56 protein-coding genes are annotated in these 56966 nt (G+C 63.5%); 38 read left to right on the top strand and 18 right to left on the bottom strand.

The genetic code is table 11. The features are described 5' to 3' along the window. Nucleotides 1–31 precede the first annotated feature (31 nt). Entirely contained in the window at nucleotides 32–1063 is a 1032-nt protein-coding gene (locus RE4_RS21120) for an alpha/beta fold hydrolase (protein ID WP_021333908.1), read from the top strand. A gap of 12 nt (nucleotides 1064–1075) precedes the next feature. On the opposite strand, the gene purU is transcribed toward RE4_RS21120, so the two are convergent. Then, the gene (gene purU / locus RE4_RS21115; RefSeq protein ID WP_003941509.1) at nucleotides 1076–1963 is read right to left on the bottom strand and encodes a formyltetrahydrofolate deformylase; all 888 of its coding nucleotides are present in this window, start codon (nucleotides 1961–1963) and stop codon (nucleotides 1076–1078) included. 64 nt (nucleotides 1964–2027) lie between these two features. On the opposite strand from purU, the gene deoC reads away from it, so the two are divergent. Continuing rightward, nucleotides 2028–2693 (top strand): deoxyribose-phosphate aldolase, encoded by a 666-nt coding sequence (deoC, locus tag RE4_RS21110; protein ID WP_024488037.1) that lies wholly within the window; start codon nucleotides 2028–2030, stop codon nucleotides 2691–2693. On the opposite strand, the gene RE4_RS21105 is transcribed toward deoC, so the two are convergent. Further along, nucleotides 2690–3460 (bottom strand): LmeA family phospholipid-binding protein, encoded by a 771-nt coding sequence (locus RE4_RS21105; RefSeq protein ID WP_029254824.1) that lies wholly within the window; start codon nucleotides 3458–3460, stop codon nucleotides 2690–2692. The genes deoC and RE4_RS21105 overlap by 4 nt on opposite strands. Nucleotides 3461–3587: 127 nt before the next feature. Between RE4_RS21105 and RE4_RS21100 the strand changes: the two genes are divergently transcribed. The 3 genes from RE4_RS21100 to RE4_RS21090 all read left to right on the top strand — a co-directional run bounded on the left by RE4_RS21100 (nucleotide 3588) and on the right by RE4_RS21090 (nucleotide 8032). Next, nucleotides 3588–4166 (top strand): type IV toxin-antitoxin system AbiEi family antitoxin domain-containing protein, encoded by a 579-nt coding sequence (locus RE4_RS21100; protein ID WP_019744413.1) that lies wholly within the window; start codon nucleotides 3588–3590, stop codon nucleotides 4164–4166. Nucleotides 4167–4477: 311 nt separating this feature from the next. Next, nucleotides 4478–5908, top strand: a complete 1431-nt coding sequence (locus RE4_RS21095; RefSeq protein WP_060939317.1) for an Ig-like domain-containing protein — start codon at nucleotides 4478–4480, stop codon at nucleotides 5906–5908. Nucleotides 5909–5989: 81 nt separating this feature from the next. Further along, the gene (locus RE4_RS21090) at nucleotides 5990–8032 is read left to right on the top strand and encodes an Ig-like domain-containing protein (protein WP_060939286.1); all 2043 of its coding nucleotides are present in this window, start codon (nucleotides 5990–5992) and stop codon (nucleotides 8030–8032) included. 70 nt (nucleotides 8033–8102) lie between these two features. On the opposite strand, the gene RE4_RS21085 is transcribed toward RE4_RS21090, so the two are convergent. The 3 genes from RE4_RS21085 to RE4_RS21075 all read right to left on the bottom strand — a co-directional run bounded on the left by RE4_RS21085 (nucleotide 8103) and on the right by RE4_RS21075 (nucleotide 9973). Then, nucleotides 8103–8891, bottom strand: coding sequence for a hypothetical protein (locus RE4_RS21085; RefSeq protein WP_019744410.1), 789 nt, complete (start codon nucleotides 8889–8891; stop codon nucleotides 8103–8105). Nucleotides 8892–8898: 7 nt separating this feature from the next. Continuing rightward, entirely contained in the window at nucleotides 8899–9399 is a 501-nt protein-coding gene (locus tag RE4_RS21080; protein ID WP_019744409.1) for a DUF2505 domain-containing protein, read from the bottom strand. Nucleotides 9400–9475: 76 nt separating this feature from the next. Further along, nucleotides 9476–9973 carry a DUF2505 domain-containing protein gene (locus tag RE4_RS21075; RefSeq protein ID WP_019744408.1) on the bottom strand — a complete coding sequence of 166 codons (498 nt, stop codon included), beginning with the start codon at nucleotides 9971–9973 and terminating at the stop codon, nucleotides 9476–9478. Nucleotides 9974–10047: 74 nt separating this feature from the next. Here RE4_RS21075 and RE4_RS21070 point away from each other — a divergent pair, with 74 nt between their 5' ends. The 4 genes from RE4_RS21070 to RE4_RS21055 all read left to right on the top strand — a co-directional run bounded on the left by RE4_RS21070 (nucleotide 10048) and on the right by RE4_RS21055 (nucleotide 14741). Beyond that, entirely contained in the window at nucleotides 10048–11091 is a 1044-nt protein-coding gene (locus tag RE4_RS21070; RefSeq protein WP_020906754.1) for a UDP-N-acetylmuramate dehydrogenase, read from the top strand. A 32-nt stretch (nucleotides 11092–11123) separates the two neighbouring features. Further along, entirely contained in the window at nucleotides 11124–12320 is a 1197-nt protein-coding gene (locus RE4_RS21065) for a L,D-transpeptidase (protein WP_029254827.1), read from the top strand. 127 nt (nucleotides 12321–12447) lie between these two features. Beyond that, on the top strand, nucleotides 12448–13983 hold the full coding sequence (locus RE4_RS31775; RefSeq protein ID WP_060939285.1) for a hypothetical protein: 1536 nt from the start codon (nucleotides 12448–12450) through the stop codon (nucleotides 13981–13983). Further along, a complete protein-coding gene (locus tag RE4_RS21055; RefSeq protein ID WP_029254829.1) occupies nucleotides 13980–14741 on the top strand; it encodes an ESX secretion-associated protein EspG in 762 nt (253 codons plus the stop codon). Before RE4_RS31775 ends, RE4_RS21055 begins: the two co-directional genes overlap by 4 nt. Before the next feature lie 19 nt (nucleotides 14742–14760). Here the strand turns inward: RE4_RS21055 and RE4_RS21050 are convergent, their stop codons facing one another. Genes RE4_RS21050 through RE4_RS21040 form a run of 3 tightly spaced genes read right to left on the bottom strand, consistent with a single transcriptional unit; the run spans nucleotide 14761 to nucleotide 18839 of the window. After that, complete coding sequence (locus RE4_RS21050; RefSeq protein WP_003942076.1) at nucleotides 14761–15510, bottom strand: SDR family NAD(P)-dependent oxidoreductase; 750 nt, start codon at nucleotides 15508–15510, stop codon at nucleotides 14761–14763. Between the two features lie 15 nt (nucleotides 15511–15525). After that, nucleotides 15526–17847, bottom strand: a complete 2322-nt coding sequence (locus RE4_RS21045; RefSeq protein ID WP_060939284.1) for an arylsulfatase — start codon at nucleotides 17845–17847, stop codon at nucleotides 15526–15528. After that, on the bottom strand, nucleotides 17844–18839 hold the full coding sequence (locus tag RE4_RS21040; RefSeq protein ID WP_060939283.1) for a TauD/TfdA dioxygenase family protein: 996 nt from the start codon (nucleotides 18837–18839) through the stop codon (nucleotides 17844–17846). The genes RE4_RS21045 and RE4_RS21040 overlap by 4 nt, the downstream gene beginning before the upstream one ends. Before the next feature lie 342 nt (nucleotides 18840–19181). Between RE4_RS21040 and RE4_RS21035 the strand changes: the two genes are divergently transcribed. After that, the gene (locus RE4_RS21035) at nucleotides 19182–20453 is read left to right on the top strand and encodes an ROK family transcriptional regulator (RefSeq protein ID WP_020906761.1); all 1272 of its coding nucleotides are present in this window, start codon (nucleotides 19182–19184) and stop codon (nucleotides 20451–20453) included. Between the two features lie 15 nt (nucleotides 20454–20468). Here RE4_RS21035 and RE4_RS21030 read toward each other — a convergent pair whose 3' ends face one another. Then, complete coding sequence (locus tag RE4_RS21030) at nucleotides 20469–20828, bottom strand: YybH family protein (RefSeq protein WP_019744400.1); 360 nt, start codon at nucleotides 20826–20828, stop codon at nucleotides 20469–20471. A 70-nt stretch (nucleotides 20829–20898) separates the two neighbouring features. Between RE4_RS21030 and RE4_RS21025 the strand changes: the two genes are divergently transcribed. Continuing rightward, nucleotides 20899–21768, top strand: coding sequence for a LysR family transcriptional regulator (locus RE4_RS21025; protein WP_020968922.1), 870 nt, complete (start codon nucleotides 20899–20901; stop codon nucleotides 21766–21768). Here the strand turns inward: RE4_RS21025 and RE4_RS21020 are convergent. The 3 genes from RE4_RS21020 to RE4_RS21010 all read right to left on the bottom strand — a co-directional run bounded on the left by RE4_RS21020 (nucleotide 21734) and on the right by RE4_RS21010 (nucleotide 23966). Next, a complete protein-coding gene (locus tag RE4_RS21020) occupies nucleotides 21734–22738 on the bottom strand; it encodes a tocopherol cyclase family protein (protein WP_060939282.1) in 1005 nt (334 codons plus the stop codon). The two genes, RE4_RS21025 and RE4_RS21020, sit on opposite strands and share 35 nt — an antisense overlap. Continuing rightward, nucleotides 22735–23127 (bottom strand): PaaI family thioesterase, encoded by a 393-nt coding sequence (locus RE4_RS21015; RefSeq protein WP_003942017.1) that lies wholly within the window; start codon nucleotides 23125–23127, stop codon nucleotides 22735–22737. The genes RE4_RS21020 and RE4_RS21015 overlap by 4 nt, the downstream gene beginning before the upstream one ends. A gap of 65 nt (nucleotides 23128–23192) precedes the next feature. Continuing rightward, nucleotides 23193–23966, bottom strand: a complete 774-nt coding sequence (locus RE4_RS21010) for a PIG-L family deacetylase (RefSeq protein WP_019744397.1) — start codon at nucleotides 23964–23966, stop codon at nucleotides 23193–23195. Nucleotides 23967–24077: 111 nt separating this feature from the next. Between RE4_RS21010 and RE4_RS21005 the strand changes: the two genes are divergently transcribed. The 8 genes from RE4_RS21005 (at nucleotide 24078) to RE4_RS20970 (ending at nucleotide 32569) form a co-directional block, all read left to right on the top strand. Then, the gene (locus RE4_RS21005; RefSeq protein ID WP_020968925.1) at nucleotides 24078–25304 is read left to right on the top strand and encodes an MFS transporter; all 1227 of its coding nucleotides are present in this window, start codon (nucleotides 24078–24080) and stop codon (nucleotides 25302–25304) included. After that, a complete protein-coding gene (locus tag RE4_RS21000) occupies nucleotides 25250–26077 on the top strand; it encodes an alpha/beta fold hydrolase (RefSeq protein ID WP_029536763.1) in 828 nt (275 codons plus the stop codon). Before RE4_RS21005 ends, RE4_RS21000 begins: the two co-directional genes overlap by 55 nt. 42 nt (nucleotides 26078–26119) lie before the next feature. After that, nucleotides 26120–27448: a D-inositol-3-phosphate glycosyltransferase gene (gene mshA, locus RE4_RS20995; RefSeq protein WP_020968926.1), complete on the top strand. Its 1329-nt coding sequence runs from the start codon at nucleotides 26120–26122 to the stop codon at nucleotides 27446–27448. After that, complete coding sequence (locus RE4_RS20990; RefSeq protein ID WP_060939281.1) at nucleotides 27445–27942, top strand: type III secretion system chaperone family protein; 498 nt, start codon at nucleotides 27445–27447, stop codon at nucleotides 27940–27942. The genes mshA and RE4_RS20990 overlap by 4 nt, the downstream gene beginning before the upstream one ends. Before the next feature lie 139 nt (nucleotides 27943–28081). Then, a complete protein-coding gene (locus RE4_RS20985) occupies nucleotides 28082–29683 on the top strand; it encodes an AMP-binding protein (RefSeq protein WP_029254834.1) in 1602 nt (533 codons plus the stop codon). 46 nt (nucleotides 29684–29729) lie between these two features. Then, nucleotides 29730–30485 carry a phosphoglyceromutase gene (locus RE4_RS20980; protein ID WP_003941992.1) on the top strand — a complete coding sequence of 252 codons (756 nt, stop codon included), beginning with the start codon at nucleotides 29730–29732 and terminating at the stop codon, nucleotides 30483–30485. 162 nt (nucleotides 30486–30647) lie between these two features. Next, on the top strand, nucleotides 30648–31883 hold the full coding sequence (locus tag RE4_RS20975; RefSeq protein WP_019744391.1) for a sensor histidine kinase: 1236 nt from the start codon (nucleotides 30648–30650) through the stop codon (nucleotides 31881–31883). Beyond that, nucleotides 31880–32569: a winged helix-turn-helix domain-containing protein gene (locus tag RE4_RS20970; protein ID WP_003942020.1), complete on the top strand. Its 690-nt coding sequence runs from the start codon at nucleotides 31880–31882 to the stop codon at nucleotides 32567–32569. The genes RE4_RS20975 and RE4_RS20970 overlap by 4 nt, the downstream gene beginning before the upstream one ends. A 71-nt stretch (nucleotides 32570–32640) precedes the next feature. On the opposite strand, the gene RE4_RS20965 is transcribed toward RE4_RS20970, so the two are convergent. After that, entirely contained in the window at nucleotides 32641–33426 is a 786-nt protein-coding gene (locus tag RE4_RS20965; protein WP_003941928.1) for a DUF3109 family protein, read from the bottom strand. Nucleotides 33427–33492: 66 nt separating this feature from the next. Here RE4_RS20965 and RE4_RS20960 point away from each other — a divergent pair, with 66 nt between their 5' ends. Genes RE4_RS20960 through RE4_RS20950 form a run of 3 tightly spaced genes read left to right on the top strand, consistent with a single transcriptional unit; the run spans nucleotide 33493 to nucleotide 36453 of the window. Continuing rightward, nucleotides 33493–34443 (top strand): Ppx/GppA family phosphatase, encoded by a 951-nt coding sequence (locus RE4_RS20960; RefSeq protein WP_003941975.1) that lies wholly within the window; start codon nucleotides 33493–33495, stop codon nucleotides 34441–34443. Next, on the top strand, nucleotides 34443–35561 hold the full coding sequence (locus tag RE4_RS20955) for an Rv0497 family membrane protein (RefSeq protein WP_042951192.1): 1119 nt from the start codon (nucleotides 34443–34445) through the stop codon (nucleotides 35559–35561). The genes RE4_RS20960 and RE4_RS20955 overlap by 1 nt, the downstream gene beginning before the upstream one ends. 7 nt (nucleotides 35562–35568) lie before the next feature. Then, nucleotides 35569–36453 (top strand): sugar phosphate isomerase/epimerase family protein, encoded by an 885-nt coding sequence (locus tag RE4_RS20950; protein WP_019744388.1) that lies wholly within the window; start codon nucleotides 35569–35571, stop codon nucleotides 36451–36453. Here the strand turns inward: RE4_RS20950 and RE4_RS20945 are convergent. The 4 genes from RE4_RS20945 to RE4_RS20930 form a co-directional block, all read right to left on the bottom strand. Further along, complete coding sequence (locus RE4_RS20945) at nucleotides 36433–37866, bottom strand: HAD-IB family hydrolase (RefSeq protein ID WP_019744387.1); 1434 nt, start codon at nucleotides 37864–37866, stop codon at nucleotides 36433–36435. The two genes, RE4_RS20950 and RE4_RS20945, sit on opposite strands and share 21 nt — an antisense overlap. Next, nucleotides 37863–40199, bottom strand: a complete 2337-nt coding sequence (locus RE4_RS20940; protein ID WP_020906768.1) for a glycerol-3-phosphate 1-O-acyltransferase — start codon at nucleotides 40197–40199, stop codon at nucleotides 37863–37865. The genes RE4_RS20945 and RE4_RS20940 overlap by 4 nt, the downstream gene beginning before the upstream one ends. Before the next feature lie 3 nt (nucleotides 40200–40202). Continuing rightward, complete coding sequence (locus RE4_RS20935; RefSeq protein WP_030535507.1) at nucleotides 40203–41669, bottom strand: wax ester/triacylglycerol synthase domain-containing protein; 1467 nt, start codon at nucleotides 41667–41669, stop codon at nucleotides 40203–40205. Nucleotides 41670–41828: 159 nt separating this feature from the next. Continuing rightward, nucleotides 41829–42452 (bottom strand): TetR/AcrR family transcriptional regulator, encoded by a 624-nt coding sequence (locus RE4_RS20930; RefSeq protein ID WP_060939280.1) that lies wholly within the window; start codon nucleotides 42450–42452, stop codon nucleotides 41829–41831. 150 nt (nucleotides 42453–42602) lie between these two features. Between RE4_RS20930 and RE4_RS20925 the strand changes: the two genes are divergently transcribed. The 7 genes from RE4_RS20925 to RE4_RS20900 all read left to right on the top strand — a co-directional run bounded on the left by RE4_RS20925 (nucleotide 42603) and on the right by RE4_RS20900 (nucleotide 48047). Then, entirely contained in the window at nucleotides 42603–43241 is a 639-nt protein-coding gene (locus tag RE4_RS20925; RefSeq protein ID WP_060939279.1) for a MerR family transcriptional regulator, read from the top strand. Beyond that, a complete protein-coding gene (locus tag RE4_RS20920) occupies nucleotides 43238–44083 on the top strand; it encodes a thioesterase family protein (protein ID WP_020906772.1) in 846 nt (281 codons plus the stop codon). The genes RE4_RS20925 and RE4_RS20920 overlap by 4 nt, the downstream gene beginning before the upstream one ends. Before the next feature lie 34 nt (nucleotides 44084–44117). Then, on the top strand, nucleotides 44118–44933 hold the full coding sequence (proC, locus tag RE4_RS20915) for a pyrroline-5-carboxylate reductase (RefSeq protein ID WP_019744381.1): 816 nt from the start codon (nucleotides 44118–44120) through the stop codon (nucleotides 44931–44933). A gap of 126 nt (nucleotides 44934–45059) precedes the next feature. Beyond that, nucleotides 45060–45296 (top strand): helix-turn-helix domain-containing protein, encoded by a 237-nt coding sequence (locus RE4_RS20910; protein ID WP_003941845.1) that lies wholly within the window; start codon nucleotides 45060–45062, stop codon nucleotides 45294–45296. A 244-nt stretch (nucleotides 45297–45540) separates the two neighbouring features. Next, on the top strand, nucleotides 45541–45642 hold the full coding sequence (locus RE4_RS30790; RefSeq protein WP_003402602.1) for a 30S ribosomal protein bS22: 102 nt from the start codon (nucleotides 45541–45543) through the stop codon (nucleotides 45640–45642). A gap of 237 nt (nucleotides 45643–45879) precedes the next feature. Then, on the top strand, nucleotides 45880–47013 hold the full coding sequence (locus tag RE4_RS20905) for an NAD-dependent epimerase/dehydratase family protein (RefSeq protein ID WP_021333922.1): 1134 nt from the start codon (nucleotides 45880–45882) through the stop codon (nucleotides 47011–47013). After that, nucleotides 47010–48047: a lysophospholipid acyltransferase family protein gene (locus RE4_RS20900; protein ID WP_021333923.1), complete on the top strand. Its 1038-nt coding sequence runs from the start codon at nucleotides 47010–47012 to the stop codon at nucleotides 48045–48047. Before RE4_RS20905 ends, RE4_RS20900 begins: the two co-directional genes overlap by 4 nt. A 39-nt stretch (nucleotides 48048–48086) precedes the next feature. On the opposite strand, the gene RE4_RS20895 is transcribed toward RE4_RS20900, so the two are convergent. Further along, a complete protein-coding gene (locus tag RE4_RS20895) occupies nucleotides 48087–49082 on the bottom strand; it encodes an HAD family hydrolase (RefSeq protein ID WP_020968932.1) in 996 nt (331 codons plus the stop codon). A 200-nt stretch (nucleotides 49083–49282) separates the two neighbouring features. Between RE4_RS20895 and RE4_RS20890 the strand changes: the two genes are divergently transcribed. From RE4_RS20890 to RE4_RS20855, 9 genes are all read left to right on the top strand, one after another. Then, the gene (locus RE4_RS20890; protein ID WP_003941953.1) at nucleotides 49283–49543 is read left to right on the top strand and encodes a glutaredoxin family protein; all 261 of its coding nucleotides are present in this window, start codon (nucleotides 49283–49285) and stop codon (nucleotides 49541–49543) included. Between the two features lie 140 nt (nucleotides 49544–49683). Next, nucleotides 49684–50547, top strand: coding sequence for a redox-sensing transcriptional repressor Rex (locus RE4_RS20885; RefSeq protein WP_019744376.1), 864 nt, complete (start codon nucleotides 49684–49686; stop codon nucleotides 50545–50547). Next, complete coding sequence (locus RE4_RS20880; RefSeq protein ID WP_020968933.1) at nucleotides 50544–51905, top strand: glutamyl-tRNA reductase; 1362 nt, start codon at nucleotides 50544–50546, stop codon at nucleotides 51903–51905. Before RE4_RS20885 ends, RE4_RS20880 begins: the two co-directional genes overlap by 4 nt. Continuing rightward, on the top strand, nucleotides 51902–52876 hold the full coding sequence (hemC, locus tag RE4_RS20875; protein WP_029254842.1) for a hydroxymethylbilane synthase: 975 nt from the start codon (nucleotides 51902–51904) through the stop codon (nucleotides 52874–52876). The genes RE4_RS20880 and hemC overlap by 4 nt, the downstream gene beginning before the upstream one ends. A gap of 60 nt (nucleotides 52877–52936) precedes the next feature. Further along, a complete protein-coding gene (locus tag RE4_RS20870) occupies nucleotides 52937–54499 on the top strand; it encodes a bifunctional uroporphyrinogen-III C-methyltransferase/uroporphyrinogen-III synthase (protein ID WP_003941969.1) in 1563 nt (520 codons plus the stop codon). Between the two features lie 75 nt (nucleotides 54500–54574). Next, nucleotides 54575–55549 carry a porphobilinogen synthase gene (hemB, locus tag RE4_RS20865; RefSeq protein WP_060939278.1) on the top strand — a complete coding sequence of 325 codons (975 nt, stop codon included), beginning with the start codon at nucleotides 54575–54577 and terminating at the stop codon, nucleotides 55547–55549. Nucleotides 55550–55598: 49 nt separating this feature from the next. Further along, on the top strand, nucleotides 55599–56261 hold the full coding sequence (locus RE4_RS20860; RefSeq protein WP_019744372.1) for a hypothetical protein: 663 nt from the start codon (nucleotides 55599–55601) through the stop codon (nucleotides 56259–56261). Between the two features lie 57 nt (nucleotides 56262–56318). Next, entirely contained in the window at nucleotides 56319–56474 is a 156-nt protein-coding gene (locus RE4_RS31320) for a hypothetical protein (RefSeq protein WP_019744371.1), read from the top strand. A gap of 15 nt (nucleotides 56475–56489) precedes the next feature. Further along, a complete protein-coding gene (locus RE4_RS20855) occupies nucleotides 56490–56927 on the top strand; it encodes a hypothetical protein (protein ID WP_019744370.1) in 438 nt (145 codons plus the stop codon). Nucleotides 56928–56966: the final 39 nt, after the last annotated feature.

Here is a 56966-nt window from a genome sequence, read left to right as displayed (position 1 = left end):
TCTGTCGTCAGCAGCAGTCAGGGGTAAATGCATGTCCAGTCGTTCGCGCACCACAGAGCTTCGAGTACTGGCAGGCGCCGTCGGGGTGGGAGCACTCGTTGCGGCAGTCGCTGGGATCCGTCATCGGCGATCCACGCGCGGGTTGACTCTTTCGAGCGACGTCGAGCCCAACGCACTCCTGAAGACTCCGACGCTCAAAGCTGATATCAGTGAACTGACCACCGACGACGGTGCGATCATCAATGTCCGGGCTTACGGTCCCGTCGACGGCGATCCGATCGTTCTCAGTCACGGCTGGACGTGCTCAACCGAATTCTGGTACCCGCAGGTCAATGCGCTTGCCGGTGAATATCGCGTCATCACCTACGACCAGCGCGGTCACGGACGCAGCACCGTCGGTAATCTTCCGCTCGGCCCGGACGTCCTCGCCGACGACCTTTCTGCCGTGCTGGCAGCCACGGTTCGCGAGGACAAGAAGGCGGTCATCGTCGGTCACAGCATGGGCGGGATGAGCATCATCGCCTGGGCTGGTCGTCACCCCGACGAGGTCAAGAAGTACGCGTCGGCGGTCATGCTCGCGAGCACCGCGAGTGAAAGGTTGATCGCCGAGACCACGGTCATCCCACTGCCCAATCGCTTTCCTCGGGTGCCGGTCCCCGTGGGCCGCGCCATCCTCAGTTCGCCCGTTCCGTTTGTCTCCTCGGGCGCCATGACGAAGGCGATCCAGTACGTCTCGATGTCACCGAACGCGACCAAGGCCGAGATTCAGTTCTGCGAGAACATCGTTCGTGAGTGCAAGCCGCGTATTCGTGGCGGTTGGGGAGCAGCGCTGAGCACCCTCGACATTCACGAGGGACTCGACAATCTCGAAGTGCCGACCACCGTGCTCGTCGGTTCGCTCGATCGGCTCACTCCACCGGTCCATGCGCGCAAGCTTGCGCAGGTCCTCGACGACGCCGGCAACCTCGAACGGTTGATCGTGTTGCCGGGCGTCGGTCACATGTCGTCGATCGAGAACATCGACGAGTTCGACAAGGAAATCGTGCGACTGCGCAATCTCTAGCGCAACGCAGCTCTAGCTGAAGACGACCGTCTTGCGCCCGTGGACCAGAACACGATCCTCGAGGTGCCAGCGCAGTCCGCGTGAGAGCACGAGCTTTTCGATGTCTCGACCCTGGCGGACCATGTCGGCGACATCGTCGGCGTGGTCAACGCGGATCACGTCCTGCTCGATGATCGGACCGGCATCGAGTTCGGCGGTCACGTAGTGGCAGGTGGCGCCGATCAACTTCACGCCGCGGGCGAACGCCTGGTGATAGGGGCGGGCACCGATGAACGACGGCAAGAAGCTGTGGTGGATGTTGATCGCGCGGCCGGCCCAGTGCTCGCACAGTGATTCGGGAAGCACCTGCATGAAGCGTGCAAGAACCACGGCGTCGGGGTTGTGGGCGTCGACCAGGGCGCGGACCTTCTCGAAGGACGGTCCCCGTTCGGCCGGGTCCTTGGCGAACGGAACGTGGTGGAAGTCGATCCCGTGGCGCTCGGTGACACTGCGCAGGTCCTCGTGATTTCCGATGACGGCGCTGATCTCTGCCGGAAGTTCTCCGCCCGCGGCGCGGCCCAGGAGGTCATGCAAGCAGTGGCCTTCCTTGCTCACGAGCAGCACGATCTTCTTGGGTGCGCCGGAGTCGTGAAGAGTCCACTCGGTTTCCGGACCGATCTCGGCCGCAACAGCTTTGAACCGTTCACGAAGCTCGTCGATGCTCATGCTCACAGACGACGCACGGACCGCCTGACGCGTGAAGAACCATCCGGTGTCGGCATCGGCGTGGTATGCGGCCTCCACGATCCATCCACCGACGTCGGTGAGAAAGGTCGAGATGCGTGCGACGATGCCCGTGGTGTCGGGGCAGCCGAGGGAAAGAACATAGCGACGATCGTCGATCGAAGGTGCAGCGGTCATGCGGCCTAGTCTCTCAGGTGCGGCTGCGGCGACGGTCGCGTGGTGGTGTGCCAAGCTTTCCATCATGTCTGAAGCTGCACTCACTCGTTCCCAGGTTGCCGCGATGGTGGACCACACTCTCCTCAAACCCGAAGCCACCGCGGCCGATGTGACCGCCCTGATCGACGAGGCACGCAGCCTCGGTGTGCTGGCCGTCTGCGTCTCGCCGTCGATGTTGCCGATTCGCGCCGACGGACTGGTGACGGCGGCCGTCGTCGGATTCCCGTCGGGGAAGCATCATTCACTGGTCAAGGGTGCCGAGGCGCGACTGGCCGTCGATCAGGGCGCAGCCGAGATCGACATGGTCATCGACGTGGGGGCGGCGGTCGCGGGCGACTACAGCGCTGTGCTCGCAGACATCCTCACCGTCCGTGAGGCGATGGGGGAGAGTGCGATCCTCAAAGTGATCCTCGAAACCGCTGCTCTGTCCGACGAGGCCATCGTCGAATGCTGCCGCGCGGCCGTGCGCGCCGGGGCGAATTTCGTCAAGACCTCCACCGGATTCCATCCCGCGGGTGGGGCGACGGTCGAGGCCGTCGAACTGATGGCACGGACGGTCGGCCCAGGCGTGGGAGTCAAGGCCAGTGGCGGAATACGTACGACGCAGGCAGCACTCGACATGATTGCGGCCGGCGCCACCCGTCTCGGATTGTCCGGAACCCGAGCAGTATTGGACGGTCTGACCGACTAGGTCAGCAGGCCGCAGCTGTCCGGCACCGCCGAGGCGTTCTGGTTGTTCGCGTCGGCGACGGGCATGGCGTAAGCGCCGCCCTCCAGTGAGATCTGGATTGCGTCGTCGGTGACGGTCAGCTTGGTGGGCTTCATGTCCAGCGGGTACGTCTGCAGGCTGTCGGTGAGTGTCTGGACGATGCCGTCGACCAGGTCTGTCGGCAGACCTAATCCGAGAATCTCGGCGCCGACGGTCTGAACGTCGACCACACCGTTGGTGACGGTGGGCTTGACCGTGAGCTTCGCGAGCCCGACCGGTCCGACGTCGAACGCGAGTGTTCCGGCGCTCGAGTCGGCGGTGACGCCGGAGACGAGGCCACCGAAGGTCTGCTCCTGCAAGGTGGCGAGAATGCCTGCGGTAGACCAGGTGACGTCGGCGCTGGAGCTGCCGATGGTGCCGCTGTTACCCGCCGAGGGCTGCAAGTTGATGTCGTTCACCTTCGCGTGAACCTGCATGCCCGTTGCGGGGCCGAACGAAGAGTCGTCACTGTCGATGCTGATGTACGGCACCTTCTTGTCGACTGCCTGCAGGAGTACGGGCTTCCAGCTCAACCCGACGTCGACCTGGGATCCCAGTTCGCTCTGGAACTGATCGGCCATGCAGGTCTTCACCTGGTTGCGTACGTACAGTTCTCCACCGACGAGTGCCGCCACGAGCACGGCGATCACCACGAGAAGGATGACGAGCACTCGGTTGCGCGGACGAGGGTTGTTCGCTGCGACAGTCATTCGCCAGATTCTTCCCGACGAGTCTGAACGAACTCTGTGAATACGCACTTCCTCATTCCTGTGATGCGCGACACAGTCGCCCGTAGTCTGTTCGAAACGGCGTTTTCGACGGTCACCGGAGGTGGTCATGGCTTCGGACTACGAATCACTCGAGCTGCTTGCGCTGCGACAGTGTGGATTTGTCACGGCTCTCCAAGCGTCCGAACTGGGTTTCGGTCTGGCGTCGATGGAGGAGATGACGGAATCCGGAACATGGACATGTGAGTGCCGCGGACTCTTTCGCCTCGAACGCGTCAGACATACTGCCTTGGACGAATTTGCGAAGTGGTGCACGTGGTTCGCCGGTAGCGCCACCGTCTCGCATTACAGCGCCGCAGATCTGTATGGCCTCGGGCACCTGCAACCTCGCTTCATTCATCTCTCGACAGCGCACCCACTCGCGGCGCCGACCCGCCAAGTCGCCCTGCACCGACTGCCGCTCGCGGACGACGAGTGCGAACAGATCGGGCCCATCCGCATCACCACGCCTCTGCGTACCGTGCACGACCTCGCTTCCGGTGGAATTTCTCAAGTCCTGCTCAACGAAGTAGTCGCCGATGCGGTAGCGATAGGTCGACTGGACGCGCACGAGTTGTATCTCTCGTGTGAAAACGCGAGCATCGACGTTGCCGTCCGAGTGGAGTTGGCGCTCGCCGCAAGCCTGTAGTCGAGATTGATTTTCTATGCTTCTGCGACCTTCTGGCATCACGTTCGAAATCGAATATGACACCAATATCAGAGATTTGAAATGCGCTACTTCGGGGCGAATATTCTGACTTCAGTGCAGGTGGAGCGATATCTGGACCAGTACTTCGGGACTTTCGACCCATGATCGCTGCAGCTTGGTGATGTCGGCGATGAACTAATTCGGCGAAAAGCGTAGTTACTTTACAGTCAATGGGATAACGTCACGGCATCAAAAGCAGACGGACGCTTGTCCTGGACGGCTGTCTGCTCCCGTGTGCGAGAGGGATGTGGATGTCCGTGAGTGGTGTTCGTCGTGTTGTCGGTGGTTTGAGTGCGTTTGCTGTTGCTGCGGGTTTCGCGGTGGTTGCGGGTGTCGGGGTTGCTGGTGCGGCTCCGGTGACGGCTGAGTTCAATTCCGATGGGTACAAGGTGACTCGGACGATCAGTAACGGCACGCCGTCCGAGGGTGATGTGATCACGTCGAAGACGGTGTTCAAGCGAACTGCTGGGGTTCACAATCTGTATGCGGTGCGCGATTTTCATCCGGCGTGTATGACGTATGTCGATGGTTCGGCGACGGTGAACGGTAGTGCGTTCCGTGTCAACGAAGTGGCTACTGATTCTGTTCGGTTGAGTGCGGGTGCTACGGAGTGGCCGATGTGGGGCGGTGACGTCAAGACGTTCGAATTCCAGTATCGCGTCGGCGCGGATTGTGCTCGTGGTACCAATTTGTCGACGACGGTGCATTTCGACGGGACGGTGTTCGTTGACGACACGACGAATGGTCGTGGCCCGTCGATCAATGTTCAGAAGAACGTCTCGACGACGGCCGTGTCACCGGTCAGTGGCGCTCAGGTGGGGCAGCCGGTGACGTTGAGTGCGACGGTGACCGGTGGTGCCGACGGTGATTCGGTGGAGTTCTTCGACGCAGGTTCCAAGATCGGTGCGGGCGCGCTCGCCAATGGTGTTGCAACACTTGCCTGGACACCGACCACCCGTGGAGACCACTCGATCACAGCGAAGTTCGCCGACACGGCGCGTGCCGTCGGTTCCGCTTCGGCAGCGCTGATCGTGAACGTTTCGCAGGCCGATGCTCAGTCCAGTACGACGCTGGCGCCGATCTCGGGCGCGCAGGTCGGCAAGTCGACCACTCTCAAAGCGACTGTGTCCGCGTCGGGCACCGGTGGAACGGTCACGTTCAAGGTCGGCGGAACGGTGCTCGCTTCGGTGCCGGTGGCAGGCAACGGTGAAGCGACCTACGCCTGGGTTCCGACGGTTGCCGGTGCGCAGAACGTCGAGGCTGTGTTCGCCGGCAGATCCGGCGTCACCGGGTCGAGTACCACCGCGAATGTGACAGTCGCCGAACAGCCCGCCGGAACAACAAGCTCCACAACAGATCTCAGCGTAGTAGCGGGGCAGGTCGGCGTTGCACAGACGATCTCCGCTCAGATCAGTCCTGCAAATGCCGGTGGCACAGTCACCTTCAAGGACGGTGAGACCGTCATCGGCACGGCTACGGTCGATTCATCCGGAAAGGCCAGCCTTTCGTGGAAGCCCGCAACTCAGGGACAGCGAATTGTCTCGGCCGAGTACTCGGGCGCCGGCACGGTGACGGCATCCTCCGATCAGGTCTCCGTCCAGATCGCCGCACCGGTCGACGGTGAAGAACCAGGCAACGGCACCGGTTCGCTCGGCAGCCTCGGCAACATCTTCGGCTCCTAGCAATCGATACCCGGTGATGCCCCGCCCGCTTCAGGTGGTGGGGCATCACCCATATCCCTCACTTCTCGAGAAGGAAAATCTATGTCTGTAGGTTCTGCACGTCGTGCAGTTGCAGGTTTGAGTGTGTTTGCTGTTGCTGCGGGTTTCGCGGCGGTTACGGGTCTCGGGGTTGCGGGAGCTGCGCCGGAGACACCGGGTTCGTTGACGTGGAATGCGAACAACTACGAATACACGCGGACGATCAGCAATGTGACTCCGTCCGAGGGCGAGACGATCACCGTGAAGACTGTGTTCAAGCGGAAGAACATCGTCGTGGATTACCTGTATGCGATCAAGGATGTTCATCCGACATGTCTGACGTACGTCGAGGGTTCGGCGAAGGTGAATGGTTCGACGCGGAGTGTCGAGTCCAAGGGTGCTGATTTTGTTCGTGTGAAGGGGTCACTGACAGAGTGGCCGCTGTACAACAACGACTCGAAGACTTTCGAGTTCAAGTACACGGTGGGCGCGGATTGTGCGCGTGAGGTGCCGTTGGATACTTCGGTGCATTACAACGCGTCAGTGACGAGTTCCGATTTCCAGAACAAGGGCCCGGCGGTGACGGTGTCGAAGAACATTTCGACGACGACGCTGTCACCGGCCAGTGGCGTGAAGTTGGGACAACCTGTTCCGCTGAGCGCGACGGTGACCGGTGGTGCTGACGGTGATTCGGTGGAGTTCTTCGACGGTGTCGCCAAGATCGGTGCGGGCGCTCTTGCCAATGGTGTTGCAACACTTGCCTGGACACCGGCTGACGTCCGAACACACAGCGTGACGGCCAAGTACCTCGGAAATGCAAAGGTGGCGACCTCAACGTCGTCAGCTGTCGACGTCGTCGTGTCCGAAGCGGACAAGAGCACCGCCACCACGCTTACCGGTCCCGCAAGTGCAGTTGCAGGTGAGTCCGTGACCGTCGAGGCTACGGTGTCGCCTACTCCGGCGGGTGGCACGGTGCAGTTCAAAGACGGTGCAACCGACCTCGGCGGCGCCGTTACCGTCGATGCCAACGGCAAGGCGTCGCTGACGAATTCCTATGCAGAAGGCGCGCATTCGATCGTGGCGGTGTACTCCGGTTCCGGTGTCTACCAGACTTCGACGTCGGCGCCCCATGCGCTGACAGTCGCTCCGGTGGTGGTCGAGGAGAACACAACGACCACCCTCGTCGGCCCGTCGACGGCGTCGACCGGTGAGGCATTGTCGTTCACTGCCTCTGTCTCGACCGGTGTTGCAGGTGGCACCGTGCAGTTCAAGGAAGGTGGCAGGGATCTGGGCCCCTCGGTTCCAGTGGACGCCACGGGTAAGGCGACAACCATGCCGACCTTCAACGTGGCGGGCGAGTACAGCATCACCGCAGTATTCTCGGGTTCGGGCAACTACCTGGGTTCGACGTCCAACACCCAGACGGTGAACGTCAAGGCGCCGGCTCCCACCGACCAGCAGACCGAGACGGTCTTGACCGTTCCGGCGGATGCAAAAACCGGTACGGCAGTTGGTCTGTCCGTAACTGTCACGCCGACGCCGGTGGGCGGCACAGTGCAGTTCAAGGACGGCTCGGGCAATCTCGGCTCGCCGGTGCCGGTCGTCGAGGGCAAGGCGTCGATCATGCACGAGTTCGCGAGCGTCGGTACTCACGACATCACGGCCGTCTACTCGGGTGCAACAGGATTCCTCACCTCTACCTCGGCCGCTCACTCGGTTTCGGTCACGGCTCCGGCCGCGGAGGATCAGGAAACGTCCATCACCGTGAGCGCTCCGGCGTCAGCGGTCAAGGGCGCGAAGGTTGATCTCGTTGCGGCAGTGGCACCTACGCTCAGCGCAGGAACGGTTCAGTTCATGGACGGAACCACCCCGATCGGTGGACCGGTTGCGGTGGTGAACGGTAAGGCCACGCTCTCGCACACCTTCACCGAACTCGGAGATCGCCGAATCACCGCGGTGTTCAGCGGAACCGACGGCTATCTCGGTTCCGAGACCCAGGCCGCAGTCACCGTCAAGGTCACGGCAGAGTCCGACGGCGGCGATCCCGGCAACGGCGGCAGTTCGACAGGTTCGCTGGGAAGCCTGGAAAACATCTTCGGGTCCTAGCTCGACGCCTGCACACAGACGCCTCGCCGCGGAGACCTCCTCCGCGGCGAGGCGTTTCCCGTCTGCGAGTTCAGGGGTTCGGCGCTACGACATGCCATGGCACCGTCAGGATGCAGTCGCGAAGACGTCGTCGCGCGGGTTGCACGGGAATTCCTTGCGCCCGAAGAATTTCCAATGCGGCAGCCCAGCGGTGCCGAGGTCCGAACGAGGCGTGTGGCGCAGCGGTGGCCCAGGCTCGATCGGCCGCGCTGAGCAGCGCGTGGATCGGCTCACCTGGAACGTTGCGGTGAATGAGAGCCTTCGGGAGACGTTCCGCGATGTCGGAAGGACGCTCGATGTCGAAGGGGTCCCAGGCCAGTGTCAGGGTCAATGGACGATCGGCGTCGAGAAGCACCCAGGCGCAACGCCTTCCGAGCTCGTCGCAGGTTCCGTCGAGTAGCAGTCCGCCGGGGGCGAGGCCGGACTGAATGTGCGCCCACGCAGAGTCCACGGCGTCTTCCGGATACTGCCGGAGGACGTTGAAGGCGCGTACGAAAACGGGTGTGAGACCGGCCAGTTCGAATCCGCCACGGGCGAAGCTGACACCGTCACGACTCTCGACCACGCGAGCGGGGTCGATCTCGAGCCCGATGACGCGTCGATCCCGCCGGACAGCGGTGAGGCGGCTTGCCATCTCGAAGGTGGTGTCCGGCCTCGCCCCGTACCCGAGGTCGACGATCAACGGATCGGCCGCATTGTTCAGGGCGCGAGCGATAGTGCGGTTGTGGACGATCCACCGGTCACTTCGTCGCAGTCTGTTGATCCCCGTCGTGCCACGGGTGATGACCCCCTCGATCTTCGGGGGTGGAGCCTTCTTCACGTCGGCTTCAGCGTGCGGCGAGCCAGGTCGCGGTGACCTGGGCTTCGGTGCGGAACAGATCGACGAGGTTGATGAGCATGAGCTGTTCCAACTTCGCGCCGATGAACGGTATGAAGACCTTCGCCTCGGACGTGGTTCGCAGCGTGGACCCGGTATCGGTCGCGAACAACTCCATGGTGCCGGACAGATTCCCCGGCCCGGCCGGGATGGACGCTTCGTACGTTCCGGTCACGGTGTCGCCGAAGGCGCCGTACGACTCCTTGCGCGTGATGACCAGATCCTTCTTCATCACCGTCTGAGCAATGTCCGGCAAATCGGTGCGCGGGAGAATGTGGTGCAGCACGAGATCGATTCCGGAATCGGTGACCTCGAAATGTTCCACATGGTTCTCGGAATGCTTGCGCATCTCCTCGACGCGGGCCTCCCAGTACGAGCGGTCCGCCAGTGCCGCGTAGACCTGCTCGGGGGAGTGCTGATAGCGGGCGGAGTAGTCGATGCGGCGAGCCATGATCGGAAAGAATACCTGTTACGCGCTGTGACAAGCCAAATTGGCCGTATCCACAACTATCGCCGCCCGCAGGTTTTTACTTCGCGATCCACTCCCGGGTGAAGTCCTGTTCGGCCTGGATGAGCCGGACAACCTCGTCGACGATCGCGCTTTCGATCTTTCCGCCGAGGAACGGGATCTTGACCTCGACCTCACCCTCGATCTCGAGAGTGGCGGAGTTCTCGTCGCCAGTCAGGACCTGCGTGCCCTCGATACGGGCGGGAACACCGTCGACGTGGGCGGAGAAGGTGCCAGTGGCCTTGCCGTCCTTGAAAGGAGCCATCGTCTCACTGCGCTTGATGACGATGTCGCCGTTGACGACCTTCGACACCATGCTCGGGAGATGCTCGGCGGCGATGATCTGCGACATCGTGACCGCGACGGTCTCGTCGCGAACGGTCAGCTCTTCGATCGCCGCGCCGGGACCGCCGACAGCGACGATTCGGTCGCGCCAGTACTGCTCGGAGGTCACCGCCTCATGGACCTTCTCGGCGGGGACTGTGTACTTCGACGAATGCTCGATGCGACGGCTCACGATTGTGGAGGCTACCGTTTATCGATGTGTGGGACGTAACCATTGGCAGACGCGTCGTGGAATCAGGCGCTTTCGTGTCCGAGAACGTTGACTTGTCGGGATTGACGACGCTCCGAATCGGGGGACCGGCGCGGCTGCTCGCCGAATGCCCGACGACGCAGTCGTTGATCGACGTCGTGACGCTGCTCGATCGCGAGCAGATCCCGACGCTGATTCTCGCCGGCGGATCGAATCTCGTGATCTCGGACGCGGGATTCGACGGAGTTGTCGTTCGTGTGGCCAACACCACCGTGAGCCTCGACACGGACCGCGTCATCGCCGAAGCGGGCGCAGTGTGGGACGAAGTAGTCGGCCAATCCGTCGCCGCGGAACTGGGCGGCCTCGAATGCCTGTCCGGGATTCCGGGCTCGACCGGTGCGACGCCGGTTCAGAACGTCGGCGCGTACGGCGTCGAGGTGGGCTCGCGGCTCCGGCAGGTTCAATTGCTCGACCGACGCAGCGGCGAAGTGTCGTGGGTCGAACCGTCGAAACTCGAGTTGGGCTACCGGTCGAGTGTTCTCAAGCATTCCGATGCAGCAGTGGTTCTCGCCGTCGAATTCGATGCGTCGACCGACGGATTGAGCGCCCCGCTCGCGTACCGCGAACTGTTCACCGCACTCGGGGCCGAGGAAGGCGAGCGGTTGCCTGCGTCGCAGGTCCGCGAGGCGGTTCTGGGATTGCGGACAGGCAAGGCGATGGTGCTCGATCCGTACGACCACGACACGTGGAGCGCGGGTTCCTTCTTCACCAACCCCGTGGTGCCGGACGACAAGCTGCCCGCTGTGCTCGGAGCAATAACCGAACAGCTCGGAGACGTCACCGTGCCGCAGTTCCCGGGCAGTGGTGGAACCAAGCTCTCGGCCGGATGGTTGATCGAACGGGCCGGATTCTCCAAGGGTTATCCCGGTGAAGATGCACCGGCCAGGCTGTCGACGAAACACACCTTGGCGTTGACCAACAGAGGGTCGGCAACGAGCGCGGATGTGGTCTCGCTCGCGCGGACGGTTCGCGACGGCGTCGAAGCCGCGTTCGGCGTCCACCTGGAACCGGAACCGGTAACTGTGGGCTTCACCATCTGATTCCTGACGGAGCCCGCAGGTAGCCTGTTGAAGTGCATGAGCTGGGTGGTCGGAGAAGTCGTTCGCGTCTTGTTGCGTTGGTAGCTGTATTGCTCGCTGTGATGGTGGCCGCTGTCGGCTGCACGATCGGTGGCAAGGACGGACAGGGCGGTGCGGCGGCCGCCGAACCAGCACCTGTTGCGACCGTGGTGTCGACGCCGGCACCCGGTACCAAAGACGTCAGCCCGGTCGCGCCCGTCTCGGTTGCGGTGACCCAGGGAACACTGGCCGACGTCAATCTCAGCAACGCGGCCGGTAAGGCCGTCGCCGGACAACTCTCGCCTGACAAGACGACGTTCACCGTCAGTGAGGCACTCGGCTACGGCACCACGTATTCGTGGTCGGGCTCGGCAACCGGAACCGACGGCAAATCTGTGCCAGTGCAGGGGAGCTTTACGACGGTCGCCCCGGAGTCGACCACCGGCGCCACCCTCAACATCGCCGACGGCCAGGAAGTTGGTATCGCGGCACCGATCACGTTGCAGTTCGACAACTCCGTCGTAGACAAGGCGGCCGTCGAGAAGGCGCTTGTCGTGACCACCGTGCCGCCCACCGCCGGATCGTGGGCATGGCTGGCCGACGACAACGGCGGATCACGGGCCCATTGGCGACCGGCCGATTACTGGGTGCCGGGCACAACTGTCCATCTGGACGCCAAGCTCTACGGCTTGAACTACGGCGGTGGCGCGTACGGCGACCAGGATCTCACGCTCGACTTCACGATCGGTCGTAGCCAGATCGTGAAGGCGAACGCGCCGAGCCACCGCATGCAGGTGGTGCGAGACGGTCAGACGATCATGGACATTCCCGTCAGCTACGGCGAGGGAAACGAACCTCGAAACGTCACGCGCAGTGGCATTCACATGGTGACGGAGAAGTACGAAGACTTCATGATGTCCAATCCGCCGTTCTACGAGAACGTGCGTGAGCGTTGGGCGGTGCGCATCTCCAACAACGGCGAATTCATCCACGCCAATCCTGAGACCACCGGGGTACAGGGCTCGTCGAACGTCACGAACGGTTGCATCAACCTGTCGACATCCGACGCGCAGGAATACTTCGGAACCGCCCTCTACGGTGACCCCGTCGAGGTGACCGGCACGTCGATCGACCTGTCGCCTGCGGACGGCGACATCTACGACTGGGCGATCGATTTGCCGACCTGGAAGTCGATGTCTGCACTGGCGTAAGTCTCTACTGCTGTGAACCGAGAAATCCGTCGACGAGCGGAACCATCCGGGCGTTGCTTGCGTCAATACAGGTAAGCGCTGTCGGCTCGGGGGAGTCTGACGGGGATTTCGACGTCAGGGGGCAGCGGTGGGCATTCCATTTCTGGAAGATGTGCTTGGCAGGATCTCCGAAGCGACGCATGCCGTCCCGTCCGGCGTGGCGGCGTTGCCAGTTGTCGGCGCTCCCATCGCGAGCGCAGTCGCTACATCTGCTCTGGTGCAATCCGTAACCGACGACCGCGGCGCGTTCGACGACGAGATGGCTGTTGCGACCGCCGACGCCGATGCAGAGCGCGCACGAGCCTGGGGTGAGCGCGATGCCCTCACCGCCCAGACGTCATCGCTCGAGTACAGCGAACATGCAATCGTGGACGACGATCCTTTCGATGCGATGTCGCACTCCGAAATCTTCAACCACGTCAACGAGATGAATCCGGCAACCCTGAGTGCAATCGGTGAGGCCTGGAAGGCAATTGCCGGCCGGGTGGAATCTGGCATCGGGAAGTTCCAGAACGATGTGAACGGTGCAATCACCGAAGGCTGGCAGGGGCGCGGCGGCTCGGCTGCGTTGGAAGCAGTGCTGGCCTACTCGGCTGTTGCGGGTGAGCTGAAGGTGCGGGTCGATCTGATCTCGAACAAGATCGAGGAGGCGAAGATCGCACTCGACGAGGCCAAACGCTCGATTCCGGCACCCGACGGCGCCTCGACGGTCGAGAGGTTTCTCAGCCTGGTTCCCGGGGCTACGTGGAAGCAGGCCCAATACGAAGCGGAAGAAGCCGAACGTCAAGCGCGCCAGGTGATGAAGGACGTGTATCTGCCGTACATGAAGCGTGCGGACGACCAGGTGCCGATCCTCCCGGCCGCTTTCAATCCGGTCACCGGCAGTGGCGGGGCTGGAAGTGGCGGGGCTGGAAGTGGCGGCGCATTCGGTGGTGGTGGTTCCGGCGGAGGTATGGCCTCGGGAACGGGGAACGGGCTCGGCGCGCCATCGGCGTCGGGTGGCGGAGTTGGTGGAGGAGTGGACGGTGGAAACTCCGGCGGTGCAAATCCGGCCGGAGACGGTTCCGGTCAGAACCCTTTAGGCCCCAATTCCGGAAATGGTGACAACCGTAGTGGTGTTGACACCCAAGGGAATTCCGGTGCCGACGCCGCCCGGTCCGCAAACGATTCCGGCCCGGCCGGGACCACCGCGGCACATGCCGGTCCACTGTCCGCCGGTGCAGCGCCGGATGGCCTTGCCCGTGCAACTCCGAATGGTGCTCAGCTCGGTTCCGGCGTGCCGTCAGGCCTGGTGGGTAGCGGTTCGGGTGGAGGTTCTGCCGGTGGAATCGGTACCGGCGGCTTCGGGCCAGGTGGAGCCCTCGGACCTGGCGGCCCTGGCGGCGGCGGTGGCCTCGCCGGTGGCGGACGTGGGGGAGTCAACGGAACTGGCGGTACTTCGGCGACGGGCGCGCAGAGCGGTCGGGGCGCGATGGGTGGCGTCGGCGGCATGGCACCGGGACGAGGGCAAGGGCAAGACGAAGACAACGTTCACGACACCCCCGGCTACCTCGTCACCGTCGAGAACGGTAACGCCCTGATCGGCGACCTACCCATGGTCTCCCCGGCGGTACTGGGCGAATGACCACCATGCAATGGCAGTTCACCGGCCTCGAATTCCAGATTCTCTGGGAAGCGGTCGGACGTGACCGACTCCCGTACCCGCTGCGGTTTCGTCCGGCGGCCGACACCATGATCGAGTTGACAGCGGCGCGACGTCGAGCGGGAGCGCACCTGTCTGCCGTGCTCGACGATCGGCTGCATCACGTTCTCGGTGCTCTTGCGAATCCTGATGCTCGTGTGGAGGTTTCCGGTTTCCATGGGCAGAAGATGAGTACGGTGACGCGATTGCACGGTGTTGTTGCCGGCGACCTGGGTGTGCTCCTGACTCAACTGCCCGGCAGGACTGTCGACTGTGGCTCCGACGTGGTTTTCACCGTGGCACGCCCATCGGCAATTCCGCGGATGCTCGTCGATCACCTGCCGACCTGCCCCGCTGGATCGGAGCGTGGCCTGAACATCGAAAGGCCGAAAACTGCCGGGAGGCAGAGCTTTCTGAGCAGCGCAGCCGGTGCGCGCGGGAGCGAGGAAGTGAGCAGATTCTTCGGCCGAGAGCGGACCTCGATCGGTGAAGTCACCGCATACCCGGGAGGAGCCGTCGACAGCAGGCCGACAGACGACGGAATAACATTCCACTGGTACGACTATGCCGGCGACGGTCGGTACATCATCACCGCGGGTGAAACCGTGAGTGCCCGCGGCGCTTCCGCGGAAGTGACGGAGGCCGAGATTGCACGCAATCTCGACTCCGTCCTCCGTCAGTCGATTCGCCCGAGGCTCTAGCTGTTCGGTGCGATTCGAACTAGCTGGTGGTGCGATGGAACCGACCGGGGCTTGCCTGATCCCGCGGCTTGACGATGATCTGATCGAGGTTCACGTGTGACGGCCGGGACGCGACAAACCCGATGATCTCGGCGATGTCCTGCGCTACCAACGGTGTGATTCCCTCGTACACCTTGTCGGCCTTGTCCTGATCGCCCTCGAACCGGACGAGTGAGAACTCCGTCTCGACGGCTCCCGGCGCGATTTCGGTCAGTCGAACGGGCTTACCCAACAGTTCACCGCGCAATGTCCGATGAAGGACGGCTTGAGCGTGTTTGGCGGTGGTGTAGCCCGAGCCGTTGTCGTATGCCTCCAGCGCGGCCACCGAGGTGATGGTCACGACCAGACCGTCACCCGAATCGATCAGCTTGGGCAGCAGTGCCTTCGTCACACGCAACGTGCCCAGGACATTGGTCTCCCACATCCACCGCCAGTCGTCCAGATCGGCGTCCAGGACTGTTGCCAGACCCTTTGCACCACCCGCGTTGTTGACCAACACGTCGACACGGGGGACCACGGCCGCGAACGCGTCGACGGAATCCTCGTCGGTGACGTCGAGTTCGAGAGCGGTACCACCGATCTCCTCGGCGATCTTCTCGAGACGATCGACGCGGCGAGCACCGATCACGACGTGGAATCCCTGAGCTGCCAGGGTGCGGGCGGTGGCCTCACCGATTCCGGAGCTGGCTCCGGTGACTACGGCGATGCGGGCATCGGAAGAAATGGTCATGATGCAATCGTAGGGCTAGTCGGCGGCATACTCTGCCTCCCGTTCGATGGATTCGATGTGACGACGCGGTACCTTGACCGGGCCAGGGGTGTAGGTGACGGCGCGCAGCGCGCCGCTGTACCGGAATGGTCCGTGGCGTCGTCGTACTTCCCACGACACAGGTCCTCTGGCGTCGACCCCGACCGAGATGCCGGTCCACGGCGCCATCCCGACCAGTTGTACTTGCCCGAGCAGTTGGCCCGCGTGAATGCCGTCGACGCTGACGTGGAGATCCCAACGCAACCGCGGTAACACCGCCACGGACACGTCGATTTGCCTGGTGACGACCGGCAATGGCCCCGCATCGACCACGGAGTAGGAACCGAAGGCGTTGTATCCGAGATGCAGGTTGCCGTCCTCGACGTAGAGAAGATATCCACCTTGTGGATCCCCATGGGCGACAAGGACGCCGGCGTCGCCTTCGCGGTAACCGTCGAGTTCGATCGTGATGTCGAAGTCACGGAACCCGATCAGTTTGGATGAGCGGTAGCGCTCCAGTGGGGGCGTTCCCGCAAGTAGTCGCACCGGGCGTGAGAGTGCCTCCTCCTCCGGACGGCGAACCGCGCCGACGGTATTGCCCAGTAGAGGAAACACGGTGTTCGCCCACGCCGAGTGGTCCCAGGCCTCGGCGAGTTCGCGAACCTTGTCGGGAAACCGTGATGCGAGGTCGTCGAGCTCGGTCGGGTCGGCTCGGACGTCGAACAATTGCCAGTGCGGTTTGTCGATGTCAGCTGGAGCGAGCGCCAGCAGTTTCCATCCGTCCTTGTAGTAGCCGCGGATTCCGGTCACCTCGGTGTACTGCTCGGTGTGGGTACTCGGAGCGGTGGGTGAACGCAGAACCGGCGCGCTCGACGCGCCGTCGAACTCCTTGACAGGCAGCCCGTTTCGCACGGTGGGGGTTTCGATTCCGGCCAGTTCGAGAAGCGTCGGCGTCAGGTCGGTGACATACGCGAACTGGTCGCGGATCCCGTTGTCGCCCGCTTCGGGTTTCAATCCCGCGGGCCAGGACAGGAGGAAGGGAACACGGATCCCACCGGCAAAGGATTGCCCTTTGTAGAACCGGAAGGGGGTGTTGGACGTCTGCCCCCATCCACGTGGATAGTGCACGCCCAATTCAGGTCCGCCGATGAGGGATTCGTCGTGTGGGACATCGCCCACCCAGTCCGGATCCTGAATATGTGCGAACTGCGCGAAGTAGCTTCGAGTCCCGTCCGAACCGCCCTCGGCGGTGCCGCCGTTGTCCGAGGTGAAGACGATGATCGTGTTGTCGAGTTCGCCCAGTTCGTCCAGGGTGTCGACGATGCGTCCGACGCTCTGATCGATCGAGTCGACCATCGCCGCGTACACCTCCATGTAGCGGGCGAACCGAGACTGCACCTCCGGCGTGAGCGAATCCCATTCGGGCACGTCGAACCCGGGTTCGGAGTTACGCGGTGCCTGTCGTGTCCCCTCCGGAAAGAGTCCCTGCAGTAGCTGAGAGGCGAACCGCGACTCGCGGATTCGATCCCAGCCCTCGTCGTAGCGACCGCGGTATTTCGCCTGATCGGCGGGTTTGGCCTGTAAGGGTCCGTGCATGGCGACGTGTGCGAAGTAGAGAAAGAACGGCTTGTCCTGATCGTGGGCGCGAAGGTCCTTGATGTACCCGACAGCCTTGTCGGTCAGATCGTCGGTGAGGTAGTAGCCCTCGGGATACTCGTCGACGTCGACCACAGAATTGTCGGAGATCAGTTGATTGGGGTAGTAGAAGGAGTTGAGTCCTTCGAGTGAGCCGTAGTAGCGATCGAATCCACGCTGTGTCGGCCAGGAGTCACGACTTCGTCCCGGGGCGAGGTTTGCGTCGCGCACGAGATGCCACTTGCCCACCGCATAGGTCGCATAGCCCGCGCCGCGGAGGATTTCGGGGAGTGTCTGGACGTCGTCGGCCAATTCCAGACGCAGTCCGGGGTATCCCGGATCGGCGTTGGCGACAAATCCGTACCCGGCGCGGTGCGGATTGAGGCCGGTGAGAAGCGCGGCGCGCGACGGCGAGCAGAGGGGCGTCGTGTGATAGTTGGTCATTCGAATGCCCTGCGAGGCAAGGCGGTCGAGGGTGGGAGTCTCGATCTCGGAGCCGAACGGTCCGATGTCGCTGTATCCCATGTCGTCGATCAGAACCACGACGATGTTGGGTGATCCGAGAGCCGGGGTCGTGGCTGTGGGCCACGCCGGGGTCGAATCGGCTGCGGTTCGGCCGATTCGACCCTCGAAGCCTTCGTAACCGCGCGCGTGCGGCGGAAGGGCGGAATCTGCGTGAGTCATGAGTTGTTCGAGGCACCTTCTGCCGCAACTGCACCTTCGATAACCGAATACTCGGAAGCGTCGCCGGCGATACTGCGGCTTCGTTCCCCATGGATGTTGACCGGGATGTCGCCGGCAAGTGTGATGCGCTCCAGACGCCGGTACTGGTTGTCGTAGTCTGCGATCGCGTAATGCTGGGTGGCCCGGTTGTCCCAGATCGCGACGTCACCCGCTTCCCAGTTCCAGCGCGTCGTGTACTCGAGCTTGATGGCGTGATCCTGCAAGAGCTTGAACACACCGTTCGACTGTTCGGTGCTCAACCCGACGAAGTTCTTGACAAAATGTCCGAGGACGAGCGTGCGTTCTCCGGTTTCGGGGTGGACACGCACCACGGGGTGCTCCGTCTCGAAATACGTTGACTGGAACTCCTCGCGGTAGGCGGACGTGCGATCTTCGGTGAGACGCTCGGCGCTGGTGGCCGCGTAATCGTAGACGTTCGTGTGGCGAGCCCAGAGGTTCTCCGCGAGCGCCTTGAGTGGATCCGGCAGTCCGTTGTACGCGGCTACCCCTGACGCCCACGTCGTGGAACCGCCGTATTCGGGTAGCTGCACCGCGCGCAGGATCGAAGCCTTGGGGATGCGATCGACGAAGGTGACGTCGGTGTGCCAACTGTTGGCCTTGCCCAGGTCCGAATCGATGGGCAGAACTTTTGCGCCGTGCGACTTCACCGTGGGGTGGGCAGTGGTCGGGGTGCCCAACAGCTGGGCGAACTCGTACTGCGAATCGTTGTCGAGGTGGTTCTGTCCGCGGAAGAAGATCACCTTGTGTTCGAGAAGCGCCTGTCGGATGAGTGAGATCGTCGCCGGATCGAGGTGCTCGCCGAGAGTGATTCCGTCGATTCGGGCGCCGATATGCGCGCCGAGGGGGGTGACAGTGCCGCGAGCGGCGCCGGCAGCCGCCCCGTTCGTTGATGCCGCGTCCGTGAGGGTCGGCTTGGCGAAAGCTGTAGACATGGTGCACCTTTCGTGGGGAGTGCACCCACCCAAACACGCGAGAATCCGCCTCGACAGGGTTGTGGTCAGTGTGATCGTTACCGCACCTGATTTGTGAATCTCGGTGAAGCTGCTACTTTTGGAGCCATGTCGACCGACCAGCCTGCCGCTTTGCGGGTCACCTATGTGACCGCTGCGCTTGGTTCGCGTCTGCCCTTGGCGCGAGAGCTGTGTTGTCGCCGCCGTTCTTTCTGCAGCTAATTTCTGCGCCTTTCCTGTCTTTCTCTTCGCTTGACCAGCGCAAAAGCTGATTTCGCGGTCGACAGAGATATGCGCCTTCTCCTCCTTCTGCAAGGGACAGCCATGTCGACACCCACCATCTCCGCCATTCCGAACATCCGATCGCGAACCGCGCTCTCGGGAACGCGGACCCGTACCCAGATCGTCGTGCCCGAACTGCGCATTGCCGACGGACCGTCCGCGACGGTGTTGCGCATTGCTCGATCCCGCGGGCCGCTCTCTCGCGATACCGCGGCGAAAGCGTCCGGACTGAGTATTGCCACCGTGAACCGGCAGGTCACGAGCCTGCTGGACCTCGGGATCCTGCGCGAACGCGCAGACTTGACAGCCTCCGGCGCCATCGGGCGTCCGCGGGTTCCGTTCGAGGTCAACCACGAGCCGTACTTGACCGTGGGCATTCATATCGGTGCCGTCGTCACCAGCATCATCGCCAGCGACATTCGTGGCAAGGTGCTCGGCGCCGTCGAGATTCCGACTCCCGCCACCAATTCTGCTGTCGCGCTTGCCACCATTGCGCGCTCGGCCAAATCGTTTGCCTCACGGTGGCACAAGCGTCGTCCACTCGCCGTCGGCGTGGCCATCGGCGGTCGCGTCGATTCGGCGACCGGAGTAGTCGATCACCCGCGCCTGGGGTGGAAGGGCGCCAAAGTCGGATCCATCATCGGAGCCGGCTTGGATCTCCCCGTCTCAGTCGCCGCCCACGTCGAGGCGATGGCTGCGTCGGAACTACTGCTCAGCACCGACCGTGCCGAAGCCCCGACGCCGGGTACTACCGGGCTGTACTTCTACGCCCGTGAAACTGCCGGTATCGCAATCACTTTCGAAGGTCGAGTACACACGCCGTCCAGCGGACCCGGTTCGATCGCGCACCTTCCGACGGGTTCGTCCGCACGGTGCACCTGCGGCGCCGTGGGTTGCCTTGAAGCAACGATCAGTGACCGCGCCGTAGTCGCGCAGGCTTTGTCTTCGGGCGCAGTGATCCAGGGCAGTGAGCGTGTCACGATCGCGGACGTCTACCGGGCTGCGTCGTCGGGTTCCATTCCGGCACACGAACTTCTGGTTGATCGAGCACGCGTCCTCGGCCGGACGGTGGCAATGCTGCGTGACCTGTTCAACCCGGATCGTGTGATTCTGGGTGGTCAGGCATTCACCGACTATCCCGCCGGAGTGCCCCATGTCGCCGAGGCTTTCTCGACGGCATCCTCGTTGGAGCGTAAGGACATTCGAATTACCGGTTTCGGTAATCGGGTCCAGGAATACGCTTCCACGGTCGTGTCACTGAGTTCACTGTTTGCTGATCCCGCTGCGGCCATGCGTCGCGCGTCGGCCGTCTGACTGCGAAGAGGGTAGTCAGAGTTCCGGTCGATCCAAGACTCGCAACCATGATCCGTCGGACTGGCGGCGCGCGACCTGCGTGCGCCCGCCGGTTCCGTCGGAAGGTTTGGTCGAGGTCATGGCGAGGTCGCCGCTGATCACCGTCGGAAGAGATTCCTCGACGGTGAATCTCGGTGCAGCTGCCAGCATCTGAGAGATCACCTCGCGGATGGCTTGGCGACCCACGGTGAGGGATCCGGGCGGGAAGGCCATCACCGCATCCTCCTCGTAGAGTGCGGCGACGGCGTCTGCGTCACCAGCGTTGGCGAACTGCACAAAAAGCTTTGCGATGTCTTCCGGGGTTCCGGCCTTCTGAACGTCATCTGTTGTTGTCATGCTTCCATCGTTCTACCACACCGGCGATAAGTCCAAGATCTAGTTTGTCTCGCAGCTAGAATTAGCAGTTATGGAACTTCGGCAGCTCGAATACTTTGTCACGGTAGTGGAGGAAGCCAACTTCACTCGCGCCGCCGAGCGGCTTCACGTAGCCCAACCGGGTGTGAGTGCCCAGGTCAAACGGCTCGAACGTGAGTTGGGGCAGGAATTGCTCGATCGTAGTGGTCGGACCGTTTGTCTGACCGACGCCGGGCGAGCTGTCCTCCCGCACGCCTACGCTGCACTTGCTTCCGTTCAGAGCACCCGCGACGCTGTCGATGCCTTGAACGGACTGGTTCGGGGTTCCGTTTCGGTCGGGATGGTCACCGCCTGCGCTTCCGCCGACCTCACAGATCTGCTCAGTCGGTTGCACAACAAACACCCCGGACTGGACATTTCGCTGGCCGAGGACGATTCGCGCAGTTTGCTTGCCGGAGTGTTGGACGGAACCTTCGACATAGCCGTCATCGGGGTGGCGGGCGAGCTGCCGGAAGGGCTCGAATCGAGGGTGATCACCGACGAACGACTGGTGGCCGGAGTGGCGGCCGATCATCCGCTGGCCGAGGTGTCGTCTCTGCCGTTTGCCGAACTCGCGACGCAATCGGTCATCTGTCTGCCGGAGGGAACCGGCATCAGAACGTGTCTGGACTTCGCGTGCGCCGCCGCCGGCACCAAGCCGACGGTTGCGCTCGAGGCAAGCAACCTCGGCATCATCGTTTCATTGGCAGCGCAGGGGCTGGGAATGGCCGTGCTTCCGGAGTCGACAGTGGGGGAGTTGCATCGGATCGATCTCGAACCGGAAGCACGATCTCGGCTGGAATTGGTCTGGCGTTCGTCGGGCGGCAAGAATCCGGCGGCCTCTGCTCTCATCGATCTTGCGAGAGCTGTTCCCGCCGAGTGAGTTCGGCCTGCGCCCGATCCAATCCGCCGTGCTCGAGAGCAGCCAACCGTGACCTGTCCTTCCAGACTATGGTGCCGCGCCGGCGGACGATGACCGACATGGTTCCACCGAGATGCTCGAGCGCTCCTGGCACGTTTCGACGCTCGGCAGGTATCGGAACAGGAAGAATATGTGCGTCGGCGATGGGCGCGGTCCCGTCGATGTCGACGCTCCAGTTCCGGCTGTAGCCGCGAAGAGTCCAGCGATCGTCGGACACCGTCGTCTCCACCTGTGACGTCAGCGGATTACCCAGCCGCAATACCGTTCCGTCCGGTAGCGCGGCAACGACGGCGGTGACTTCGGTGCGCAGAGGTCCGGCGCTGACCTGGCCGCCGGCAAACGCCACGCAGGCTCGAGGATCGGTGAACCCCTGTGCCTGTCCCCACCACCAGGATTCCGGGAATCCTCCCTTTCCCCAGTTCTTCTCGCCGTACACCTGTGCCCCGGTGAGATCCCAGTTCTGCCCGTCGATGACGGCGCTTCCCTCGACCCGGCCGCCGAGCAGCCACGGATGCCAGTATTGATTGAGTGCGGGAACTGATTGGAAGTAGCTCGATCCCCCGAAGCGGCGATGCGGCCAGAATCGCTGATTGCTGATCCGTACGTCGAGATGGCTGTCGCCGAAATCGACCTGCAGTCGATCGGCATTGCCGCGGAAAGCGTTGTCGGCGTAGGCCCCCAGGATCCGTGGATCGGCCGATCCGCTCGGATGTTCGGCGGTACGGAGGAATCCGCCTGGATGCGCCGCGAGACCGAGCGTCGACCAGTTGCCGCCGTCGGACTTGTTGATTCCGGCGAGCGCGATCACCACCCGTCCGCTGCCTGGCATCGTGAATCGCCAGAAGTAACCCTCCATCGCAACATCATGGGAGGCAAGCAGATTGCCGTACGGCAGGGTGGCACCCGAGGCGCGGTACGCGGGACGCTTCACGGTCCCAGTACTGCCTGTGATGCGGTGACCTGAGCGACGAGGCGGCCCTCGTCGTCGCGAATCTCGGTCACGACCGCGACGGTGCTGCGCCCCGCATGCAGTGGCCGGGCGGTTGCGGTGACCGTGCCCTTGCGCACCCCGCGAGTGAACACGGTCGACGAACTGGTGGTGGAAGTGCTTGCACCGGGCGGAAGATTGAGGAATGCACAGACGGCGCCGACGCTGTCTGCCAGCGTCATCAAGGCGCCGCCGTGCATTCCGTTGCCGGCGGTGGTGCGGTGGCTGTCCCAATCCAGATGGCCGACAACCTGTTCGGGTGCCGCGCTGTCCAACTGAATTCCGGTGTGAACTGCAAAAGGCATGCTCGCGACAAGTTGTTCGAGGTCCATGCCTACCGATGGTAACGAGCCGCCGAAACCTCCGTCGGGACTTCGGTTTATCGAGGGCGGTGACTTCAGAGGGGAAGGGCGGTTTCGGACAGACCTTCCGGCGCGTTGCGGCGACGGAACCACTCGGTGCCGAATGCCGCGGCGAGCTGCTCCGTCGGCATTTCGAGGAACGGGCCGAAATCGCCGACCTGCGTTGCGTGCGCGTACATGGCCGCGCGCTTGGACGAGATCACCGAACTGACATCGACGGCGGTGGTGAGTTGGTCTGCGGGAAGCCCGAACGATTCGATGTCCGGCGGCTGCGCCTCTTCGGTCCACTCGGGGTTGGCCTGCATCAGCATCTTCATGTGATCGCGGTTGGTGGACGCCTCGTAGACGAACGGCGTGCCTGCGAGTTCTGCAGCCCGGACGCCGACGTGGTGGACCTGGATGTGATCCGGGTGCCCGTATCCGCCGTTGGGGTCGTAGATGGTCAGGACATCGGCGTTCTCTTCACGAAGAACCTCGGCAAGACGCTCGGCGGCCTTCTCGACGTCGACGTTGCAGAACGCTTCCGGATTCTCGTTCTCGGGCGTACCCACCATCCCCGAATCCGGGTAATGCAGGGACACGACGCGATTGGCGCCCAACGCGTCGGTGGACGCCTCGAGTTCACGGCTGCGGCGCTGAGCCAACGTCTCGTATTCGTCCAACAGGCCGTCGGGGAATTCACCGAGAGCACCGTCGGTAGCGGTGACGACTACGACGCGGTGACCTGCGTCGGCGGCCATTCTCATCACGCCACCCGTAGTGAAAACTTCGTCATCGGGATGGGCGTGGAAACACACCAGGACACTCATTCGCGCAATCGTAAGGCAAGTTACCGACAGGTCAACCCGAGCGCACAGTGAAAACGATTTGTCGAGTCGGCCTCGGCTCTGTGAACCTTGTTCAGTGCACGAGAAGCTGACATGAGCGAATCCACCAACAAAGGCCTGCTGAGCGCCTACCGCGAGATCTTTGCCGCCCCCGGTTCGGTCGCCTTCTCGGCCGCCGGATTTGTCGCAAGGCTGCCGATCGCCATGATCGGCATCGGAATCGTGACGATGATCTCGCAACTTCGTGGTGACTACGCGCTCGCCGGCGCGCTCGCCGCAGTTTTCGCGCTGTCGTCGGCGATCATCGCGCCCGCGGTCTCACGTGCGGTCGACCGCTTCGGACAGCGTGCGGTCCTGCCGATTGCCGCAGCCGTGAGCGTCACGGCGATCGGGGCGCTCCTGCTCGCAGTGCGGATGGAAGCTCCCGATTGGCTGCTTTTCGTTCTGGTCGTCCCCGGCGGCGCCACCCCGACGATCGGCGCGATGATCCGCGCCAGGTGGGTGGCGATCTATGTCGGAAAACCTCAGCTGCGCACCGCCTTCGCCTTCGAATCCGTGGTGGACGAACTCTGTTTCGTGGCGGGCCCCGTCATTTCGGTCGGCCTGAGTATCGGGCTCTTTCCCGAGGCCGGACCGCTGGCGGGACTGATTCTGCTGGTCACCGGAACCCTGCTGCTGGTCATACAGCGCGGAACCGAACCGAAGGTGCATCCGCGCCGACCCGGCCGCGGACGGTCGGTTCTCGGTAACCACGTGATGTGGATCGTCATCGTGATCATGGTGATGCTCGGAACGATCTTCGGCGTCATCGACGTCGGCGCCATCGCGTTCACCCAGGAACAGAATTCGCCGGGATCCGCGACGCTGGTCCTCGCGCTGTTCGCCGGCGGTTCGGGAATCGCGGGACTGATCTTCGGGTCGATGCACCCGGCGCGATCACTGCGCGGACAGTTGATGATCGCGTCCTCCGCCGTCGCCGTTCTCAGCGTCCCACTTCTCCTGGTCGGAAACGTGGCCGCACTCGCGGGCGCATACGTGTTGGCGGGCGCGACCGTCGCACCGACGCTCATCATCGCGACAGCCCTGGTCGAACAGATCGTCCCCCCGGAAAAGCTCACGGAGGGAATGACCCTGACGGTCACCGGCCTCGGCGTCGGCGTGGCGCTCGGGTCTGCGCTGGCCGGGCAACTGATCGACCGGTACGGCGTCCCGTCGGCGTACATGCTCGCGGTCGGCGCTGCAGTCGCAGCCTCTATCGTGACGGCATGTCTATTCGTGAAGCCGTCAGCGTCGACGGCACGTCCATCGTCTATCGAGTAACCGGAAATTCGGCGGGGACCCCGCTGGTGCTGCTGCACGGCTGGGCTCAGTCGTCGCAGTGCTGGGGCGAGCAGGTCCTCGCGGACCTGGCTGCGGACTACCGCCTGATCGCTGTCGATCTGCGCGGCCACGGTTACTCCGATGCTCCCGAAACCGGATACGACGACTCCGCGAACTGGGCCGGCGACGTCGCGGCTGTTCTCGCGGCAGAAGGCGTCGCCGAGAACGCGATACTGCTCGGCTGGTCGTACGGCGGTCTGGTGATCTGCGATTATCTGGCAGCGCACGGAACCGGTGCGGTGGCGGGTGCGGTTCTGGTCGGTGCGATCACCAGCATCGGCCGCGGTGAGAAGGGCGGCAAGGTCGGCTCGGCGATGCGTAGCGCGGTTCCCGGCGCGATGTCCGAAGATCCCCGCGAGGCGATCAGGGCACTCGGCGCTTTCGGCAACGCTCTCACCGGCCCACCCGAGGGCAAGGGCGCAGCGTCGCAGGCCTTGTTCGGGTACAGCCTCTCGACCCGTCCGCGGGTACGAGCAGCATTGTTCAACCGTGCTGTCGGTCACGACGACTTGCTTCGTAACCTGGATATCCCCGTTCTCGTTCTGCACGGAACCGAGGACTCCGTCGTCGACGTGAGTGCAGGTAAGCACGCCGAGGAACTGATTCCCAAGTCCCAGGCGTCGTACTGGGAAGGCTGCAATCACGGCCCGTTCGTGGAGGATCCGACACGATTCGTGTCCGAAGTGCGAACCTTCATCTCGAGCCTCGGTTAGAGTTCGCGCCCGGTGAGGGGGCAGTATGGAGTCGTGACGCCCATGCACATTTCGCGCCCTCGCCGGGTGGCCGTTCTCTCGGTCCACACCTCGCCATTGGCGCAACCCGGCACCGGTGACGCGGGTGGGATGAACGTCTACGTTCTGCAATCCGCGATTCAGCTCGCCAAACGTGGCGTCGAGGTGGAGATATTCACCCGCGCGACGTCCTCGGCCGACGCGCCCGTGGTGGACGCCGCTCCCGGAGTGCGGGTTCGGAACATCGCAGCTGGTCCCTTCGAAGGGCTGGACAAGGCGGATCTGCCGACTCAACTGTGTGCCTTCGTCGCGGGCGTTCTACGGGAGGAAGCGCGACACGAGCCCGGGTACTACAGCCTGATCCACTCGCACTACTGGTTGTCCGGGCAGGTCGGCTGGCTGGCTCGCGACCGTTGGGGCGTCCCCCTCGTACACACTGCCCACACCCTCGCGGCGGTGAAGAATCTTTCGCTTGCCGATGGAGACACCCCGGAGCCGGCAGCACGTCAGATCGGCGAGCAGCAAGTAGTCGCCGAGTCCGATCGCCTGGTCGCCAACACCACCGACGAAGCCAAGGCGCTGCACGAGTTGTACGGCGCAGATCCCACGCGTATCGACGTCGTGGCTCCCGGCGCCGATCTCACCCGCTACCGACCGGGCGATCGCGATTCCGCCCGCGCGTCGTTGGGGTTGGACCCGGGCGAGATCGTCGTGACTTTCGTCGGCCGCATCCAACCGCTCAAAGCGCCGGACGTTCTGCTGCGTGCTGCCGCCGAAGTGATCAGCCGCAGCCCCGGGTTGCCGTTGCGCATCCTCGTCGTCGGTGGACCGTCCGGAACTGGTCTCGCGCGGCCGGACGTGCTGATCGAACTTGCACGATCACTCGGCATCACCGCGCAGGTGACGTTCTTGCCGCCGCAGGCACCGGAGCGTCTCGCCGATGTGTACCGTGCCTCGGATCTGGTTGCGGTGCCGAGCTATTCGGAGTCCTTCGGGTTGGTCGCCATCGAAGCTCAAGCCTGCGGAACTCCCGTGATCGCCGCCGACGTCGGCGGACTGGGAGTAGCCGTACGCAACGGGGAGACAGGCCTGCTGGTTCAAGGACACCGCACCGAAGACTGGGCCGGCGCCCTCGAATCTTTGGTGACAGCGCCGACGCGCTTGGCCGAACTCGCCACGCAGGCACCGCGTCACGCCGAGAATTTCTCGTGGGAACACACCGCGGACGGTTTGCTCGAGAGCTATCGCAAAGCCGCAGTCAACTACAACAACGGAACCGGTCCAAGCGACTTCTCGCCCCGCCGTGCGCGGGGTCTGTGGCGTCTGCGCCGGACCGGGGGAGTGCGTACATGAGCAGCATTTCGGACACCATCGAGCAGGCTCTCACCGAGCGCGAACTCGAATTCAACAGAAAAGACGACGCGCATTTCATCGTCGAACTTCCCGGTGAACACAAACTCAAGACGTCGACTCTGCTCACCGTCGGCAATCACGGTGTGCGGGTCGAGGCCTTCGTGTGCCGCAAGGTGGACGAGAATTTCGAAGGCGTCTACAAGTTCCTGCTCAAGCGCAACCGTCGTCTGTACGGGGTGGCATACACACTCGACAAGGTCGGGGACATCTACCTGGTCGGCAAGATCGCGGAGCATGCCGTGACCGGCGATGAACTCGACCGAGTGCTCGGTCAGGTTCTCGAAGCCGCCGACGGCGATTTCAACGTCATCCTCGAACTCGGCTTCTCCTCGTCCATCAAGCGTGAGTGGGCGTGGCGGGTGTCGCGAGGCGAGTCGCTGGCGAATCTCGAACCGTTCAAGCACCTCATCGAGGAGGAGCCCGCGCAGAGCTGATCGAGCGGGGTGAGACACATCGCGGATGTGTCACGTAAAGTGACCTTTACTTGTGACTGTCGTCACGGAATAATACTGTTCCCGTGAGTCACAGTAAGTTGGTCACACCACCCCGCCGCGCAACTTTTCGAGGAGCACAGTGAGCTTCAAGAGTCCGTTCCCCGACGTTGAAATCCCCAACCTCAGCGTCTACGACTTCCTGTTCGGAAATACCGACCCCGCAGACCTCGACAAGACGGCATTCGTCGAGGGCAGTTCGGGCGCAGTCACCACATACGCTTCGCTGATCGCACAGATCAACGGCGTTGCAGGCGCTCTCGCAGCGCGCGGACTCGCCGTCGGCGACGTGGTCGGGCTGCATTCGCCCAACGTCCCGGCCTTCGGTTCCGTCTTCCACGGCATCCTTCGTGCCGGTGGCGTCGCGACCACGATCAACGCGCTCTACACCGCCGAGGACATCGCCAAGCAGCTCACCGATTCCAAGGCCAAGTTCCTCTTCACCGTCTCGCCGCTCCTGCCTCAGGCAAAGGCAGCTGCTGACCTGGTCGGTATCCCGGCTGAGAACGTCTTCGTGCTCGACGGTGCCGAAGGCCATCTGTCGCTGCGAGATCTGCTCGGCGAGGGCGCAGCGGCGCCCGAGGTCTCCTTCGATCCGGCCACCCAGCTCGCGGTGCTGCCGTACTCGTCTGGCACCACCGGCCGACCCAAGGGGGTCATGCTGACCCATCGGAACCTCGTGGCCAACGTCTGCCAGATCATTCCGCGGATGGGCATCGAGACCGACGACAAGATTCTCGCGGTCCTGCCGTTCTTCCACATCTACGGCATGACTGTCCTGCTCAACGCTGCGCTCTACCGCCGCGCGAGCCTCATCACGATGCCGAAGTTCGATCTCGTCGAGTTCCTGCGGATCGTCGCCGAGCAGAAGTCGACGTACATCTTCGTCGCACCGCCCGTTGCCGTCGCGCTGGCAAAGCACCCGCTCGTCGATCAGTACGACCTCTCGAGCGTGCACACCATCTTCTCCGGTGCGGCCCCGCTCGACGCGGCACTCGGCAAGGCCGTCGCCGACCGGTTGAACTGCCACGTCCGCCAGGGCTACGGCATGTCCGAGATGAGCCCGGTCTCGCACGCGATCCCCTTCGATCGTGACGACATCGCCCTCGACACGTGCGGTCCGACCATCGCCAACATGGAATGCAAGCTCGTCGACCCCGGAACGGGCGAAGAGGTCGCGTACCCGGCTCTCGGCTCGGACGGCGTCAGCGAGCCCGGCGAACTGTGGTGCAAGGGCCCGAACATCATGCTCGGCTACCTCGGCAACGACCAGGCCACCAAGGACACCCTCGACGACGACGGTTACCTGCACACCGGTGACATTGCGACCGTCGACGGCGACGGCGTCGTCAAGATCGTCGACCGCCTCAAGGAACTGATCAAGTACAAGGGCTACCAGGTTCCCCCGGCGGAACTCGAGGCCTTGCTGCTGACCCACCCGCAGATCGCCGACGCCGCCGTGATCGGCGTGCTCGACGCAGAGGGCGAAGAGGTCCCGAAGGCATTCGTCGTGCTCCAGGACGGCGCCGAGTTGACCGAAGCCGACGTGATCTCGTTCGTCGCCGAGCGCGTCTCGCCGCACAAGAAGGTTCGCCAGGTTTCGTTCATCAGTACCGTGCCGAAATCCGCGGCCGGAAAGATCCTCCGCAAGGATCTGCGAACTGCGGAAGTAGCCCCGAGCTGATTTCCGGACAGGGTTGATCAAGAAGGGTTCCGGTACTCGTGCCAGGATGAACGCCATGAGTATCGGAACCCTGGTCCTGCTCCGCCACGGCGAGAGCGAATGGAATGCACTCAATCTGTTCACCGGCTGGGTGGACGTACACCTGACAGACAAGGGCATGGCCGAGGGCAAGCGCGCCGGCGAACTGCTCGCCGAGCACAACCTGTTGCCCGACGTTCTCTACACGTCTCTGCTGCGCCGCGCGATCAGCACGGCCAACCTCGCACTCGACGCCGCCGATCGCCACTGGATCCCGGTAGTGCGCGACTGGCGTCTCAACGAGCGCCACTACGGCGCTCTGCAGGGCAAGAACAAGGCGCAGACCAAGGAAGAGTACGGAAACGAGCAGTTCATGCTCTGGCGTCGTAGCTACGACACCCCGCCGCCCGCCATCGAAGCCGGCAGCGAGTACAGCCAGGACACCGATCCCCGGTACGCGAACCTCGACGAGGTTCCCTTGACCGAGTGCCTGCTCGACGTCGTCAAGCGTCTGATCCCGTACTGGGAGGACACCATCTCCCAGGAGCTGCTCGCCGGCCGGAACGTGCTGGTCACCGCACACGGCAACTCGCTGCGTGCACTGGTCAAGCACCTCGACGGCATCTCGGACGAGGACATCGCGGGCCTGAACATCCCGACCGGAATCCCGCTGCGCTACGACCTCGACGAGAACCTGAAGCCGCTCAATCCCGGCGGCACCTACCTGGATCCGGAGGCCGCAGCTGCCGGTGCCGCCGCGGTGGCGAATCAGGGCGGAAAGTAGCAACCCGATGATGTGCGTCGAGGCCCCCCGAACAGTGTTTTCGGGGGGCCTCGGCCAACAACAGATGAACGACGAACCAACGCCGTCCACCTGGCGGATTACGCGGGCGGGAACGTCCGAACCCGCCGTAACCGACACTTCGCGCGAACGTACGATTGCGCCGTGAGTGTCGTGATTGCAGTGCTGCTGGTCGTGGTCGCCGGCTTGGTCGGCTACCTCGTCGGCGGGGTGCTGGTGCCCAGGCTGTCGTCGCGCCAGAGTCAGCGCTCGGACGAACAGACCGGGCTCACGATGTCTCAGGTTCTCGACCTCATCGTGTTGGCTTCGGAAAGCGGTATCGCCGTCGTCGACGGTTTCCACGACGTCGTGCTCTTCAACCCTCGCGCCGAGGAACTCGGCCTCGTCAAGAATCGTCTGGTCGACGAGCGAGCTTGGCGGGCTGCTCAGGAAGTTCTGCGGACGGGCCAAGCCGTCGAGGTCGATCTGACGGCGCAGACCGCTCAGCGCGGCCGCGACAAGATCGCGGTACGTGGCACGGCCCGGTTGCTCAGCAAGGACGATCGCAATTTCGTGGTCCTGTTCGCCGACGACGATTCCGAGCAGGTCCGCATGGAGGCGACGCGACGCGATTTCGTCGCGAACGTCAGCCACGAACTGAAGACGCCGGTCGGTGCGATGAGTTTGCTCGCGGAGGCACTGCTCGAATCTGCTGACGACCCGGAATCGGTGCGGCACTTCGGCGAACGGGTGCTGGGCGAGTCGATTCGTCTGGGCAAGATGGTCACCGAGTTGATCGCACTCTCGCGCCTCCAGGGCGCCGAGAAGCTGCCGGATCTCGACGTGGTCGACGTCGACACCGTGGTGTCCGAGGCACTGTCGAGGTCGAATCTGTCGGCCGAGGCCGCCGGGATCACCGTCACCACAGACCATCCGAGTGGGCTGGAAGTACTCGGGGATCAGACTCTCCTCGTCACAGCATTGTCCAACCTCATCGAGAACGCTATTGCATACTCGCCCAAGGGTTCTCCGGTGTCCGTCAGTCGGTCGGTACGCGGCGACAATGTCGCGATCGCAGTCACCGACCGAGGAGAAGGCATCGCGAAAGCGGACCAGGAGCGAGTGTTCGAGAGATTCTTCCGCGTGGACAAGGCGCGGTCACGGCAGACCGGCGGAACCGGTCTGGGGCTGGCGATCGTCAAACACGTCGCGGCCAATCACAACGGCTCCATCGAACTGTGGAGCAAACCGGGAACAGGGTCTACCTTCACGTTGCAGATACCGGCACACGTGGAGTCGGACGACGACATCGACTCTGACGACGCGGGAACCGCCGGTTCCACGCGGATCGGCAGACGAGAACAAGGCAGTAGAGAAAACGGCATGGAGGCCAAACGATGACGAGTGTGCTGATCGTGGAGGACGAGGAGTCCTTGGCGGACCCGCTGGCGTTCCTGCTCCGCAAGGAGGGCTTCGAGACCACCATCGTCAACGACGGACCGTCGGCGTTGGCGGAATTCGATCGCTCCGGAGCGGACATCGTCCTGCTCGACCTCATGCTGCCCGGCATGAGTGGCACCGACGTCTGCAAGGCGCTGCGGTCGCGCTCCGGCGTTCCCGTCATCATGGTGACGGCGCGTGACAGTGAGATCGACAAGGTCGTCGGCCTGGAACTCGGCGCGGACGACTATGTGACCAAACCGTATTCGGCGCGCGAGCTGATTGCCCGCATCCGTGCGGTGCTGCGTCGCGGGGTGGAGAACGAGGCGGATCTCGCCTCCGACAATGGGGTGCTCGAGGCCGGACCGGTGCGGATGGACGTCGAGCGTCACGTCGTGCAGGTCGCTGGAAACCCGGTGACGTTGCCGCTCAAGGAGTTCGACCTCCTCGAGTACCTGCTCCGCAACTCCGGCCGGGTGCTGACCCGCGGACAGTTGATCGACCGCGTCTGGGGCGCCGACTACGTCGGTGACACCAAAACCCTTGACGTACACGTGAAGCGGTTGCGTTCGAAGATCGAATCGGATCCGGCCAAGCCCGAACACCTGGTCACGGTCCGAGGATTGGGCTACAAGCTCGAAGCGTGATCGAACCTCGAGACGAATTCAGCCGCCCACACGATCGTGTGAGCGGCTGAATTCTTTTTGTTTACGTGGAGTCAGCCCTGAGCTTTGTTCTGAGCGATCGTGGTCGCCGGATGGACTGCTATGAGGCCGAGGCCGGCGCGACGCCTGCAGAGGCGAGCCAGCTCGTCGTACGCACGCTTTCCGAGAAGCTCTGTCAGTTCCGGCCCGTAGGACTGCCAGACCTGCCGCTCCCCGACATGAGCGTCGGGGGAGCCGGAGCAGTACCAGGCGAGGTCGTCGCCGCCCTCACCCCAGCCGCGGCGGTCGTACTCGGTGATCGTGGTCTTGAGGATCTGAACGCCGTCCGGCCGGTCGACCCAGTCCTGGGTGCGGCGGATGGGTAGCTGCCAGCACACGTCCGGCTTCACCTCGAGCGGCTCGATGCCCTTCTTGAGCGCCATGGAATGCAGTGCGCAGCCCTCGCCGCCGGCAAAACCCGGCCGGTTGAGGAAGATGCATGCACCTTTGTAGCGGCGGGTGCGCAGCGCGGGCTCGTCCTCGAGGTCGTCTTCTTCGACGTAGCCCTTCTTGCCGAGACCCTTTTCCATGAACTGCCAGTCTTCGGCTGTGAGCATTTTCACTGACGCATCGAGCTTGTCCTGATCCTCCTGATCGGAGAGGAAAGCGCCGTGCGAGCAGCAGCCGTCGTCCGGGCGGTCGCCGATGATGCCCTGACACGCCGGCGTGCCGAACACGCAGGTCCAATGCGAGAGCAACCACGTCATATCAGCGGAAATGAGGTGCTCGGAGTTGTCCGGATCGACAAATTCGACCCATTCGCGCGGGAAATCGAGATCGACCTCGGGGCTCGGAGTCATCTTGTGGGACCGGTCTGGGTTACCTGCTGTCACAAGGGCCGACGGTAGACCCAGTAACGTGGCGATGTGCGACTAGGGGTACTCGACGTCGGAAGCAATACCGTCCATCTATTGGTTGTGGACGCCCATCGGGGCGGCCACCCAACACCCATGAGCTCGACCAAGTCCACGTTGAGGCTGGCAGAAAACACTGACGACCGCGGCGATATCACCACGTCAGGGGCCGATCGGTTGGTGTCGACGGTCTCCGAATTCGCCGGTATCGCCAAGACGTCCGGGTGCGAGGAAATGATGGCTTTTGCCACTTCCGCCGTCCGTGACGCCAACAATTCCGAAGCTGTGCTCGCCCGCGTCCGCGCCGAGACCGGAGTCAATCTCGAGGTTCTCTCCGGGGTCGACGAAGCCCGCCTGACCTTTCTTGCCGTGCGCCGCTGGTACGGCTGGAGCGCCGGACGCATCCTGAACCTGGACATCGGCGGCGGCTCGCTCGAACTCACCGCAGGCGGTGACGAGGATCCGGACGTCGCCTTCTCACTGCAACTCGGTGCGGGACGGTTGACGCGCGACTGGCTACAGGCTGATCCGCCGGGCAAGCGCCGGGTCGCTGTATTGCGCGACTGGCTGGACGCGGAGTTGGTCGGACCAGCCAAGGAACTGCGCGCCGCCGGCGACTGGGACCGCACGGTCGGGACCTCGAAGACCTTCCGATCGTTGGCTCGGCTCACCGGCGCGGCCCCTTCTGCCGCAGGCCCCCGGGCAAAACGGACCCTGACTTCCAGCGGACTCAGGCAACTCATAGCCTTCATATCCAGGATGACGGCAGCGGACCGTGCAGAATTGGAAGGAGTGAGCTCGGATCGGTCACAGCAGATTGTGGCCGGCGCGCTCATCGCAGAGGCAACCATGCGGGCGCTCGGAGTGGACGAACTGGAAATTTGTCCCTGGGCACTGCGTGAGGGTCTGATTCTGCGAAAGCTCGACACAGAAATGGGCGGTGAATTGGTGGTGAGTGCTTGATGACCGAGGACAGTCAGCAGATTTCCGTAGCGGAACTGCTCAAGCGGAACGGTCAGAGCGTCGAATCCCGAGGTGGACGACGCCGGCGCGGCGTAGCCGGTGGCATCTCCGTCGCCGAACTGACGGGTGAGATCCCGATCGTTCGCCAGTCGGGATCGCGCGCGGCCGCCGAGCCAGAGTCGGACGAACCAGCAGCCCAGCCTGAAGCAGCTGCGCCAGAAAACGCTGCACCTTCTGCGCCGGCCGAGGCTGTCGCGGAAACCGCCAAGTCAGCCGAACCGGCACCGAAGGTTCCCGCCGACCGCACCGCCGCCTTCGCCGTCTCGTTCGACGACGACGATGACGATGACGAGCCGCAGGCACCCAAGGCCGAGTCGAAGCCGGTTGCCACACCGCCGGTCACCACTCCGAAGCCGACTTCCACGCCTTCGCCGGGACAGACCTCGAAGTCCTCGCCCGGACAGTGGGTGAGCCGGGCACCGCTCAACTCCTCGTCACCGACGCAGGTAACGCAGGAACCAGCACTGCTGTCGGGTCAGACCCTGGCGGGCGATCTGATGCGTCAGGAGCGCGCCGCAACCCAGTCGCCGTCGTTGCGTCCGCCGATCCTGCCGCCGCGTGTCCCCACTCCTGTCGTGAAGGCACCTGCACCGACTGCTCCTGCTCCGGCCGCGCCGGAAGAGAGCACCGAACTGATCGACAAGATCGCAGACGCGGATGCCGGCGAGGCCGAATCGACCGCCGTGGTCGATCTGGTCAAGGCGCCGGCTGTCGATGACGGTGCAAAAAAGTCCAGTGCCGTCGCGGAGTCCGATGTCGAAGCCGAACCGGCAGCGGAAGAGGCAGGCGAGCGTAACTCGATCCGTGAATGGGCAGTGCTTGCCGGTCAGGTGGTTGTTGCACTGATCGTCGGCGGCGCGATGTTCAAGGGCTTCGAGAAGCTGTGGGACATGCTGCCGTGGGTGGCGTTGGTGCTCGCGCTGATCGTGATCGTCGGCTTGGTGGCCGTCGTGCGAGTTCTGCGCAAGACGGACGACATCACGAGTTTCGTGATCGCGGTGGTCGTCGGCATGATCGTGACGCTCGGTCCACTGGCGTTCTTGTTGACCTCGGGTTGATCGGACGATGATCGGGGGATCGCAGCGCATGGTTCGTCGGCCGATCGCTGTCGGCTTGTCGACGGCTTCGGTATATCCGGAGAACACGGAAGCAGCATTTCGCTACGCCGCTGATCTCGGATACGACGGTGTCGAACTGATGGTGTGGGCCGAATCCGTGAGTCAGGACATCGGTGCTGTGGCTGCCCTCGTTCGCAAGTATGCGATTCCGGTGCAGGCCGTGCATGCGCCGTGTCTGCTGATTTCGCAGCGCGTGTGGGGTTCCGATCCGGTCGAGAAGCTCGAGCGTTCGGTACGCACTGCCGAAACCTTGGGAGCGACGACGGTGGTCGTCCACCCGCCGTTCCGGTGGCAGCGCAAGTACGCCGAAGGCTTCGCGGAACAGGTTGTCGATCTCGAATCGAAGAGCAGCGTCGTGGTGGCGGTGGAGAACATGTTCCCCATGCGCGCCGACAGCTTCTTCGGCGGCAAGGACAAATCCGCGGAGCGTCTGCGTAAGCGTGGTGGTCCGGGGGCAGCGTTGTCCGCGTTCAGTCCGTCGTACGACCCGACCGATTCCGATCACGCTCACTACACACTCGACCTTTCGCACACCGCGACGGCGGGCATGGATGCCTTGGAGTTGGCCTCCCGTATGGGCAAGGGGCTCGAGCACCTGCACCTGGCCGACGGTCGCGGGGCGTCGATGGACGAGCACCTGATTCCGGGGCATGGCTCACAGCCGTGCGCGGAGTTGTGTCAGCAATTGGCTGCGAGCGAATTCAGCGGCCAGGCTGTCATCGAGATCAACACGCAGAACGCGCGCACCCGGCGGGAGCGGTCGTCGATGCTGGCGCAGGCGCTCGCGTTTGCACGCGAGCACCTGGCACGCTCAGCGGTGGCCGGCAAGTAGCGCAGCTTCGAACTGCGCGCGTACCTTCTCGACGTGTGCGTCGAGGTCTTTGGTCTCCCAGCCTTCGGTCGAGATGGGATCGAGCACCGAGACGTAGACCGGGCCTGGATGGGCGACAAGCGAATTGCGCCACATCCGTTCACCCGCATTGTGAATCACCACGGGCACGATCGGCACACCGGCTTGGATCGCCAAGTGAAATCCGCCCTTCTTGAAAGGGCCCAGGCGTGGCGTCGGAGAACGGGTGCCCTCCGGAGCTATGACTATCGAGACACCATTCTTGAGCTTGTCGACTGCCGGTTGCAGCGCAGCCTTCGCTTTTGTGGTGTCGGTGCGGTCGATGTAGGCGACGTCGAGCAGTGCACCGACGGGCATGAACCGTGGATCGCTTGCCGCTTCCTTCTTCGCGACGCCGGTCACGTCACGCTTGATCACAGTTCCCAGGACCAACATGTCCAGGGAACTCTGATGGTTGAACATGAACACCGCCGGGCGGTGGTCCCACACGTTGTGCTCGCCGTCGATCTCGACGTCGATGCCGAGCAGTGAGAGCGAGATGTCGGGGCCGTAGGTGCCGACCAGGTTCGCACCCAGTTGACGGTTGCCGGTGACGATGCCCGCCGACGCGCCGAGGGCGGCGGTGGCAGCAAGCGCACCCATGGCGGTTGCCGTTCGGATCGTCGAGATCGGTGTTGCGCCTCGTTGCGGTTTACGCAGGCTGACCGAAGGCCAGTGATTGCGCAACGCGATCCTGGCCAGACCACGATCGGGATTCAACGCGACAGGTCGCCCGACGGCCTCGAGCATGAAGACGTCTTCGACACCGTTGGAGTACGCAAACGCGTTCTTCAAGTCGGCGCCCATCTTCTCGGCATAGCCCGCAAGGGCATTGGCCTTGGCCGGCCCCCACAGAGCGGGCGAGGACAGTTCGCCGGTGAGCATGCCGTCGACGACTTCGGGTTCGGTGCACAGCACGTCTTCGATGTCGAGATCTTCGGCGACGTACTTGGCCTGGAACGGAGTCGCCGACGTGGCCATCACGATCGTGTGGCCGGCTCGCCGGTGCGCCGCCAGTAGCCCACGGGCTTCCGGGTAGATCATCGCGGCGATCTCCTGCTTGAACAGCCGTCGGCCCCAGTCGTTGAGTTCCTCGACGGTACGGCCGCCCAGGGCGCGAACGCCGATGTCCATCAGCGCTCCGACATCAGCGCCACGGAACTGGGTGTCGATCGCGGCGCCGGTGGTGCGCAACAATTCGCCGACGCTGATATCCAAGCGCCGCAGGCGGTCTCGGTACACAACGCTGGCTGAGTACCCGCTGATCAACGTGCCGTCGAGGTCGAAGGCGGCGATCGTTCCGGGCCCGGGAGGCGCGGCTTCGATGGCGGAGTGCAGACGCTCGAGTCCGGTCACAGTCCTACTTCCTCGTTCTCGGCGGGCGCTCGATTTGCTTCTGGAATGGTCACTACTGCTGCGGCGTCGGGCACGGGCATTGCCACCTGATCGAGCCGTGCATGCGCGAGTGCTCGGATATGGCGCAGACGTTCGACCTGGACCTTGATCTCCGCGGCAAACGCCAGGCGCCTGGCCCGGACTCCGTCGTCGTCGACTTCGATCAAGTTGCGGTTGCGCGCCAAATTCAGTGCAGTGGCGAACAACTCACCGGAGACCGATTCGTTGCTGGCGATCTGCTGCCGCAGGCGACGCTGATGTGCGACGTCGATGCAGTTGCTGATGAAGGACTTTTCGTCGAACGACGTCGAAATCGGCGCGAGCACAAGCTGATCGGCGACAACCTGGTACGCCTCGAGGAACGGTTGCAGCACTCGGTGCGCGAGGTACGGCCGCACCGTCTCGATCATGTGCTCGGTTCGTTTGTCGGCGGCCATGACGGTTTCCCACTCGGGATCGATCAGGGTCAGCTCGGTTCGCATCTCCTGCTCGAACGTGTCCCGGTCGCTGAAGAAGAACTCGAACTTCATCAGGTCGCGGATGCGCTTGGCCTCGGCCCAACCGTCTCCGACGGGATCCTCGAACCGCTCTTCGACGGCTGCCTGGAGCACGAGTTCGGTGATGGCGCGCACGACGAGAAAGTGAATTGTGTTGTTGCGGTAGAAGGCAGCAACAAGATGCTGGTCCTTGCCGAGGTAGAAGACCTGCTCGCCGCCGCGATCGAAGCGCTCGAGCACACCGGAATCGACGTGTGTCTGCAACGCCTTCTCGATGACACGCGGATCGGACAGTTCGACGTCGCCGGCGATCGGAAGATTTCGCGCGGTGATGTATCCGAACAGCGGCGTGAGAATCGCGGTGAGTTCACGAACTGTCAACGCCCGGTCTTCGATTCCGAGGAACGCCAACATCGCCAGTGAAGACACGGTCACCGGCGTGACCTCGTTGATGCGGTGACACACCTCGATGCCGGCCTTTTGAATGGCGAGGCGCTGATCGGTTTCCTGGCTGAGTGCGTCCGCGAGTGAGAGCGGCCGGCCGATGGTCACGTGCGCGACGCCGTTGCGTTTTCCCTGTGCGCGTACGTAACCCACCATCCAGCGCAGGCCTTCCGGTGTCTTCTCGGCGCCGAGTGCCTCGGCAGCCATTGCCCCGACCTCGTAGAGCTGGTCGTAGCTCAGCGCGACGGGGACGAGGTACACGTCGGATGCGCCGCTGACCTGAAAGGCCTTGGTCAGGTAGGTCAGGAGACCGAAGCGCGGTGGGCGTAGTTTCCCGGTACGCCCGCGTCCACCTTCGATGTACCACTCCAGATTGAAGCGTTTGGTGAGCAGGTAGCGCATGTACTCGTGCATCGACCACTTGTAGACCTCGTCGTTGCCGATGCTTCGACGAATGAAGACGGTGCCGCTGCGCTTGAGGATCGAGCCCATGGGCCAGAAGCTGATGTTGAGGCCGCCCATGACGTGATTGAGCGGCAAGCCGTTCGCGATCAATGCCGGACGCAGGACGAGGGGATCGAGGTACGAACGGTGACTGGGGAGGAAGACCAGTGAGTGTTCCTTGTTCAGCTCACGGAGTTCCTCGAAGCGGCTCGTGTCCACGTCCAGCTTGTAGGCGCGAGCGAAGTAGCGGCCCAGGCGATCCCACACCGCGATGGCCTGGCGACTCTGGGTGGCAACCATTTCTTCGAGAGCTTCACGGGCGCGGCGGTCGACTTCGGCGACGGCGATGTTCAACCGGTCGGCCAAAGCCATCACCTCGGTGGTGAACCGGCGGGTGTCGGTGATCTCGTCGACGACGAACCGCGACACCTTGTACTGGCCACCCAGAAGGCCCAATTCGGCGCGCTCGAGTGCGAGGGCGGCCTGCCGTCGGATGAACTCGGGTAGTGAACCGCCACCGCTCTTTTCGAGGCGACGCTCGAGATCGCTCAGTGGTGCTGGCTCACCTTCGATGACCTGGCACCGTGAAGGGTCGGTGCGCAGGGTTCTGCGTTGCGCACCGCGTCCGGGGTGGAGGGGATCGCGTGGTGCCAGCGCATCACGCAGTCGCACCGCGACGTTGTGTTTGGTATGGGTGTCCGGAATCCACACCACGCGAAGCGGTGCGAGCATCGGGTCGTCGGTCCGAGCCGCCAGTTCTGCAAGGGTCTTGTCGGTGATGTTCACGGTGACCGGCCGAGCTTCGGATGAGGTTGCCTTGTCGGCAAGCCACTTTCGCAGCACGCCGGCTTCGGCCTCTGTCATGGTTTCGGTGAGGTACACGCGCGGGTTGGTCGTGTTCTCGCTCATGACTCACGCACCTTCCGTTGTGACTCCGAGAGCCACGATCTCGTCCAGGCTCTCCTGCAAGCACTGCATCAGCAGCGCGGGCTTCGTGATCGCGGCGGTGTCGAGATTGATTCCGATGCAGCACACCCCGACGTGGGAGACCAGTGTCGCCATCGCCGCGCAACCGGGCGCCGGGCCGAATGGGAACATCCGCTCGATCTTCGCTCCGGCGAGATAGACCGGAACCGGTACGCCGGCGACGTTGCTCGCCTGCAGGTCCAGTCCTGTCGACTGGGACAGATACCAGTTCGCGAGTAGATAATTCGGCAGGCGAGCGAGGATCGGGGCGGCGACGTCGAGAGCGTCCAACGCGGGTTCCTCACGCAGACCCAGAACGATTTCTCGCACCTGCCTGATGCGTTTGGCCGGATCCGTTTCGGCGACCGGGCCGTTGAAGCGAACGGCTGCAAACCGGTTGCCGCCGTTGGCATCCGCGCCCGTGCGCATGCTGATCGGCATACCCATCGGGATGCTCTCGACGGATTGTCCGAAGGCTTCGTGGTAGCGATGGAAGCCGCCGAGCAAAGCGGCGACGTAAGCGTCGTTGAGTGAGCCGCCGGCAGCTTTTGCTCCGGCCTTGAGCTCGGGAACACCCACTTCGAGAGTTCCGAACCACCGTCCGAGACCACGATCGTGGAGCAGAGGGGAACCGGAACGAGCTGGGGGAGTGACGATCTTGCGGAGTGAATTGGCGTACCCGAGGACCTCGGAAGCCGTGCTGAACGGACTCGAGATCGCCGTGGTCGCAACATTGGTGGCGCCGCGAACCAGCTTGGCGATACGGGAGGGCGCACGCCGGATCTCGCTGACGACCTCCTCGCCGAAGGCGCCTACCGACGACAGGTGCTCCGGAGCCGGCGGTGTGCGGTCGGGCTTGTTCGGAGTGGGATCCGGGCGCCTGCTGTGCAGCAGCGTCATCATCTGGATGCCGCCCATGCCGTCGGTGATGGAGTGGTGAGTCTTGACCACGAACACGGCACGACCGTCGTCGAGACCCTCGATGAGCAGCGCGCTCCACGGCGGCCGAGCCTTGTCGAAAGGTTCGGTCGCAAGGTGACGACACATGCGCAGTGCGTGATCGAAGTCCGCTGGTGCGGGCAAGCGGACGCGTCGTAGGTGGTAGCCGATGTCGAACTCGGGATCAACCGACCACACCGGATTGCCCAGTTGCATTGCCGGTTCCACCGCGCGCATACGAATACGCGGAACCACGTGTGATGCCCACTCGACTGCGTCGAGAAGTCGATCCCAGTCCGGAGCTCGATCGAGAACCTCTACCGCAACGATCGGTGAGCGCAGTTGCGGCTGCGCCTCTTCCATCCGCCACATTCCCGTCTCGAAGTCGGACATCGTGCGGTTTGCCCCCCAGGCAACCGCGGAAAGGTCGACGTCGACCGCGCTCGGAGGAACAAATGGATTGCTGTTGGCCATACGTCAAGAACTCCCTCGGTCTGCGGATCCACCCCGCGCATCTCTGCTTCTAAGTGTGGACCCGTGACAGTGGGCGCGTCCCGGTTTCGGTGTCAGCCGACAGGTGTGACGTTCGTCAGTTAAGGGCTAATCGGACATGCCTCGAAATTCGACCAGCGTTCACGAAGCGACGCCGACGGCTTTCAGAGCTATCTCGCGGTAGAGAACGCTGACTTCGCGCGGAGTCTGCGGTCCGTCGAGTCGATACCAGAGGACGACGGACTGACACATGCCCAGCAGTGCGCGGCCCGTTCCGGTGATGTCCGGGACCGTGAACTCACCGCTGTCGACGCCTGCCGTCAAAACGTCGACGAGTAGATTCTCGAGCTTCTTTCGTTTGGCGGCGTAGCTCTTTCGTTCGGCGTCCTCGAGGTACCGCAGTTCGGAATCGAGGAACGCGATGTCGGAGCGACTGGTCATGTGCAGAACACACGCCTCGACGAGATTGCCGAACTGTGCCGTCGGCGACGGTCCGGCAGCGTCGACCGCAGCGCTCGCGCGTGCGGTGACGTTCTCGATGCCCGGTTCCATCAGCGCGACGAGGATGCCTTGTTTGTTGCCGTGGTGGTAGTACAGCGTCGGCACGGTGACGCCGGCGCGTTTTGCAATGTCACGAACCGACGCTCCGTGGTAGCCGAGTTCGTGGAAGACCTCGAGTGCGGCGGTGAGCAGGGGAGTCAGCGTCAGTGGTTCGACGATGCGCCACTGTTCGTCGGGTTGAGCCCCCGACTGCAAATCCGTCATTCCGCCTGTTCGCTCCGTTCGGAAATTTCTGGTGGTGTGCGCAGAGAAGGTTCAACCCTAGCGCAAGGCGTGTCCTGCCTACCGATGCTCGGCCACCATTGGATAGCATCACTATCCAGTGGCGGCCCGAGCGAGTTGGACGGAGGAGCGGTGAAGGTTTCCGAATTGGCCGCACAGTCCGGCGTTGCATTGGCCACGATCAAGTACTACCTCCGTGAAGGTCTGCTGATGCCTGGTGAACCGACCAGCGCGACGGGAGCGAGGTACGGCGAACAGCACGTCCGGCGACTCGCGTTGATCAGGGCGCTGGCCGGGGCGGGACTCGCGATTCCACGGATTCGTGCGGTGCTCGAATTGGTGGACAGTGACGAGCGATCCGAATTCGAGACTTTCGGTCGCGCGATCGCGCAACTACCGCCCTACGTCGATCCGGTGCCGGATCAACAGTTCCCCAGAGCTCGCAAGGTTCTGGAGTTTCTCGGTCAGGTCTACGAGCCGAGGTACGTGGCGGTTGCTCACCTCGAGCGTGCACTGATCGGTCTCGAGGATGCCGGACTGAGCCTCTCGGACGAGCGATTGCGCGCCTACGGCGACCACATCCGAGGAATTGCCGAAGTGGAAATCGAGCTGATGCCTACCAGTTCGACCGAGGACGGCATTCGCTATGCAGTCCTCGGAACCGCCATGTACGAACCTGTCCTGACAGCTTTGCGACGCTTGGCGCACCAAGACCTTGCCGCACGACATTTCCCGCAACACCGAGAAAGCCCCGAACAGGAAAATCGATGAGCACCAGCCCCTTTCAAGATCTCAATCGCCTCACCTCGCTCGGCGACGGGCGATACACCGCAACGATCGATCCGATCTGGACCATCGGGCCGAAAGTGCACGGCGGCTCCATGATGGCTGTGTGCGCCGCTGCCGCGCGTCAATGTCTGCGAGACGGCGCAGGTGAGAACGACTCGCTTCTGAAGATGCAGCCACTCGCGGTGAGCGCCAACTATCTGTCCGCCCCCGACCCCGGTGAAGTCGAACTGGAGGTGATCGTCCGAAAGCAGGGACGCCAGGTCGCGTTGTTCGACGTCGAGTTGAGCCAGGCGGGACGCAGCGCTGTTCGCGCGGCGGTCACGCTCGGATTCCCCGATGACGGCGACCCCACCTTCGTCACTGCCTCGTCGATCGACGACATGTCACCGGAACCGCCGGAGAGTGCGGTGGCCGTCATCGGCGATCACCCGATGGCGCAGGTCGTGCACGTCGGGCAGGGCTGCGACATGCGAATCGACACCACCTCGGCGCACTTCCTGACCGGCAGCCAAGGCGAGGCCGAGGTCAGGATGTGGGTTCGTCCTCGACCCGAGGACGAGAACGACATCGACACCGCTGTGCTGTTCGCGATCATGGCGGGCGACATCAGCGCGCCCGTGACGATGAACCGCGGCCTGTTCGGGTGGGCGCCGACCGTGCAGTTGACGACGTACCTGCGCCGACTGCCGACGCCGGGATGGCTTCGCGTGCGGGCAAGCTCGGATGTTCTGGGCAGCACGTGGTTCGAAGAGGATCATGCTGTTCTCGATTCGACGGGCGCAGTCGTCGTACAGAGCCGTCAATTGGCGATGATGCCCCGCTAGGGTCGATCGCTGCGGTCGTGGCAGGCTGTTCGCCATGACAAGAATTGCGATTATCGGTGGCGGCAAGATCGGCGAGGCGCTGATCTCCGGGCTGTTGCAGGCCGGCCACGCCATCAAGGATCTGGTTGTCGCCGAGCAGTATCAACCTCGCGCAGACGAATTGATCGCCGAATACTCCATCCGCGTCAGCACGATCGCCGACGCCGCCGAGGGCGCCGACGTCATCGTCATCGCGGTCAAGCCCGGCGACGTCGAATCAGCGCTCACCGCGTTGACGAAGGTCGATCTGGACGGCGACCTCGAGCAATTGATCGTTTCCCTTGCGGCGGGTATCCCGACCGGGTTCTTCGAAACGCGTCTGCCCGCAGGGTTCCCGGTCATCCGCGTCATGCCGAACACCCCCATGTTGGTCGGGGAGGGCGTGAGCGTCCTCTCGCCCGGACGGCACGTCAAGGCCGAGCATCTCGAGCTCGTACGCGGCATCCTCGGCAGCGTCGGCAAGGTGGTCACGGTTCCCGAATCGCAGATCGACGCGGTCACTGCTGTCTCCGGTTCCGGCCCGGCCTACTTCTTCTTGGTTGCCGAAGCGATGATCGATGCGGGAGTCGGTCTCGGCCTGACGCGCCCGGTCGCTACCGAATTAGTGGTGCAGACGATGGTCGGCTCCGCAGCGATGCTCGATCGCACCGGCGACAGCGCGACGGATCTTCGCGCCGCGGTGACGTCACCGGGTGGAACGACGGCTGCGGCACTGCGTCAGCTCGAAGCGGGCGGCCTGCGGACGGCGTTCTTCGATGCCTTGGATGCCGCCAAGTCGCGCTCGGCCGCGATGGGTTCAGCTGCGGAATAGTCGTCCGTTTAGCCACACCCGTCGCTTTAACCCCACCAGTACAGCTAAGCTCGACTTAGTACGTACGTGTCTGTTCCGCCGGAGGGGAAGCCGGCGGCGCGAGTCGTGCTGGAGGTATGTGGATTAATGGTGTCTGCAAACAAGCCGTCCATGGGTTCGTCCCACGACGGAAAGCCGGCAGTGGCCGGCACGCAATTCCTCACTGTTGCTGAGGTAGCAACTTTGATGAGGGTGTCGAAAATGACTGTGTACCGGTTGGTACACAGTGGCGAATTGCCCGCTGTACGAGTGGGCCGTTCGTTCCGTGTACACGCGAAGGCGGTACACGATTACCTCGAAACCTCGTACTTCGATGCCGGCTGACCAGCCGGTTCGAAGAGGATGACCTCGGCGTGAGCCGAGTCGCGGGCACAGCGGTTGCTGTGCCGGAGGCTCGGTTTATGCCGAGTGAGACCACACCGGTACGATGAGTCACTGTCGTACCAGCAAGCTGGTGTCGTAAGGCGCTGAGCTAGTTAAAACGAGGGTCAGGCGCCAATTGCTTGGCGCAGGCGTACGTGACCGGCGTGCGCAGGAACGCTAGAGAAGAACGTGAGGGACACCCGCTATGGGTTCAGTGATCAAGAAGCGTCGCAAGCGCATGTCGAAGAAGAAGCACCGCAAGCTGCTTCGTCGTACCCGAGTACAGCGCAGGAAACTCGGTAAATAAGCAGTACCTGTTGATGCCCGCCGCCCCTTCCGGGGTGGCGGGCATCGATGTATTTCAGGGGAGGGGCGACGTATCTCAGGGGAGAGATGTGTCGGCCGTCTCATTGTCTGGGCGGTTTGTCTTGAATGGCCGAATTTTGGGTAGTCAGCGCGGGACCCCCTCTGCCCGTAAAGTGGGGGAAAATCGCGGGAGGAACGCTTCGGCAGAGCGCGTTTCTACTGGATATGGGGGTACTTGGTGGTTGAAGGTGACAACACTTCAGGGGGCACGACGCCTCGCGTCGTACTGGTGACCGGGGCGAGCAGATTTCTCGGCGGCTACCTGGTGACCAGGCTTGCGCAGAATCCGTCGATAGAGCGTGTCATCGCCGTCGACGCCGTCAGTCCGAGCAAGGACATGATGCGCAGAATGGGCCGCGCGGAATTCGTGCGAGCAGACATCCGCAATCCGCTGATCGGCAAAGTGATCCGAAACGCCGAGGTCGACACCGTCGTGCACGCGTCGACGCTTCAGAAAGCCCCCAAAGCCGGCAGCCGCGCCGCGATGAAGGACATGAACGTCATCGGCGCCATGCAACTGTTCGCGGTCTGCCAGAAAGCTCCGACGGTTCGCAAGGTGATCCTGCGCTCGGCTTCGGTCGTCTACGGGTGCAGTGCCAAGGATCCCGCTCAGTTCACCGAAGAAATGAGTGCGCGCCGCCGGCCGCCGGGCGGATATGCCCGCGACAGCCTCGAGATCGAGGGATACCTCCGCGGGATGGGGCGTCGGCGCCCGGACATCTCGGTCGGGATTCTGCGGTTGGCGCCGTTGATCGGACCTCAGCTGACTGCAACCGTCGGGCACTACGTCACCGCCCCACTCGTGCCCACCATCGTCGGGCGCAACGCGCGCCTGCAATTGCTCCACGTCGAGGATGCCCTCGCGGCGCTGGAGAAGGCGACCATCGGCCACGCCTCGGGTACGTACAACATCGCCGGCGACGGAGTGGTCATGATGTCGCAGGCGATCCGCCGGGCAGGCAGGGTGGAAGTTCCCATGCCGCTCGCTCTGTTCCGTAGTGTCGGGAGCGCGTTGGTGGGGTCGTCCATGAGGCTCTACACCGACGAGCAACTCGAGTACTTCCGGTTCGGCTGCGGACTCGACACCACTCGCATGCGCAGCGAGTTGGGGTTCGAGCCGCGATGGACCACCATGCAAGCACTCGACGATTTCATGCGTGCGATGCAGACGCGCCGGATCATCAAGTCCGAGTGGATCGATCGGGCAGAGAATGCGTTGACCACCATCCTCGGCGGTGACACTGCCGAGGCGAGCGTAAGTGCAGACGTGATGCACATGCCGTTGTCGGGACGAAGTGCGGTGAAGGGGTGACTGACGTGGCGAAGGTAATTCCCCTGCGGCCCAGCGCAACTCACACCGGAAAGTCGGAAGCTTCTCGTTCGCGTGAGTCCGTCACCGGCGCGGAGCGTGACGTCCGTGAACAAAGTCAGCGTCGGCATCCGTCCGGAGTGCCGTCGGCGGCCGACCATGGTGGTGAGAGCACGTTCGTCGATGCGGCCAGGTCGGCGATCGTCGACCAGATCGCCTCGGCAGCAGAATTTTTCCGACGTCGGGTGTCCGGCGACTACGAGGTCGACGAGTTCGGATTCGACCCGCATTTTGCGGACAACGTCGTCATGCCCGTGCTGCGGCCGTTGTTCGAGAAATGGTTCCGCGTCGAGGTCAGCGGGATCGAGAACATTCCCCTCACCGGGGGAGCGTTGGTGGTTGCCAATCACGCCGGTGTCATCCCACTCGACGGGCTGATGACGTCGGTTGCCGTGCACGATCATCATCCGGCGCATCGTCCACTGCGAATGTTGGCTGCGGACATGGCTTTCGAAATGCCGGTGGTGGGCGGACTGGCGCGCAAAGCCGGCCATACGTTGGCGTGCAACCCCGACGCCGAGCGTCTGCTCAACGAAGGTGAAGTCGCGGCCGTGTTCCCGGAAGGATTCAAGGGCATCGGGAAACCGTTCAGTGAGCGGTACAAGTTGCAGCGGTTCGGGCGCGGTGGCTTCGTGTCGGCCGCAATGCGAACCGGTGTTCCGATCATCCCGTGCTCGATCGTGGGCTCGGAGGAGATCTATCCGAAGATCGGTGATCTCACCACACTCGCACGCGTTCTCGGTTTGCCGTATTTCCCGGTCACACCTTTGTTTCCGCACCTCGGGCCACTCGGCCTGGTTCCATTGCCGTCGAAGTGGTACATCGAGTTCGGAAAACCGATCGTCACCGACACCTTCGAGAGCGGTGCAGCCGACGATCCGATGGTCCTGTTCGAGGTCACGGACCACGTCCGAGAAACGATTCAGCAGACGCTTTATCGGTTGTTGGCCAAGCGGCGCAACGTCTTTCTCGGCTGAGTTCGGTCCGGATCGCTTCTCGATCCGGACCGAACCCGCTCAGGCGTTCTGTTCTTTGCGCCTGGCGAGAATTGCCGCGAGCGCACCGCCGACTGCTCCGAGTACCAGCGCTGTGGGAACGCCGATTTTGGCGGCCTTTCGTCCGGTGCGGAAATCACGAACTTCCCAACCGCGGTTCTTCGCGAGTTCACGAAGGTCTGCGTCGGGGTTGATCGCCACCGGTGTCCCCACCAACGAGAGCATCGGTACGTCGTTGTGGCTGTCCGAGTAGGCGGAACAGCGCTTGAGATTGAGGCCTTCACGCACCGCCAACGTCCGTACGGCGTGCGCCTTGCCCATGCCGTGCAGGATGTCGCCGACGAGTCGGCCGGTGAAGACTCCGTCCTCACTTTCGGCGACGGTGCCCAAGGCGCCGGTCAATCCCAGTTTCTCAGCGATGACCTGGGCCAGTTCGACCGGAGTTGCCGTCACCAACCACACCTGTTGTCCGGCGTCGAGGTGCATCTGGGCCAACGCCCTCGTGCCTGGCCAGATCTTGTCGGCAATGACCTCGTCGTAGATCTCCTCGCCGAGGCGGGCGAGTTCGGCGGTGGATCGACCGGCCACGAAGGACAGTGCTTTCTCGCGGCCTTCGGCGACGTCGTCGCTACTTTCTCGGCCGGTGACTCGGAACTTGATCTGCTTCCACGCGAAATCCACCAGATCCGAGGTCTTGAGATACTTTCGTGCAGCGAGACCACGGGCGAAGTGGATGATCGACGCACCCTGCACCATGGTGTTGTCGACGTCGAAGAATGCGGCGGCCGTGAGGTCGCGCGGAACGGCCGGGGGCTCTTCGCCGGTTTCCGGTTCTGTGGGGTTGGCAGCTTCGTGCAATGCCAGAGCTGCATCAGCGCTCGCCTCGCCGGCGAGATTGGCTCGAACTTCCGACTCACTCGGGCCCAGCGGATTCTTTACATGGCGACGTCCGGGGAGAATGACCCCGGCAAGCCCTGATCCGAATCCGGAGCCGTTCGGTAGTGATCGCGCAGGCACCCGCACCTCCCGTGTTGCATTCTCGAGCAGAGAACTCTTCGAGTCAGCCTATCCTCCGCGATGAGGCCCGATGGGTTGGATGGTGACCTTCCCTGTGGTGTGTGACGTTCCTCTCCGCCGATTTGGTACCGAGTGGGGCTCCGGAGGCACACTCGACCGATCAAGTAGATGGCGTCCCAGTAGAAGAAAGGTATGCGTCGATGACTGCAGCTACGCATGAAGTGACCTTGTTGACACGCGCAGGATGCGCGTCCTGCGTCGGCGCGGCGGAGGTACTACGACGGGTCTGTTCCGAGTTCGAGCTGGAATTGACGTGCATCGACGTAGACGAAGCTGCCGCGACGGATCCAGAGCTGAGAGCGGAGTACGGAGACAGATTGCCGGTCATTCTTCTCGACGGACGCGAGCACGGTTACTGGGAAGTTGACGAAGAGCGCCTTCGTGACGATTTACGCAAGTAAGGCAACCCTCAAAGTTGTCCGCGGAGCCGCTTTGCAGGTGAACGGCACATCGAACCCGTCTCGAGCAACTTTGTGCATGGGTTCACAAGCGGTTACCGTGGTGTGAACATTCCCCCGGAGCATCGTGGAGGTCGACAGTCGTGTCGACCGGACGAGGAGCCAGCGACGTGACCGAACCGCACCAGACGCATGAGCCTGTGGCTCAGCGCGTCACCGGCGCTGCGGGCTCTTCTGTCACCGACTCGATCGCTCAGGATCGCGTCATCCCCCAGGCTACGGTGACGCGCTTGGCCGCATACCTGCGGGTCCTCGGAGTGATGTCCGACCGGGGTACCTCCATCGTCTCGAGCGAGGAACTTGCGCAGGCGTCCGGTGTCGGATCAGCGAAGTTGCGCAAGGATCTGTCATTCCTCGGACCCAACGGCGTCCGCGGCGTCGGATACGACGTCAACAGGCTCCGCATCCGCATCGAGCGTGCACTCGGACTCGATCGTGGGCACAAGGTCGTTCTCGTCGGAGTCGGAAACCTCGGCAAGGCGCTGGTCGGCTACGGCGGATTCAGCCGCCGCGGTTTCGAGATGGTCGGACTCTTCGACAGTGACGCAGATCGAATCGGAAGCACAGTCGGCGACCTCGTGGTGCGCAGCACCGAGGAACTGACCGTCGCCTGCCGCGAATTGAACGCGACCATCGGCGTCATCTCCACACCGGACGAGGCCGCGCAGGGCGTGTGCGACCAGTTCGTCAGCGCCGGACTGCGCTGCATCATGAGTTTCTCGCCGATCGCCCTCGACGTTCCCGACCACGTGGAACTGCGACGCGTCGATCTAGCCGTCGAGATGCAGGTTCTCTCCTTCAACAGTGCGCGCAACGCCGATCAGGCATCCAGTGCGCCGCGAGTACGAGTGGCTCACGCCGCATCCGCTTCGTCAGTCCCATCCACCAGTTCACCCGCTCCGGTCGGAGCAGGTTCGACAAGAAACGGATCAGTGATCGCGCCGTGAGTGTTCTGCTTGTCGGGGTCTCGCATCGAACCGCGCCCGTCCCGGTGCTCGAGCGAGTAGCTGTCACCGACACCGATCGTCCGAAGCTGATCGACAAGCTTCTGGCGTCTTCGCACATCTCCGAAGCGATGATCGTCTCCACCTGTAACCGGGTGGAGGTCTACGCGGTGGTGGACGCGTTCCACGGTGCGCTCACCGAGGTCGGTGAAATCCTCGCCGACCATTCAGGTCTCGACCTGACGGCGCTGCACGCTCACGCCTACGTCCGCTACAGCGAAGCAGCGGTCGAACATCTCTTCGCCGTGGCCAGTGGCCTCGATTCGATGGTGATCGGCGAACAGCAGATTCTCGGCCAGATCCGTTCGGCCTACGCATCTTCGGATGCGCAGCAGGCAGCCGGACGCGTCGTCCACGAACTGGCTCAGCAGGCACTGCGCGTCGGCAAGCGAGTGCATTCCGAAACCGGAATCGACTCAGCGGGAGCATCAGTCGTATCCGTGGCTCTTGATCGTGCAGCGGGCATCATCGGTGAGGGCGGCCTCGTCGGCCGCACTGCCGTGGTTGTCGGAGCAGGCTCGATGGGCGGTCTGTCGGTTGCGCATCTCACTCGCGCCGGAATCGAACGCATCGTCGTCGTCAACCGGACACAGGAACGCGCCGAGCACCTGGCAGAGACGGCACGCTCCAACGGCGTCGACGCCGACGGTGTTGCCTTCGATCAGCTTTCGGCCGCGATGGCGCAGGCAGATGTCATGGTCACCTGTACCGGCGCGGTCGGGGCAGTGGTCACCCTGGCGGATGTGCACCGCGCACTCGCCGAGCCCGATCGCGACAACACCAAGCACCTGGTCATCTGCGACCTCGGGCTGCCGCGCGACATCGATCCCGCCGTCGCCGGCCTGCCGGGTGTCACCGTTCTCGACATGGAGACGCTGCAGCGTGATCCGGCGGCAGGCGCAGCCGCTTCCGACGCAGAAGCCGCACGCACCATCGTCGCCGGCGAACTTGCGACCTACCTTGCCGGACAGCGCCTCGCCGAGGTCACTCCGACCGTGACGGCTTTGCGTCAGCGCGCCGCCGACGTCGTCGAAGCCGAACTGATGCGGCTCGATTCGCGTCTGCCCGGCCTGGACGATCCGCAGCGCGACGAGGTTGCACGCACCGTGCGACGCGTCGTGGACAAGCTTCTCCACGCCCCGACCGTGCGCGTCAAGCAACTGGCGTCGGCCCCCGGCGGCGACTCCTACGCAGCAGCGCTGCGCGAACTCTTCGAACTCAGCCCCGGATCTCCCGCGGCCGTGGCCACACCCACCGACCTGGTGGACGGCGACCGCACTGGAAGGGACCTGCAGGCATGAGCGTCACCACCCCTCGATCGGGGAGCCCGCTGCGGATCGGCACTCGCGGAAGTCTTCTCGCGACCACGCAGGCCGGTACCGTGCGCGATGCCCTCATTGCAGCGGGGCATCCCGCCGAGTTGGTCATCATCAAGACCAAGGGCGACCAGTCCACCGATCCCGTCCAGAAGATCGGCGTCGGAGTGTTCACCGCAGAGCTTCGAGAAGCTTTGCTGGACAACCGCGTCGACGTTGCTGTGCATTCCTACAAGGACTTACCGACCGCGCAGGATCCGCGTTTCGTCATCGCGGCGATTCCGCCACGCGAAGATCCGCGTGACGCGCTCGTCGCCCGCGACGGTCTGGTCCTCGGGGAGCTTCCGGCCGGTTCCAAGGTGGGAACCTCCGCGCCGCGCCGCGTTTCGCAGCTCAAGGCACTCGGGCTCGGCCTCGACATCGTGCCGTTGCGGGGCAACCTGCAACGCCGTCTCGGCAAGGTCGAATCCGGTGAACTCGACGCCGTGATCCTCGCTCGCGCCGGCTTGTCCCGTATCGGTCTGCTCGATCTCATCACCGAGAACATCGAGCCCGTGCAGATGCTCCCCGCTCCGGCGCAGGGCGCTCTGGCCGTCGAATGCCTTTCTGTCAATGCGGAATTGGCGGCGATCCTGGCTGAGCACGATGACGCCGGTACCAGGGCGGCAGTCACTGCCGAGCGTGCACTTCTCGCCGAGCTGGAAGCGGGCTGCACCGCTCCGGTCGGAGCGATCGCGGAGATCGTCGAATCCCTCGACGACGACGGCAGAATCTTCGACGAACTGTCGGTACGCGGCTGCGCAGCCGCCATCGACGGTTCGGACGTCATCCGTACCGGCGCAGTCGGTGCGCCGGACAAGGCCGAGGAACTCGGCCGAGCGGTAGCGCGCGAGTTACTCGAACTCGGCGCCCGAGAGTTGATGAACGTGACTACAGGCGAGGCAGCCGATGTTTGACGCCCCACTTTGCACTTGCACCAAGTTCCCATTTCGATACAGCGCACTGGAGAATCACCGATGACCCGAGTCCGAAAGAACACTCCCGGACGGATCCTGTTCGTGGGATCGGGACCGGGCGACCCCGCCCTGCTCACCGTTCGCGCACGTGACGTCCTCACCGGCGCCGCAATGGCATTCACGGATCCGGACGTCGACAAGGGCGTCGTCGCGCTCGTCGGCATCGACATGGGCCGCGACGAGGAGACCGGCGAGCTGATCGCGGACGTGCGTCCGGCACTCGGTGAGCCTGCCGAGGTTGCAAAGACATTAGTGCACGAGGCCAAGAACGGCCACGACGTCGTGCGTCTGGTCTCCGGTGATCCGCTGACCACGGATTCCGTGATCGCAGAGGTCACGGCAGTCGCCCGCACGCAGGTTCAGTTCGAGGTTCTCCCGGGTCTGCCTTCGGGTTCGGCTGTGCCGAGCTACGCCGGTATGGCGCTCGGCTCGGGTCACACCGAGGCCGACGTTCGCGGTGAAGTCGACTGGGCTGCTCTGGCCGCTGCACCGGGACCGCTTGTTCTGCACGCGACGTCGGGACATCTCGCCGAGACCGCCAGCGCGCTGGTCGAGAACGGCTTGGCTCCGCAGACGCCTGCTGCCATCACCGTCCGCGGCACCACTCGTCAGCAGCGAACCGTCGAGGCAACTCTCGCGACGCTCAACGAAGCCGGATCCGAACTGGTGGGCTCGCTCATCGTCACCGTCGGCAAGGTTGTCGCGCAGCGCAACAAGATGTCGTGGTGGGAATCGCGCGCTCTGTACGGCTGGACTGTCCTCGTGCCGCGCACCAAGGATCAGGCCGGCGAGATGAGCGACCGTCTGGTCACTCACGGAGCGATCCCGATCGAGGTTCCGACCATCGCCGTCGAGCCGCCTCGCAGCCCGGCTCAGATGGAGCGTTCGGTCAAGGGCCTCGTCGACGGTCGTTACCAGTGGGTGGTCTTCACTTCCACCAATGCGGTTCGCGCAGTGTGGGAGAAGTTCGAGGAGTTCGGTCTCGACGCTCGCGCCTTCTCCGGCGTGAAGATCGCCTGTATCGGCGAAGCAACCGCAGCCAAGGTCCGCTCGTTCGGCATCAACCCCGAGCTGATCCCGACCGGTGAGCAGTCCAGCGAAGGCCTGCTGGCCGAATTCGCCCCGTACGACGACGTTTTCGATCCGGTCAACCGGGTTCTGTTGCCGCGCGCGGACATTGCAACCGAAACCCTCGCCGAGGGCCTGCGCGAACGCGGTTGGGAGATCGACGACGTCACCGCCTACCGCACCGTCCGGGCGGCGCCGCCGCCGGCCGAGACCCGCGAGATGATCAAGACCGGTGGATTCGACGCCGTCTGCTTCACCTCGTCCTCGACCGTGCGCAACCTCGTCGGCATCGCCGGCAAGCCGCACGCCCGCACGTTGGTCGCGTGCATCGGCCCGAAGACGGCCGAAACCGCTATCGAGTTCGGTCTGCGCGTCGACGTGCAGCCCGAGACCTCGCAGGTGGGACCGCTGGTGGAGGCTCTCGCCGAGCACGCAGCTCGGCTGCGCGCTGAAGGTGCTTTGCCGCCGCCGCGTAAGAAGTCCCGCAGGCGCTAGCGCACCCGTGAGTGGTTGAGGAGTCTGTGGACTCCTCAACCACTCACAGGTTCCGACGAAGGAGGGCTACTTCTCGTGTTTCCCACTCATCGCCCTCGCCGGCTCCGGCGCACCCCAGCGCTCCGGCGACTCGTGGCAGAGACCTCGCTCGAACCCCGGCACCTCGTGTTGCCGATGTTCGTTGCAGACGGCATCGATACGCCGCGTGAGATCAGTTCCATGCCAGGCGTTTTCCAGCACACCCTCGATTCGCTGCGGTCCGCCGCGGTGGAAGCAGTGGAAGCCGGCGTCGGTGGCCTGATGCTCTTCGGCGTCCCCAAGGCGGAGGACAAGGACCCCCAGGGCTCCGGTGCCTCCGATCCCGACGGCATCCTCAACGTCGGATTGCGCGCTCTGGCAGAAGAACTCGGTGATTCAACGGTCATCATGGCCGATACCTGCCTCGACGAGTTCACCGATCATGGCCACTGCGGCGTGCTTAACGCCACCGGCGCCGTCGACAACGACGCAACTTTGATCCGATACGTCGAAATGGCTCTCGCGCAAGCTGAATCGGGTGCGCACCTGCTCGGTCCCAGCGGCATGATGGACGGTCAGGTGGCTGCGATCCGCGGTGCACTCGATGCTTCGGGGTATGTCAAGGTCGGTCAGCTCGCCTATGCCGCGAAATATGCGTCAGCGTTCTACGGACCGTTCCGTGAAGCCGTCGGATCCTCACTGCAAGGTGATCGTCGTACTTATCAGCAGGACGGCGCCAACCGCCGCGAGTCGATGCGCGAGGTAGACCTCGACATCGCCGAGGGCGCCGACATGGTGATGGTCAAGCCTGCAATGTCCTACCTCGACATTCTGCGTGAGACCGCCGACCGGTCTCCGGTTCCGGTCGCGGCGTACCAGATCTCGGGTGAGTACTCGATGATCACGGCCGCCGCGCAGAACGGGTGGATCGACCGGGACGCGGCGATTCTCGAATCGCTCACCAGCATTCGCCGCGCCGGTGCCGACGTGGTCCTCACGTACTGGGCGTCGGAAGTTGCCGGATGGCTGTGACGGAGTCACGCATGGTGGCTGCACCGGTATCGACCGATACGCTGGTGTCATGACCGAGCAGTGGCCGCCGTCGCGCCAGGAACCGCCCCGCCGGGAACCTCCCTACGAGAACCAGCCGTTCGAGAATCAGCCGTACCGCGAACTCGGACCGATGCCGACGGGTCAGATCCCGGGATACGGCCCCGGTTACAACGGATACCCGGGCCCCCAGCCGAAACCCGAGCCGCCGACGGACGTCGTGACTGCGATTCAGTTGTGGTGGGCTGTGACGGCGCTTGGATTGGTCCAGGGCGGCGCGATGATCTGGATGCTGCTCGGGCAGAAGTCGATGTTCGTCGACGAGATGCTCAGGAACCAGGCGGCTGTCGACGCCGGTCTGACACGCTCCGACGTTGAGGGCATGTTCCCACTGGTCATCGTGTTCTCCGCTGTCCTGGTGGTGATCGTCACCGCGGTGTTCCTTTTGTTCGTGCGCTCGATGAGTCGTGGCAAGAACTGGGCTCGAATGTTGCTGACGTTCTGTGGAGTCTTCATGTTGGTCTCTGCGATCCCCGTGATCTTCGGGCTCGGCGGCGACGGCGGCGCGGCCACTCTGCTGTTCGGCGGAGCGGAAATCCTGCAGGCAGTTGCTGCTGTCGGGGCGATCGTGATGATGCACCGAAAAGAGTCCAATCCGTACTTTCTTCGTTTCCCCCCGGCGGGGAACCGATAGGTAGCTCGGGGTACTGTGAAACGGGTCACTGCAGTAGTAGGGGAGAGGTCGTAGACAATGAGTTCTCAGGAAGCCCTGCGCACGGAAAGCACCCACGACGCTCCACTGCGCCAACGTGGTTCACGGACCGAAGTGATCTTGTTCGCGATCCTTGGAGCCTCTGTTCTGGTGACACTCCTGGTGCTCATGATTCCGGGCATCGTCAGCGGATAGCGCACACTTGAACCCGTGAGTATCTCTACGAAGGTCCGGCGCCCGACGGCCGTCGAGGCAGCATTCTGGCTGTGGATCGCCAGCGCGTTCCTACTCATACTCTTCGGCCTGATCAATGTCACCAGCGCCTCGTATTCGCTGCGTGAGCAGTTCACCGATCAAGGCGTATCGGCCGGAAACATCGACATCTACGTCACCTTCGTGCGGGTGTCCGGGCTGGTTCTGCTGTTGACCGGCCTTGCGATCGGCGGCCTCGCCGGTCCCACTCGCGCCGGAAAACCTCTGTGCCGACGGATCCTGGTGATCGTGTCCGGGGTGTTCGCGGTGCTGCAGATCGCGCTGGTCGTCGCCGGGATCAGTACCGTGCTCGCGCTTGTCGTTCCCGTCATGCTGATCTGTGCCTGCGTCGCGATCTACCGCGACACCACCCGAAGTTGGTTCGCCCGTGGCTGACCGTGCTCCTGAAATCGGCCCGGACGTTCTGTACTAATT

The sequence above is a fragment of the Rhodococcus erythropolis NBRC 15567 genome (assembly GCF_001552595.1).
GTDB lineage: Bacteria > Actinomycetota > Actinomycetes > Mycobacteriales > Mycobacteriaceae > Rhodococcus_F > Rhodococcus_F erythropolis.
The sequence above is the reverse complement of the archived record's forward strand: the minus strand, read 5'-3'. Positions and strand labels throughout refer to the sequence as shown.

Coding starts and splice junctions, on each gene's coding strand:
- RE4_RS21120 (WP_021333908.1), top strand. CDS start 32: ATGTCCAGTCGTTCGCGCACCACAGAGCTTCGAGTACTGGCAGGCGCC.
- purU (WP_003941509.1), bottom strand. CDS start 1,963: ATGACCGCTGCACCTTCGATCGACGATCGTCGCTATGTTCTTTCCCTC.
- deoC (WP_024488037.1), top strand. CDS start 2,028: ATGTCTGAAGCTGCACTCACTCGTTCCCAGGTTGCCGCGATGGTGGAC.
- RE4_RS21105 (WP_029254824.1), bottom strand. CDS start 3,460: ATGACTGTCGCAGCGAACAACCCTCGTCCGCGCAACCGAGTGCTCGTC.
- RE4_RS21100 (WP_019744413.1), top strand. CDS start 3,588: ATGGCTTCGGACTACGAATCACTCGAGCTGCTTGCGCTGCGACAGTGT.
- RE4_RS21095 (WP_060939317.1), top strand. CDS start 4,478: ATGTCCGTGAGTGGTGTTCGTCGTGTTGTCGGTGGTTTGAGTGCGTTT.
- RE4_RS21090 (WP_060939286.1), top strand. CDS start 5,990: ATGTCTGTAGGTTCTGCACGTCGTGCAGTTGCAGGTTTGAGTGTGTTT.
- RE4_RS21080 (WP_019744409.1), bottom strand. CDS start 9,399: ATGGCTCGCCGCATCGACTACTCCGCCCGCTATCAGCACTCCCCCGAG.
- RE4_RS21055 (WP_029254829.1), top strand. CDS start 13,980: ATGACCACCATGCAATGGCAGTTCACCGGCCTCGAATTCCAGATTCTC.
- RE4_RS21050 (WP_003942076.1), bottom strand. CDS start 15,510: ATGACCATTTCTTCCGATGCCCGCATCGCCGTAGTCACCGGAGCCAGC.
- RE4_RS21045 (WP_060939284.1), bottom strand. CDS start 17,847: ATGACTCACGCAGATTCCGCCCTTCCGCCGCACGCGCGCGGTTACGAA.
- RE4_RS21040 (WP_060939283.1), bottom strand. CDS start 18,839: ATGTCTACAGCTTTCGCCAAGCCGACCCTCACGGACGCGGCATCAACG.
- RE4_RS21035 (WP_020906761.1), top strand. CDS start 19,182: ATGTCGACACCCACCATCTCCGCCATTCCGAACATCCGATCGCGAACC.
- RE4_RS21030 (WP_019744400.1), bottom strand. CDS start 20,828: ATGACAACAACAGATGACGTTCAGAAGGCCGGAACCCCGGAAGACATC.
- RE4_RS21025 (WP_020968922.1), top strand. CDS start 20,899: ATGGAACTTCGGCAGCTCGAATACTTTGTCACGGTAGTGGAGGAAGCC.
- RE4_RS21015 (WP_003942017.1), bottom strand. CDS start 23,127: ATGGACCTCGAACAACTTGTCGCGAGCATGCCTTTTGCAGTTCACACC.
- RE4_RS21010 (WP_019744397.1), bottom strand. CDS start 23,966: ATGAGTGTCCTGGTGTGTTTCCACGCCCATCCCGATGACGAAGTTTTC.
- RE4_RS21005 (WP_020968925.1), top strand. CDS start 24,078: ATGAGCGAATCCACCAACAAAGGCCTGCTGAGCGCCTACCGCGAGATC.
- RE4_RS21000 (WP_029536763.1), top strand. CDS start 25,250: ATGTCTATTCGTGAAGCCGTCAGCGTCGACGGCACGTCCATCGTCTAT.
- mshA (WP_020968926.1), top strand. CDS start 26,120: ATGCACATTTCGCGCCCTCGCCGGGTGGCCGTTCTCTCGGTCCACACC.
- RE4_RS20990 (WP_060939281.1), top strand. CDS start 27,445: ATGAGCAGCATTTCGGACACCATCGAGCAGGCTCTCACCGAGCGCGAA.
- RE4_RS20980 (WP_003941992.1), top strand. CDS start 29,730: ATGAACGCCATGAGTATCGGAACCCTGGTCCTGCTCCGCCACGGCGAG.
- RE4_RS20970 (WP_003942020.1), top strand. CDS start 31,880: ATGACGAGTGTGCTGATCGTGGAGGACGAGGAGTCCTTGGCGGACCCG.
- RE4_RS20965 (WP_003941928.1), bottom strand. CDS start 33,426: ATGACTCCGAGCCCCGAGGTCGATCTCGATTTCCCGCGCGAATGGGTC.
- RE4_RS20955 (WP_042951192.1), top strand. CDS start 34,443: ATGACCGAGGACAGTCAGCAGATTTCCGTAGCGGAACTGCTCAAGCGG.
- RE4_RS20950 (WP_019744388.1), top strand. CDS start 35,569: ATGATCGGGGGATCGCAGCGCATGGTTCGTCGGCCGATCGCTGTCGGC.
- RE4_RS20940 (WP_020906768.1), bottom strand. CDS start 40,199: ATGAGCGAGAACACGACCAACCCGCGCGTGTACCTCACCGAAACCATG.
- RE4_RS20935 (WP_030535507.1), bottom strand. CDS start 41,669: ATGGCCAACAGCAATCCATTTGTTCCTCCGAGCGCGGTCGACGTCGAC.
- RE4_RS20930 (WP_060939280.1), bottom strand. CDS start 42,452: ATGACGGATTTGCAGTCGGGGGCTCAACCCGACGAACAGTGGCGCATC.
- RE4_RS20920 (WP_020906772.1), top strand. CDS start 43,238: ATGAGCACCAGCCCCTTTCAAGATCTCAATCGCCTCACCTCGCTCGGC.
- proC (WP_019744381.1), top strand. CDS start 44,118: ATGACAAGAATTGCGATTATCGGTGGCGGCAAGATCGGCGAGGCGCTG.
- RE4_RS20910 (WP_003941845.1), top strand. CDS start 45,060: ATGGTGTCTGCAAACAAGCCGTCCATGGGTTCGTCCCACGACGGAAAG.
- RE4_RS30790 (WP_003402602.1), top strand. CDS start 45,541: ATGGGTTCAGTGATCAAGAAGCGTCGCAAGCGCATGTCGAAGAAGAAG.
- RE4_RS20890 (WP_003941953.1), top strand. CDS start 49,283: ATGACTGCAGCTACGCATGAAGTGACCTTGTTGACACGCGCAGGATGC.
- hemC (WP_029254842.1), top strand. CDS start 51,902: ATGAGCGTCACCACCCCTCGATCGGGGAGCCCGCTGCGGATCGGCACT.
- RE4_RS20870 (WP_003941969.1), top strand. CDS start 52,937: ATGACCCGAGTCCGAAAGAACACTCCCGGACGGATCCTGTTCGTGGGA.
- RE4_RS20860 (WP_019744372.1), top strand. CDS start 55,599: ATGACCGAGCAGTGGCCGCCGTCGCGCCAGGAACCGCCCCGCCGGGAA.
- RE4_RS31320 (WP_019744371.1), top strand. CDS start 56,319: ATGAGTTCTCAGGAAGCCCTGCGCACGGAAAGCACCCACGACGCTCCA.